Genomic DNA, 56,552 nt, shown 5'->3' with positions numbered 1-56,552 from the left:
TGGCGGAGCAGCTGGAACTGACGATGACGAAGGAACGGGAGATGGAACGGTCGAAAATGGAGCTTATTACAAATGTCTCCCACGACCTGCGGACTCCGCTGACCAGCCTGATTGGCTATCTCAACCTATTAAAGCAAGAGGATGGCGGATTGACAGGTGAGCAAAAGCGGTATGTAGACAGCGCTTATTATAAGTCCGAGCAATTGCGGACATTAATTGAAGAATTGTTCGAATATACGCGTCTTACTGGTGGGGGCGTTCGGCTCTCCTTGGAGACGATCGATTTGCATAAATTGATTGAGCAGGTCATTACGGAAATCGAGCCGCTTGCTGAGGAGCAAGAGCTGATCATTCGCAGGCTCCAGCCTTATCGTGCTTTGCCTGCCGACATAGATCCGGATCTATTCGTACGGGTCATCGATAATTTGCTGATGAATGCACTTAAATTCGCCTCTAAGCCTGGGGAGATAAAGATAGGGATCTGGAATCGCGATAGAGAGATTGAGATTAAAGTCATAAACGAAGGAAAGCCGCTTCCTCATGAGGATGGAGAGCAGTTGTTTGACCGTTTTTATAAAGGAGACTCCTCGCGGGGTGAAGGGGCAAACGGCAAATCTGGCGGCGCAGGCCTTGGGCTTTCAATCGCACGCAACATCGTAGAGCTGCATGGCGGGAAGCTGTTTCTTCAATATGAAGACGGTGTTTACAGCTTTACGATTCAAATTCCGCAGCGGAGTGCCGAAAGTCACAATTCCGCAAACGAATCGTCATAGATTCGTGACATCGAGCGGCGGAACCGAATTGTTTTGCCCCGCCAAATCAGATAAGGTAAGGGTATACATTGGTTACGAAGGAGAGTTCGATGAAGGAACGCAACTATACGCCGTTAATCGCCGTTTTGTCGGTGGTTCTTGTACTGGTCATTACTGTATTGTTTTTTCTGCCGGCTTATGACGGGGAGATTCACTTTGATGTGACGCTTCTGCCGCTGCTGAATGCGGTGTTCAACAGCTTCACTTTTATTACGCTGCTGGTCGCTTTGATCGCGATTCTGAAAAAGAACGTCAAAATGCATAAACTTTTCATTGCGGCAGCTTTTACGTCTACGACGCTGTTTCTTATTTCGTACGTGACCTATCACTATTTGACGGAATCGACGAAATATGGCGGCAGCGGCGTGCTGAAGGGAATATACTTCTTCGTTCTAATCACACATATTTTGCTGGCTATCGTCATTGTGCCGCTTGCCCTTCTGTCGGTCGCGCGTGGCCTGAACATGCAGATCGAGAAGCACCGCAAAATTGCGCGCTGGACGATGCCGATTTGGCTGTACGTCAGCTTTACAGGCGTTGTCGTTTACTTAATGATTTCCCCTTATTATTAAAAATCAGCGCGGTGAACGGAGCGGGATCGTTTCTCATATCGTTTCACCCCTGACCATCGTCAAAAAGAGGCTGTCCTAAAAGTCACCAGTCGTGACTACAGGACAGCCTCTTTATTTGACTTCTGTGCGCGTAAAGCACGGTCGGGTTTACGGGTTTAAGCCTCGCCGCCGCCCAGCTTGCGGCCGATCCATTGCTCATAAGCTTTGGCCACAACGCTCATATCATATTCCCCAAGACCCATCGCTTCGCCGATTTGGAGCTGGCTTTTCGCCGCTTCCAGTATCGGAGTTGGCACTTTCAAGCCATCCGACAGCACGGACGACAAGCGCAAATCCTTCAGCATAAGCGCGAGCGAGAACTGAACGTCGTAATTGCCGGTGAGCAGCTTCTCGCCTTTCAGCTCAGCCGTTCTGCTGGCCGCGCCGCCCGATTGAACGAGCTCGAGGAAAGCTTTGCCGTCGATGCCGCCGCTTGCTGCAATTGCCATGCCTTCAACGAGACCAAGCATGTTGATGCCAACGATCGTGTTATGAGCAAGCTTAGCTGTGGAGCCGCTGCTGTTTCCGCCCATATGTATAATTTTACGCCCCATAGCCAGCAGAGCGTCTTCCACCAAGGCCAGTACCTCCGCATCGCCGCCGACCATGAACGTCAGTGTGCCGCCATCTGCAGCCGGCTTGCTGCCCGTAACAGGAGCATCAAGAAACTTCGCTTGCCGCTCTTCAGCGGAAGCCGTCAGCTCAAGCGCCAGCGCAGGGGAGATCGTGCTGCTGTCAATAAGCGTCGTGCCCGGCTGCAAAGCGGAGAAAATACCATTTTCACCAAAATAAACTTCACGAATGGCATCGTCGTTGCTGATCATCGTAATGACCGTATCGTTTCCAGTTACCGCTTCTGCAGGAGTAGCGGCTTCTTTCGCGCCAAGCGCAAGCAGCTCACCGGCTTTGCCCGGCGTCCGGTTGTATACCGTGACCTCGAATCCTTTGCGAAGCAAGTTTGCAGCCATTCCATAGCCCATGACGCCCAGGCCGATAAATCCGATTTTTTTGCTCATCTCTGCCATCCTCCAAATGTGTAATGTGCTTTCCGCACCGCGCGCGCTAGGAGCTGTGCGCGGTGCGGAATTAGCCATTCAAATCTTCTATATCCATTATAATATTTCTTCATGCATATTTCATGGTCATTAAACTTGTTTTTGACGGGTAAATCCGATATTCTAAATGCTAAGCCAAGATGCTTGTGAAAAACATTATCAGGGAGGCCTCCTTACTTATGAGTAAAACAGTTAAATTCGATTATAGCAAGGCGCTCACGTTCCTTGGGCAAAACGAAATCGACAACCTGACGGAACAAGTACGCCTCGCTCACGATCAATTACATAATGGAACGGGCACCGGCTCCGACTACCTCGGTTGGATCGACCTGCCGAGCAACTACGATAAAGAAGAATTCGCCCGCATTCAGCAAGCTGCGGCAAAAATCCAATCGGACTCCGAAGTGCTGATCGTAATCGGCATCGGCGGTTCGTACCTCGGCGCACGCGCCGCGATCGAAATGCTGTCCAATTCGTTCTACAATCTGCAGACGAAGGAACAGCGCAAGACGCCTCAAGTGCTTTTTGCCGGCAACAACATCAGCTCCACTTATGTGACGCATTTGCTGCAGCTGATCGAAGGCCGCGAATGGTCGATCAACGTGATTTCCAAATCCGGCACAACGACGGAGCCTGCGATCGCTTTCCGCATTTTCCGCGAAGCGCTGGAACGCCAATACGGCAAAGAAGAAGCACGCAAACGGATCTATGCAACGACCGATCAATCCAAAGGCGCGCTCAAAAAGCTCGCTACAGAAGAAGGCTACGAGTCCTTCATCATTCCGGATGACGTTGGCGGCCGCTACTCCGTACTGACGCCTGTAGGCTTGCTTCCGATTGCTGTAGCCGGCATCGACATCACTGCGATGATGCAAGGCGCTGCAGAAGCGGCTAAAGAATACAGCAATCCGAACCTCGCAGAAAACGAGGCTTACCAATACGCGGCTGCCCGCAACGCGCTGTACCGCAAAGGCAAAACGACGGAGATTCTCGTGAACTACGAGCCAAACCTTCATTTCGTATCCGAGTGGTGGAAGCAGCTGTTCGGCGAAAGCGAAGGCAAAGACTACAAAGGCATTTACCCGGCATCCGTCGATTTCTCGACTGATCTGCACTCCATGGGTCAATTTATTCAAGAGGGCAACCGGAACATTTTCGAGACGGTTATCCAAGTGAATGAAGTGGCGGAGCATATTTCGATCGGCCACGATCCTGCGGATCTGGACGGATTGAACTTCCTGACTGGCAAAACGATGGACTTTGTTAACAAAAAAGCATTCGAAGGTACGCTGCTTGCGCATACAGACGGTCAAGTGCCAAACTTCATCGTCAACATTGCCGACTTCTCGCCGTACACTTTCGGCTATCTCGTTTACTTCTTCGAAAAAGCCTGCGGCATCAGCGGCTACCTGCTTGGCGTTAACCCATTCGACCAGCCGGGCGTAGAAGCTTACAAACGCAACATGTTTGCGCTGCTGGGCAAACCAGGCTACGAGAAAGAGAAAGCGGAGCTTGAAGCGCGCCTGTAGGCGCCGTTTCAAGCGGGACTGCTGAATATGCTGGAGCGTTATTCGACGATTCGGGGAGATGGAACTGCCGAGGTCGTCATTAAAAAATCCAGATTTATCGGCCACGCCAAGCCTGTCGAGACGGAAGAGGAAGCGGTCGCCTTCATTGAGGAGATCAAGCGTCTTCACCGGCAGGCGACGCATAACTGCTCGGCTTATCTCGTTGGCGAGCGCGATCAGTACCAGAAGGCATCTGACGACGGAGAGCCAAGCGGCACGGCCGGCAAGCCCATTCTTGAGGTTATTAAGAATAAGGGGTTGAAAAATGTCGCCGTCGTCGTCACCCGCTATTTCGGCGGTATCATGCTTGGAGCCGGAGGCCTTGTCCGTGCTTATACGGACGGGGCGGTCGCCGGAATTGAAGCAGCCGGCGAAATCGTCAGAGTGCTGCACCGCGAAGTGTTCGTCGACGTTGATTATACGTGGTATGGCAAGCTTGAGAATGAGCTGCACGGACGCGGAACGCGCGTTGGCGGAACGGAGTTTACCGATCGGGTCATCGTCAAATGCCTGCCCGAGGAGCCGGAAGCGGAGGCGTTTATAGCGTGGATGACGGATCTGACGCAAGGTCAGGCGGAAATTACGCTAGGCGAGAGCGTCTATTATATTGAAGGCGAATAAGGAATGAAGGAAGCCCCGCAGGAGGTTCGAGCAATCGAACCCTCTGCGGGGTTTTTTTGCAATGCTAGCAGTTGAGCCTATTTCCAGCAATCGACAGCCTCCAGGCAGAAAAAATGTTAATTTAGGATTGACTAGACCAGTTATTGTCTGCTAAATTTAGAATACCAAGTTTATTAATAGGAATTATAATGAATGGTTTTAGGCATCATCCTACGGCACGAGCCGATGGTCTGGAGGTTAAGGCATAGTGAATGTCATGTTTCGCGGCAAGCTGTGGAGCTTCGGGTTTCGCAGCACGGTCATGCTCTATTTTGTCATCCTTATCGTTCTGCCTATTCTAGGAATCTACTCGCAATCATTATCGCTCGGATGGCACCCGCTTTGGGAAAGTATATCCGACCCCCTCGCTTGGAAAGCAGTGCTTCTGACCGTTAAGCTGGCGGTTATTGCAACCGTCATCAATGTGGTCATTGGTACGCTGATCAGCTGGGTCCTCATTCGCTATCGTTTTCCCGGCAAGCATTTGTTGAACAGTCTGGTAGACTTGCCCTTCGCGCTTCCGACCGCTGTAACAGGATTAATGATCCTGCTGCTGCTTGGTCCAGGCAGCCTTGTAGGGGGCTTTGCCGCAAAGCTGGGCTTCGAAATTGTATTCCATGAGCCGGCGATCGTCATTGCCATGGTATTCGTCACCTTTCCCTTCGTTATCCGGGCGGTACAGCCGCTGCTGGAGGAGCTTGACAAGTCGGAGGAGGAAGCGGCCTATACGATGGGGGCGACTCGCACCCGCACTTTTTTCAGCATTATATTCCCTTCGATGCTCCCTGGCATATTGAGCGGGGGAATGCTGGCGTTCTCGCGCGGATTGGCGGAATTCGGGGCAGTTGTTCTCGTTGCCGGCAATATTCCGGGCAAGACGCTCATCGCATCGGTTTATATTTTTGGAGAGATTGAAAGCAATAATCCGCAAGGAGCGGCCGCAGTATCCGTGCTGCTGCTGACGCTGTCGTTTCTCATTTTGTGGACGGTCAACTTGATTCAATCAAGGAGGCCGGGACAATGACGATACGCAGATTGTGGATTGCCGCCGTTTATTTAATTTTTACCGTACTCTTAATTATTCCGTTGATTGAGATCGTTAGAGGGTCTTGGGCAGACGGCTGGGGCGGCTTTACCGAAGCGCTGATGCGCCCCCAATCGCTTCATGCTCTTGGAATGACAGGTATGATCGTCATTGTGGTCACGCTGATCAATACGATGTTCGGCGTTATGCTGGCGTTGTATCTCGTCAGGGCACAGTGGATTGGTCCAAGGATCAAGCGGCTGCTGAACAGTCTCGTTGATCTCCCGTTTGCCGTATCTCCTGTAATCGGCGGCTTGATGATCGTGCTGCTGCTCGGTCCAAGCACCGTTATCGGCGCCTTTTTCGAGGATGCGGGCTTCAAGGTCGTATACGCCTTGCCCGGCATGATTCTCGCAACCCTGTTCGTTACTTTCCCGATCATGGTACGCGAGGTGCTGCCGGTGCTGCAGGAAATCGGCGCTCAGCAGGAAGAAGCGGCGTCGACACTTGGCGCTTATTCCTGGTACACGTTCTGGAAAGTGACATGGCCGTCTATCCGCTGGGGCGTCATCTATGGCGTCGTGCTGACGGTTGCCCGTTCGCTAGGCGAGTTCGGCGCTGTACTGGTCGTTTCCGGCAACATTATGAATAAAACGCAAACCGCCACGACGCTTGTCTATCAAGATGTGGAAAATTTCAATGTGGTTGCCGCCAATGGCGTAGCGCTTGTTCTGGCCGTATTCTCGGTAGGCTTGCTGCTGCTCATGGAGTGGGCCAAAAAACGAAAGGAAGTGCATTAGCCATGCATATCGAAGTCCGCAACCTCAACAAAAGCTTCGGTGATTTCAACGCGGTGCAAAATGTCAGCTTTGAAATCGAGAAGGGCCATCTGATCGGCTTGCTCGGCCCAAGCGGCGGCGGCAAAACGTCGATTCTGCGAATGCTGGCGGGCCTGGAAACGCCGACCTCCGGCGATATCCTGTTCCATGGAAAGCGCGTCAACGACTTGCCGCCGCAAGAGCGGGGCATCGGGTTTGTATTTCAGAACTATGCGCTGTTCAAGCATATGACCGTGTTCGACAATATTGCCTTTGGCTTGAAGGTTAAGAAGCAGTCCAAGGAACAAATCCGTCAGCGGGTTAGTGAACTGGTCGAGCTAACAGGCTTGAAGGGCTTCGAGCATCGCTATGTGCATCAGCTGTCCGGCGGACAGCGTCAGCGTGTCGCCTTCGCAAGGGCGCTCGCTCCAGAGCCGCAGCTGCTGCTGCTCGACGAGCCGTTTGCCGCGATTGATGCGAAAATCCGCACCGAGCTGCGCACCTGGCTCAAAGAGATGATTGAGCGCGTCGGCATTACATCGATCTTCGTCACGCATGACCAGGATGAGGCAATCGAAGTAGCGGATGAGATTATGATCATCGGCAAAGGCAAGCTGGAGCAAAAAGGGACGCCGTGGGAAATTTACAAAAACCCGGAGACACCATTCGTCGCCAGCTTCATCGGCGAGTCGACCGTTGTGGAAGACTTGTCTGTGCTTAAAGGCTTTGAATCGGCAGCTGCGGATCATCCGGGCACGAAGGCGCTTATTCGTCCGGAATATATTGAAATCGGCAGACCGGGCGAGATCAAGCTCGCTTCGGCTACGCTGGATGCGAACGTGAAGGATGTTCATTTCCGCGGCAGCGAATGGCTAGTGGAGCTGCTGGTCGGCAATGTGAAGCTGATTACGTATCGCTCGCTGGAGAAGGAAGTGCTTCGTCCTGGCGATTTCGTCAACGTACTCGTTCACCGCGCTTATTTATTCAATGATAATGAAAGCTGGATTGCAGAAAACAGCCTGAAGACCGATCCGATGCCAGTTCACATTTAATCGAAAACTAAAGAGGTACTCCAATGATAAATAATCGAGCAACAAGCAGGCGTATTCTCACTCTGCTGCTTGCCGGAGCGCTGCTGCTGACATTAGCGGCTGGCTGCGGTAGCAGCAAAGGGCAGAATGACGCCGCATCTTCCGCTCCAGACGGTGATTTGACGCTTGTAATCGGTGCCTATTCAGTCGTGAAGGATGCTTTCGAAGAGCTTCTGCCGCAATTCCAGGCGCAATGGCTGCAGCAGACGGGACAGAAAATCGTGTTCCAGCAATCGTATGAAGCATCCGGCACACAAGCCCGGGCAATAGCCGGCGGCTTTGAGGCTGACGTCGCTGTGCTTGCGATGGAAGGCGATATCGACAAGGTGGCAGACGCCGGATTTATAACGCATGACTGGAAGGCTCAGCCTCATGCCGGAATGATTACGAAATCGATTGTCGTGCTGGGCACGCGCGCCGGCAATCCGCTTGGCATTACCGGATGGGATGATCTGATGAAGGATGGCGTGAAGGTGCTGTATCCGAATCCGAAAACCTCGGGCGGGGCGCAATGGGACATTAATGCGATGTACGGCGCTGGTCTCAAAAAGTCGGAGGAAGAGACAGGGAAGCCAGATCCTGCGTATGCGAAAAACTATCTGAAATCGATTCATGCGAACGTGGAGTCGCTCGATAAGAGCGGCCGTGCTTCTATGGCGGCGTTTGAATACGGCGTCGGCGACGTTATTGTGACTTATGAGAACGAGCTGCTGTCCCGTATCAAGCAAGGCGTGAAATACAATATCGTCATTCCGCGGGATACGATATTAATTGAGAATCCTGCTGCAGTCGTGGACAAAAACGTCGACAAGCATGGTACCCGCAAAGCGGCTGAGGCGTTCGTCGCGTTCCTGCAAAGCGAGCAGGCGCAGCGTGTGCTGGCCGATTACGGCTTCCGTGCCGTGGACGAGAAGGTTGCAGCAGATACGAAAGGGCGTTATGTCGAGCCTGAAGGGTTGTTCGATATTACGTATCTTGGCGGATGGAAGGAAGTCCGCAAGACGCTGTATTCCAAACGCGGCGTATGGTATCAGGTGCTGGCAGGGATATAAGCAGTATTTTAAAAAGCTAACAAAGCCATTGAAGCGGCTTTGTTAGCTTTTTTATTTTCAGAAGGATGGAACTTTCAGGTGTGTCAGTTGTCTGTTTAATAGGAGGTGAGGGAATGAAAGAAGCAGGGGCAGCCAAGGCCGCTCAGGAAGATTATCTTGCGACGCTAACAAGTGCCGGGCCGATGGAGATCGAGGCAATTGTTGCAAAATATTGGAGCGATATTTGGAATTATGCTTTCGTGCTAACGAAAAAGCATGATTTGGCAGATGATGTGACACAGGATACTTTCGTTCAAGCCTTTCTTGGGCTGGACAAGTTTCGGGGGCAAGCTTCCGTAAAAACATGGCTGTTAAAAATATGCCATAACGTGGCGATGAACCAGTTGAAATCTGCGTTTTTTCGAAAAATACTTCCTGTTGCCGTTGTTAGGCATTCCAGACAATCGGTATCTGCTGAAAGTGTGTTTTTCGCAAAAACAAAGCTGGATGCAGTCTGGGAGAGTATGCTTGACCTACCGTTAAAGCATCGGGAGGTTCTTATGCTAGAGATCAAGTACGAGTTGTCGATTGCAGACATTGCTGATTTCCTCGGCATTGCAGAAGGCACTGTAAAATCACGGCTGCACCGGGCCAAAGCTCAAATGAGGAAGAAGTGGAAGGAGGAAGAATGATGCCGGGCACCAACTTTGAAGATTCGTTGCGGAGGGAGCCTTATACTGAACCTCGGAGGGTTACGGCCCAACAAATTGAGCAGATAAAAGAAAGAGTCGCTCAAGGTGACCTAAAAAAGAATCATTTCAAATGGCTGATTCCTGTTTTGCTTAGTTTAGTTGTTTTAATCGGGGTATCCTGGTTCAAGTTGTCGTTTCAATCACCGAAGGCGGCAGAGAGTATTTCGATTACAATGCCATCAGAAGAGCGAACTTTAAGAATCATTAATAAATTTGATCCCGATAAAACTCGCTCCATTATTCATCAAGAGTTGTTGGATGAACGGCAGATATTAGTGCTCACTAAGATTATCAAGTCAGATGAAAAAACGACGGTATGGGAAGCCGGGGTTCTACATGAGGAGGAGGGCAGTCTGAAATGGTTGAAGAAGGGGGAGGTCACGACACCTTTCATTTCTAGAGAACAATATGACAAGCTCGCAGAGAAAGGAATAACGGATACGTTAACCCATGCTTTTGTTCCGTTAACGAATGCTAACGGCCGAACTCTTGTCATAGGCACGTCCATCGATCCTCATACAAATTCGATTGACATTACCGATTCTAATAACAATGTATACAAAGCTAGAAAAATACAAGCCAGCTTCTTGTGGTATACGTTCCTTTCAGAAAAACAACAATCTGAATACCGATTTGAACCGTCAGAAGAAGTTGTCACTGGAAAATAAAAAGGCAGTCAGGGTATCTCAATTCGAGATATTCTGACTGCCTTTTGGTATATAGCAATCTATTCGGCTTGCAGCACGAACTTGTCGATCACATGCTTCACGCCGTCTTCATTGTTGCTGAGCGTCACGTAATTGGCGAGTTCTTTAAGCGCAGGAACGGCGTTGCCCATTGCTACGCCAAGACCTGCCGCTTCGATCATCTCGCGGTCGTTCCACGCATCGCCGATGGCGATCGTCTGCTCGATGGAGCAGCCTAAATGCTCAGCCATGAAGCGGAGGGCATGTCCCTTCGTTCCTTCTTTATGCGTAAACTCCAGGTAATGCGCCTTCGATTTGGTCATATGCACTTTATCAGTGATCTGAGGCTTTAGTTCCTCCGCAATTTGATCCAAATAAGCGGGCTCGTCGATCATAAGCAGCTTCGTATTCGGCTTGTCCAGCAGCGCTTCCACGTCGTCGGCAACGACATAAGGAATTTTGGACAAGGCCGAGTAACCGCGGGCGCGGTCGTTGTCTTCAGCAACATAGAGCACATCATCAACATAAAACTGCAGATGCAATCCTTTTTCCTTGGCAAAAGCATAAAGCAGCTTCGTAATTTCCGTCGGAACGCTCCGTTCGTACAGCACCTGCCCGTCCAGCAGCGTCTTAACGAGCGATCCCTGATACGTGATAATCGGGACGTTCAGCTGAATTTGGTCGGCGATTTTGCGGGCGGAAGCGTACATCCGGCCTGTAGCTAGCGTAACGGTTACGCCTTGGGCAATGGCTTGCTCCAGTGCGACTCTAGTGCCGTCCGTCACGATTAGGTCGTCATTCAACAGGGTGTCATCCACATCAATAGCAATTAATTTATACATAAGCGCAGTCTAGCTCCTCTCTCTATAACTAGCCTGATTGTAGCGAAAAATAGGACGGTCTACAAGCCGCTGGCTATTATAGGGTATAATGATAGCAGTGGAATGCAAAGCGCACGGATAAGACGATGGCTGCGGCTGTTTGCTCCGTCGCCCTCAGATGAGCTACATTTAGAAGGACATACAGGAACCGGGAGTGACGGAAGTGAAATATTTTACGAATGAAGTGATGAAACAAAGAGCGCTTGCAATTGCAGCGCTGGGCGCGGTCGTGTTTGCGGCGGTCGGATTCGGTATCGGGTGGCTGTGGATGGGCTATAAGTATCCGATGCTGCGCGAGCCCTCATTCCGCAATTTTGCCGTTTCCTACGAGACGATCATGGACGATTATTTGAACGGTGCCAAGCCGGAGGATCTGATTAACGGAGCTTCCCAAGGTATGGTCGCCTCGCTGGAGGACCCTTACTCCAGATATTTGATTAAAGAGCAAGGCAATGCCTATACGCAGGGTTATGAGGGTGAATTTTCCGGTGTGGGCATTACAGTCCGGGAAGAGGACGGCTTGTTCGTTGTTGCTGCACTGACGAAGGGTGCTCCGGCAGAGCGGGGCGGTATTAAGCTGCAGGACGCGATCATTGCAGTAAATGACGAGAAGACGGCTGGCAAAAAATATGAACAGCTGATCGGGCTGATGAGAGGCGAGGAGGGCACGGAGGTGAAGCTTACCCTTCAGCGCGGCAACCAGATGCAGCCGATTGAAGTGAAGCTGATTCGCGAAGCGATTCCGGTGCATACGGTCACTTCGGAAATGCTGGAGGACGGAATCGGCCATATTACGATCAGCCGGTTCGCTCAGAAGACGGGCGATGAGTTCGAGACTGAGGTTGCCAAGCTGCAAAAGCAGGGCATGAACAAGCTGCTGCTTGATATGCGCTCCAACCCAGGCGGCTTGCTGCAGTCGACTCTGCAAATCGCCGATATTCTTGTGCCAAAAGGAAAAACGGTGCTGCAGGTCGTCTACAAAAACGACAAGCGGGTTATTACGTACAAATCCAAGCAGGAGAAGCCTTGGAACATTCCGATTGCCGTTCTCGTCAACGGCCAATCCGCAAGCGCCAGCGAGGTACTGACGGCCGCTCTGAAGGAGTCTGCCGGTGCTACGGTAATTGGGGAGAAGACGTACGGCAAAGGCGTCGTGCAGGCATTCCAGCAGTTTAAAGACGGCTCAGTGCTCAGTTTGACGGAAGCGCAGTGGAAAACGCCTGGCGGTACATGGATTCATAAGGCCGGAGTAACGCCGGATATCACCGTAGAACTTCCTGCTTACGCTTCACTTCGTCCGCTTCCGGTTGGCAGCGAGCTGAAGACAGGAAGCTATGGCGAGGACGTGAAGACGCTTCAGACGATGCTGAATGTGCTGGGTTATGCGGATACCGGCCAGCCGGGTCTGTTCGATGCGGAGACAGAGCAGGCGCTGCGCCGCTTCCAGCAAGACGAGAAGCTGCCAGCTAGCGGTTTATTCAATGACAAAACGGCTTACCGTATTCTGGATCGTCTGAACAAAAAACTGGAGCAGGAAGACACGCAGTTGAAAAAAGGACTAGATGTGTTGAAAAAATAAAGCTGTCACATTTGTCCCCCGCTATTGACAACGGGAATGATAATTAATATCATTTGAGTAATACACCGGTGCGTTTGCATGGCGGTTGCGGGGTGACTGGAATGAAGAAGATCAAATATTGCTCGCGCAATATGAAGAATAACGGGACAAAGCCTGTCTACAAGGCGATGAAGTCGAAGTATCCCGAGATCAAGATGAAGAAAAAGGATTGCCTTGGCAACTGCAGGACATGCAAGCACGAGTGTTTCGTGATGATTAAATCGGATACGGTAAAAGCCGATTCCGCCGATAAGCTGTATAAACAACTGAAAAGACTGATCGGATAAATTTACAGGAGGGATGGCATTTGCCGTCCCTTTTATTTGTGGTAGAATATAGATAATTCTTGAGAAGATGAGGTGCATAAGCGATGAATGACAAATTAGCGGAAGCTCTAAACGATCAAATGAATTTCGAATTCTATTCGGCGCATGTGTATCTTGCAATGGCAGCCTACTGTTCGGCTGAAAGCCTTGAGGGCTTCGCCAACTTCTTTATTATTCAGGCTGAAGAAGAACGTTTTCACGCGATGAAAATATATAAGTTCCTGAATGACCGGAATCGTCGTGCTACGCTGACGGGTCTGGGCGATCCGAAAAACGAGTACGCTTCGATGCTTGACGCATTCGAGCACGGTTACGCGCATGAACAGCAGAACACGAAACGGTTCTATGATCTTGCCGATCTGGCACTGAATGATCGTGAGCATGCGACGATGTACTTCCTGAAATGGTTCATCGACGAGCAGGTAGAGGAAGAGTCCCTGTTCGACAGCATCATTCAGAAGCTGAAGCGGATTGATAAGGACAGCAACGCATTCTATATGCTTGATGCAGAGTTCGCACAGCGTACGTTCGTAGCACCGGCAGAATAATTCGACAACAAAGAAAAGGGACAGGCTGCAGAGGGCCGGTCCCTTTTTTTTATGGGGAAAAGGGGTGTCTGATTTTGTTTTATAGCATTCAAAAGCTGGTCGGGTTTGCTTTCCTGGCCGTCGGTGTCATCTGTTTGTTTACAGCCAGTCCATGGATAGGAGGAATTGTTCTATTTGGCGGTTTTGTTCTAGTGTCATTAGGTGAACTGATTTTATTGTTGAAAGCGATGCATGACCGGCAGCTGGGCTTGCCTCCCAGCAAGGAGCAGCTTCAGCGGATTATTCAAGCTACTCCTGTACTGGCGTTTACATCTGAATCGCTGACGATTTCTCCGGTCGATGGCTCCGAATATCCCGTAATCGAGCTTGATGGGGAGAAATATGCGCGAGGAAGAGCCTTTGTGCGGTATATGTCGCAGTTTGGGAACCGATATTCATTTGAATTTCCTAATACCGATAAGCTGGAGCTGCGCTGCTCAGTGAATTATAGCAAGGGCGTTCCGTTATTCGGTTATGAGGAGCAGGTGTTTGTTAAGCTGTCGGTTCTTCCGATTGCGTATCGTTTTGAAGCAGAGAAGCTGATTGTGGAAGCTTTGGAACCCGCTCCGCAGCAGTAGCCGTAGAAGCGATCGGCAATATTGGCCGGTTCATCCGAACGGAGTTCCAGAGAACCGGCCAAGTTTAGTCATTGTGGAGCAGTAGTCTTGGTATGAGCTGTGTGCTAATCATAAGCAGACAATAAGAACGGTGAGACGGCGGCAGGCTTGCCGCGATAATAGGCGGGGGAGCTGATATACAGCTCTTCCTGCGCCCGTGTAACGGCAACGTAAGCAAGACGCCTTTCTTCCTCCAGCGCTGCCTCCGCCTTGTTGTCGCCTGCCTGCAGAACGCTGCGGTCGCTGTTCTTATCGGCAGACATTGCCGAGCTGTGGGGCAAAATGCCCTCCGAGACGCCGCATACGAAGACAACCGGAAACTCAAGTCCCTTCGACTTATGGATCGTCATAAAGTTGACGGCGTCGGCGTTGCGCGGATCGAGCTTCAGCAGCTTCATTTCCTCATGCTTGGCTGCAATCTCGTCGATAAAAGCGAGAAAAGGCTCAATGCGCTGGAATCGTTTGGCTGCGGCTTCCAACTCGTCGAGCATTTCCTTTAGCGACTCCTTGTGCTCCGTTAGCGCGGCTTGGCCTTTATTCGCTTCCAGATACTGATCATAGAAGTTTGTCCGCAACAGCTTAATAGCGGCTTCAGGACGCATCGTTGCAAGCGAACGGATCAGCTTAATCCGTTCTTTGATTTTCTCTTTATGAAATTCCTTAATCATCGGAAAACGGGTCAAATGAATGAGCGGCCATTTTTTCGCCTGCTTTTTCTCCTCGTTCCAGATAAAGGCCATCGCCTGATCGGGCTTCACATACATCGTCGCCAGCATCGCTTCCATCGCATCGAAATTGCGCCGTTCGATAGACAAGCGCAGATGGGCGATGACGGGACGAATGATGCCCTGCTCGTAAAAGGAATCTCCGCCGCCATAGTCGATAAACGGCACCTGACGGATGACAAGCTGATCGAATACAGCGCGGCTGCTGCTCGCTGTCCGGAACAGAACCGCTATATCGCCATAGCTGCAATTGCCTTTGGCTTGCTTGGCGATAATGGTGTTCACAATCAGCTCCGCTTCATCGTCGGAGTTGCCCGGCCGGGCAAAGACCGGCGGCGCGCCATGCGGCTTGGCGGTCTGCAGCGTCTTGCTTCGCCGCTGCTTGTTGTGGCGGATAATCGCATTGCCAAGGCCAACGATACCGGAGCCGGAGCGGTAGTTGACGTCGAGAACGACGCTGCGGGCTCCGGGAAACTGCTGCTCGAAGTTCAATATATAATCGTTGCGAGCCCCGTTGAATGAATAGATCGTCTGATCATCATCTCCGACAACCATTAAGTTGCGGCTGGGCTCGACGAGCAGTTTAATGAGTGCGTACTGCACTTTATTCGTATCTTGGAATTCGTCGATCATAATGTAGCGGAAGCGGTTTTGGAAGGATTGAAGCAGCCGTTCCTCACGCACCAGCAGCTTGTACGCTTCCAGAAGCATATCGTCGTAATCGATGAGATGAGCTTCGCTTTTCCAAGCCTCGTAGCTGAGAAACAGCTGCTTGAGCTGCCGCTCTTCCTCATCGCCTTCAGGGAGATCTTGAGCTTCAATCATTTCAAGCTTGTACGCAGATAGCATAGCAATCAATGTTTCGGCTTGGTACGTCTCATGCAGATTGCGCTCGCGCAGCAGCTTTTTGAAAAACAGCTGTTTGCGGCCGGTTTCTCCGAGAATCGCCTGTTTATAACCGCTGCGCCGCAGCAGCAGCAGGCAAAAAGCATGGAAGGTCCGTGCTTCAATAGCTGATGCTGCGTGATCGCCGATATTTGGCAGCTTGGCAATGCGCTCACGCATTTCTTCCGCGGCTTTCTTAGAGAAGGTCATCATTAGCAGCCGATGAGGCTGAACGCCCCGTACAGAAAGCAAGTAGCCAGCGCGGCAGACAAGCACCGAGGTTTTGCCCGATCCGGCTCCGGCGATCGTCAGAAGCGGCCCGTCATGATGACGGACGGCGGCAATTTGCCGCGCATTAAGCTGAATGCCATGCGCCTCCAGCGAACGGAAATAGGAGGCATCGCTTTCGGTTGCGGCGACCAGCTCTGTGCTGGTGTCTGCCGAAGCCCGTTCGGCGGCGGGGAAGTTTTTATTTACAATGCCTATTGGACGTTTGAAATAAGTATAATTGTTTGTCCCTTTTTGATTCGTTGTCATAATGTTAATCACCTGTGCTTGATTATAGCATGATAGACAAGTGTGTATCGCGGTAAAATAGAACAAACATCATTGGTCTTTAGCAGAAGAAGGAGGCAGTGCGCAAATGATACAAGCAGCAAGGAAGGAAGACGGCCCGGAGGTTATGCCGTTAATGCACTCGGCGATTGGTTCAATTGCCTGCTCGCTTGCGGGTGTTGACGGGGAAGAGGAAGCGATGGGCATATTGGCCTCCTTTTACGAGGAGGAAGGCAACCGGATCAGCTATCGCAATGTTATTGTCGATAAGCGCGAAGGCAAAGTAGCGGGTATTCTTATCAGCTACGGCGGTGATGATGCAGAAGCGCTCGATCGCCCGTTCATAGAAAGAATTGAGCGGGAAAGCGGGCGGACAGGCTATGCAATTACGCAAGAAACCCGGCCGGGGGAGTATTATCTGGACTCGGTTGCCGTGCATGAGGATTTTCAAGGGCAAGGGATTGCCAAAGCGCTGATGGCTGCTTTCGAGGTGAAAGCGGCAGAGGAGGGCTACGACCGCGTTACGCTGATCGTCGAGGAATATAATGACCGGGCCTATGCATTGTATGTAAAGATGGGCTACCTAGAGGACGGTGTGCTGGAAGTGAGCGGACACCTCTATAAGCGTATGGTTAAGCAAATTTCACTATAGAACAGGGAAGAGAGTGAAGCCGATGGCAGAGATTGGGTTAGGCCGAAAAATCGCGTATAGCTCGGGTAATTTATCCGTCAATTTAATTGCACAAGCTTTTGCGACATACATCGTTTTCTACTACGTAGACGTATTAGGCGTTAGACCTTATCTGATTACTTCGGCTATGGTCATTCACGGTATTGTGAATGCGCTGCTTAATCCGCTGTTTGGCTATTTGTCCGACCGGACGCAATCACGCTGGGGAAGAAGAGTGCCGTACATGCTGTTCGGGATGGTCCCGCTGGCGGCGCTTTTTACCGCAATGTGGTTTCCGGTTGGAACGGGGGCAGCTCTTTTCTGGTATTTTCTTATCGTCATATTGGCTTATGATGTTTTGTTTGTCATGGTCGTGCTCAATTATTCAGCTTTGTTTCCGGAGCTGTTCGTTACGATTAAGGAGCGGGCGGCCGTATCCTCGTGGCGTCAAATGCTGGGCATTATCGGCATGATTGTTGGCGTCGCGCTGCCTCCGCTCATTTACGGCAAGCTGGGATGGGGTGTGATGGGCGCCATTTTCGGCGCGATCGCATTGCTGTTCTTCATCGTGATGCTGGCAGGCAGCAAAGAGCGAGGGACTGCGCCGGAGGCGACGATCGGTTTCTGGAGCGCGCTTCGTTATACCTTTTCTAATAAAGCATTTGTCTATTATGTAACCGGAAGCTTGCTTGTGCAATTTACATTTGCTTTGCTGCCGGCAACGATACCGTTTTTCGCGAAATACGTCCTTGGAACAGAGGATAACGGCAGCACGATATTGCTCGGCTCTATTTTTCTAGTCGCGATTCCTTGCGTGTATGTTTGGGGGCGGCTTGTGCAGCGGTGGGGGCCTCGCCAGACCATTATTATCGCTGTCATTTGTTATATGGTTGCCCTTATTCCTTTTCTCTTCGTCACCACGCTTGCTGCTGCGGCGGTAACGGCGGGTCTGGTCGGCATCGGGCTTGCAGGACTGATGGTCTTGCTGGAGATTATGCTATCTGAAGTAATCGACGAGGATGAGAAGCGGACCCGTGAACGGCGGGAAGGGATGTATTTCGGGATGAATGGATTCATCGTCCGCTGGGGCGTTTCTCTGCAAGCGCTTACGACTGGTGTTGTACTCGAAGCTTCGCATTACGTGAAGGATGCGGCCCATCAGTCTGACGCTGCGATTATAGGTTTCCGCTCTATGCTAAGCCTGATCCCGATCGCAGCACTGCTGCTGGCCGTCTTGTTCTTCACCCTGTATCCGATTCGGAAAAAATAGCTACTCCATATACCAGAGAATCTCTTTCGCCATAGGCCGTCCGGCTTTTCGTTCTGCTGAGCCGCATAGCCAGCCTTTTATCCGGTCCTTTCTCAGCCTGATTGCAATGTTGGTGCCATCCGTTTGTTTAAGCAACAAATAGCCGAGACGTTTCGTTTCATTAAGCAGTGTAATGGGAGACAACGTGTTCTTATAACCGGAATTATATTCAGGCAGGTACTGGCTCGCGGCAAGCTCATTACAGGCAAGCAGAGGGCGAAGCTGCTGGTTGGTTTCCGCCGCGTATTGAAGCTCTTGCAATTTATAAGGCTGTGAGGAACTGTCATCGTTATTTAGATTGAAGGCAGTGAGAAGCTCATTCGTTAACATGACACGAAATTGCTCAAGCTTGTGCTCCCACTCATCTCCTTTGTGCAAGTAACGGATTAGCTCTGGGGCTGCGCGTCTAGGTGCGGGTTCGATTTTAAAAGTAATAAGGTCATGGCCTAAAGGCGGCATTTGCTTATGCTGGAACGTCGAAAGCTCGACGGCAATGATTGCAGGGCTGGGGCGGTTCACTCCAATAACGCTGTAGCCCTTCTGCTGTCCATAATAGGCTGAGACAGCTTGCCGGATGGAAGGCCCCAGCAACTGCTGCACTGCGTGATGATCATCAGGCGGGAGCTGCGAATGGGCAGGAGCGGCGGTTTGCTGCGTAAGCAGCCAGACAAACAAGAGGAAGACAACTGTCATATAGAGCTTCATCGCATAAAACTCCTTGTTCGCATAACCTTTATGTCCGTAGCGTACCCGCGGCAGCAGTGGTCCATGCTTTTTCCTTCAAAAAAAGCTGCATATTGCCGATGTATTTACTATTCGCACAACAAGGAGAAGTGGAAGATGAATCTGATTCCTTCTGTATGGAGAACATTTGCCTATAAAATGGCGGACCTGGAGCGGCAAGAAATTGATGCTGTGCAGCAAATTTACAATTCATGCACCGCGATAAGCGAATGGGACGGGAGAACCTATAATCCCCGCTATGCTGAGGAGTCGTTTGAGGTTGGCGTTCTGCCGGAGGGCGGCGTCAAAGAGCAGTTCAGAATCCAGACGATCCGCAATGAATCGATGGACGAAATAATCGGCTTTATATGCTTGTACCACGGGTATCCGCGGGAGAGCTCGATTTATCTTGCATTTATGGGTATCGCTTCTGATCATCAGAAGCAAGGCTACGGCAAGCAGGTCGTTAAGCAGTTGCTTATCGAGGCTAGAAGATTGGGGTATACCGAGATTCGAGTCAACGTCTCGTTGAAAAACTGGCCGGCGCTCCGCTTCTGGACACATTCCGGCTTCAATCATATTAGCGGCATTTTTGGCGATAAAAAAATATCGGACGAGCATTTTGCAGATGTTGAACTGGTCAACGAGCTGGCTTAATTGCAGTGACGAGCAGGTGGAGGAAGTATGGCGACGACTGTAACGACAAGAATTGAGATTGAAGCGCCGATTGCTTTATGTTTTGCAATGGCAAGCGATATTGGGGTTCATACGAGGACGGTGTGGAGACATACGAGGGAAAAGGCTGTAGCGGGCGTTACCGACGGGCCGATTAAGGGAGGAGAGACCGTGACCTTTGAAGCTACGCATTTCGGCGTCAGGCAGCGGCTTACTTCCCTTATTTCTGAATTTGAACCGCCCCATATGTTTGTCGACGAGACGTTGAAGGGCGCTTTTAAGAGCCTTAGACATATCCATGAGTTTAAACAGATCGGTAACATCACGGTGATGAGCGACACGCTTCATTTCGAAGCGCCTTTTGGTTTGCTCGGGCGGATCGTGGAGGCGCTTGTATTGAAGCGCTACATGAGACGTTTTCTCGAGCACCGTAACGAGCAGCTCAAGAAACTTATATTAGAGAAATTGTGAGAGCGGGAGGTTAATGGCTTGCTCCCGATTTCTTCTTGAATTCATCTAAGCAGCTTTTGCAAATACAGGCCGCATTTTTAAATTCATCCGGCACGGCATCTAGCAGCGCTTTCGGGAACGTTTCGCGAGCGCACCAACAGCTTCCGATTCCGGTTTCTGCAGATGAAGCAGTGGCTTCCATCCCGCAGCTATGATTTTTTTCGCATAGAGGGCATTTCATCGTTGGGTCTCCTTTTGTTAAATAAAATTGAAAACAAACGTTTACCTGATATCTTTTTTGGTCTATAATGATAACTAGATTATAATTATTATAATCAAGAAGGAAGCAGGTGATTGCCATGAATGTAAACTCAAAAATTAATATAAGCATAGAGCAAAAGCCCGAGCTTGAACAGATCAACCGGCAATTGAAGACGAAGGGCTTTAAGCTTACTGCGCAGCGTGAGGCGACGGTTAACATACTTCTGGAGTATGAGAAGGATCATTTGAGCGCGGAAGAGGTTTATTTGCTGGTGAAGCAAAACTATCCGGACATCGGACTGGCGACGGTATACCGTACGCTGGAGCTGCTCTGCGAGCTTCATATTGTGGAGAAGGTCAACTTTGGCGACGGCGTAGCCCGTTATGATCTGAGAGGCGAGGACCAGCCGCATCTTCATCACCATCTGATTTGTACAAAATGCGGCACTGTAGAGGAAATCAAAGAGGATTGGCTGCTGCCGCTCGAAAATCGGGTGCTTGCGGAATTCGGCTTTACCGTTAGCGATCACCGACTGGACTTTCAAGGCATATGCCGGGACTGCAACGCGAAGGCGCAAATGCCAGCCGTCTAAAAATAATATAAAAGCCCGGCTAGATGATGGGAAATCCTCCGTCCAGCCGGGCTTTTTTTGTCAGCTGCAGGGTACGCCGTTTATGTAATAGCTGTCCTCCCGGTATACCCGAAAGGCAATTTCGGAATCGGCAATACCGATTTCCTGCAGCTTGGCCGTAACGGCTGCTGCTACCTGGTCTCTGACAGTTTGTCCCCGTTCAAACCAGCCAATTTCTACAAACGGATAGCTGGTATCGCCGCTGCTTCCGCCATAGACGGATGTAGTCTGCAGCACATCCATCGTAAAATTATCGGTTCCACAGTCGCAAATAGCAGCGAGATCAACAGCGAGTGCCTCGCTCATGGTCAGCAGCTTGTCGGCTGGAACCCCTCTGAAAGTCAATTGCGGCATGCTGAATGCCCTCCTTATCCAATCCTGTGTGTATAATCAACCTTAACTCCCCTAGAATACTGTATTTGCTCCGCCTGCGAAAGAGCAGGAGGCAAGTTTGCAGGACAAAAAGCAACTTGAATCCGGATATGTGAAACCCTCCTAACATGCACGTATTGCCGTCCGAACAGTGAAATCCTCTCAAATGTACCCTCCATCCGTCCCACAAGATAATCAAAATGTAAAAGTGCATGTAGATTGGTCTCAAAATGCCCAAAATAGCGTTCAAAATGCAAAAGTACATTTGAAACCTCTCCATTTCGCCATATCGGCTCTTTTTCAGCCAATCAAACTGCACTTTTACATTTTGATGCAATAAATCGCCGAAATAGCGCCGTACAACCTGTATTTTTACATTTTGATTTGAAGGAGGAGTGAAGCGATCCTCTTTTAGGAAGCAGTTTGCACACATAGGGCGAGCGTAGCGATTTGAGTTCGTGCTGACTTTTCGCAGGTTCTCTCCATCAATCTATAGCGAATGCGAATAGACAGATGGAACCAAGAACGGCAGCACGAACCAAAGCGCGAAGCGATCCCGTTTTTTATGCGAAGAAGCAGCTTGCACGCATAGGGTGAGCGGAGCGTTTTGAGTTCAGGATGACTTTTCGCAGATTCTATCCATTTAATCATCGTTATAACGATGAGGATAATGGAATCAAGAACGGCAGCATGAACCAAAACGCGCAGCGATCCCAGCATCCAACGCCTCAGCTTTTTGTAAAAAACAGCTTGTCCGATGAGAGTTTTTATGACAACATAATCATGCCATTATTCTGACTTATCAGAAAACGTCGAGAGGAGCTCCCTAACCATGACAACGATCAGAGGCGGAGACATTCCAAGAGAAAAAGTAAGATTGGCAAAGCATTACCCCTTGTTTATTGGGGATACGATTGGCGTCGAAAGCTACTATCAGAAACTTCATTGGCATGATGTGCTCGAAATTAACCTGATCAAAACTGGCACGGGCTACTACATCATTAACGGCCGGCAATTTGAATTTCAGCAAGGCGATATTTTGCTCATCAACTCCAATGATTTGCACTGCGCCTATGAAACGAAGGACCTCGTCATGCTGGTTATTTCCTTCGATCCCTCCTGGCTGATCAGCAGCTTGCGGCTTGATCCCGAAATTTTAAGTCCGTTCCGGGAAATGGGCGTCAACTTTACGAATCTGCTGGACCGCCGCCATCCCCGTATTCATAAGCTTCGCTCTCTATTATTAGAGCTGCAGGAGGAGCATACAAGCGGACTGCGATCGCATACGACGATCGTTTATTCGCTGCTGCTCCGGTTTCTTGCGACCATTAACCGCGATTTCCGCATCGAGGCTGCCGCGGGTGCAGCTAGCCAAATCAGCGAGCGCCAGCTGGATAAAATGCGCTATGTCATCATCGAAATGGAACGCAATTTCGCCCACAACTGGACGCTTGCGGAGCTTGCTGCGCTCGTCTACCTCAGCCCTTCCCGGTTCAGCGATATTTTCAAACGCGCTGTCGGGATGCCCCCGCTTTTATACCTCATCCATATCCGTCTGGAGCGTGCGATTGATCTGCTCGAAAACAATCAAATGAAGATTACCGACGTTGCACTTGAATGCGGTTTCAGAACGTTGTCTAATTTCAATCGTCTGTTCAAAAAGCATATCGGCGCTTCTCCGAAGGAGTCACGGCGTCTGCAAGGCTAATACCAGTAAGATTGTGTCAGTTTCTAACGGTTTAGGCGAAGAATGTCCCGAATCGGGGAGCTACAATAAGGGAGTAAGAAGTTGCGCAGGACGTAACTTCAATATGTGACAAAAGATAACGTAAAGATGACTTTTCGCAAAAGAGGGGGATGCGATGCCGCAAATTCGATTGCACGCAGAAAAACAGACGTATAGAAGGCAAAGTCTTCTGATCCGAATTGTCAAGCAATGGGATATTCAGCTTATGGTCGTACCGGGATTGCTGCTTGTCTTGCTGTTCAGCTACGTTCCGATGTACGGCGTGCTGATGTCCTTCCAGGATTACAGCTTGTTCAAAGGGTTTATGAACAGTCCTTGGGTTGGGTTCAAGCATTTCGAAATGTTCTTCAATGCACCGGAGTTTTGGAATGTCATGCGCAATACGCTCGTCATCAGCCTGCTGAAGCTGGGGGTCGGTTTTCCGGCACCTATTCTGCTGGCGCTTATGCTTAACGAGGTGGGCAGCAGGTATTTCAAACGGCTTGTGCAAACGATCAGCTACTTGCCGCATTTTCTGTCTTGGGTCATTGTATCGGGCTTTGTGATCTCCATGCTGTCTACGGACAACGGCAGCGTGAACATGCTGCTGCAAAGTCTGCATCTGATCAAGGAGCCGATCAACTTTCTCGTCGAGCCCCGATATTTCTGGTCGATTCTCGTTACGACGGGAGTATGGAAGGAAATCGGCTTTGCATCGATTGTTTATCTGGCAGCTATCGCGGGCATCAACCCGCATTTGTACGAGGCAGCTTCTATCGACGGGGCGAGCAGAATCCGGCAAATCTTTTCCATAACGGTGCCTTCGATTATGCCCGTTATCGTCGTCTTCTCGATACTCGCTATCGGCAATCTGCTGAACGCCGGCTTCGACGATATTTTGCTGCTTGCGGGCAATCCCGGCCTGCGGGAAGTAAGCGAGGTGCTAGATACTTACGTGTACCGGGTAGGGGTACAAAATTCCAGGTACTCGTATGCGACAGCCGCCGGACTATTCAAAGCGTTGATCAGCGTTGCATTGCTGGCCGGCGCAAACTATGCGGCCCGCAAATCGGGCAACAGCTTATGGTAGCGGGAAGGAGCGTGCAAGGCGATGAGATTGTCGACCGGAGACCGGTTATTCATCGGGATTAACTACACGCTGCTGTTCGTATTGGGCTTTGCGGCTCTGTACCCGTTTTGGAACGCAGCGGTCATTTCATTCAACAACGGCAGCGACACGATGCTTGGCGGCATTACGTTCTGGCCTAGGGCATTCACGCTGGAGAACTACGAGGTCGTCTTCAAGGACAAGCGGCTGGTGGACGGCTTCATCATATCAGTGCTGCGTACAGTCTCAGGTACAGTTCTCTCTATTGCGGGAACGGCGCTTTTGGCTTACGGCATGACAAAAAGAAAGCTGATTGGCAGAAAAGTTTATATGGTGCTCTGCATCATTACGATGTATTTTAGCGGCGGCTTAATTCCCAGCTATTTGCTCATTCAGCAGCTTGGGCTGATGAATTCCTTTTGGGTGATGATCGTTCCCGGCATTATCAGCGTGTGGAATATGATTATTTTCCGGACCTTCTTTATCGGTATTCCGCAAGGGCTGGAAGAGTCGGCACAGATCGACGGGTCCTCCAATTGGGGCATCTTTTTCCGGATCATCCTGCCGCTGTCCGGTCCGGTTATCGCGACGCTGTCGCTATTCACCGCGGTTTATCATTGGAATGACTGGTTTGCACCAAGCATTTATATTTCGAATGTCGATTTGCTGCCCATTCAGACGAAGCTTCAGCAGATACTGAACTCCAACATTATGCTGGAGCAAATGCAGAATATGGACTCGGCTGCTCAAGGCAGGTTGAATCAAATGAAAGCGGTTACAACAAAATCTTTGTCGATGGCTACGATGATGGTGGCGACTGTGCCAATCTTGCTTGTGTATCCGTTTGTTCAGAAATATTTCGTCAAGGGCGTATTGATCGGATCGCTTAAAGAATAGCCGCAGGTTCAAGGCCATTGCCTTTAACCATAAAAAAGCACGGGGGGATAATGCATGAAAAGGATGAGGAAAGCATTTCTTTCAGCACTGTCAGTCACACTGGTCATCGGAGCCGTTCTAGCAGGATGTTCGAATGCGGACAACAACGGTAAGCCAGAAACAAATAAGGGAAGCAACGGGGGCAATACCGGCACGGAGCAAGCAGGCGGAGCTTATGAGCTGGGCAAGGAGCCGCTTGAGTTCTCGTTCTATGGCCATTATGACTGGTACACCATGCCGGCTTGGGGCGAGGATCTGGCTACCAAATGGATTCAAGACAATAAGAAGGTCAACGTCATGCCGATCAGCTCGGGCGGTGCAGCCAAAAACAAGCTGAGCACGATGATCGTGTCCAAGCAGCTGCCGGACGTCATCTGGATGGAGCGCGGACCGGACGTCGAGAAGCTTCGTTCCGAAGGGATGCTCGTTGCCTTTGACGATTATTTAGATAAATATCCGAATTTGAAAAAATGGGCGGGCGATTCGACGATCGATATGCTGAGGTCGCCGGACGGCAAGCTGTATCAGTTCCCGAATTGGTATACAACGCAGCCTAACGGCAACGCAGGTTATCTGGTGAATAAAAAGATTTATGAGGAGCTGGGATCGCCGAGCCTCGAGACGACCGATGATCTGTACGCTTATTTGAATCAAGTGAAAGCGAAATATCCGGATGTCGTTCCGCTTGAACTGGGCCAGCTGGCTGCCGGCATGGACGTTATGGTATCCGCATTCGCCGAGAATCGTCCTTACACCTTCAATCAGATGATTGCGGTGCCAAATGGCGACAAGCTAACCTCACTGTTTGCGGATCCGGTGTACCGCGAGCTGCTGCAATTTACGAATAAGCTGTACCGGGAGAAGCTCATCTCGCAGGATACGTTTACTCAAAAGCTGGAGCAGGTAGAGCAAAAGGTCGTTACTGGAAAGATCGCGGTCTATGCCGCTTCCAGTCCGACGGAATTTGGCTCGAAAGGCAATTCGCAGCTCAAATCACAAGATCCGAACGCTGGCTACATTATGGTATGGCCTGTGCATAAAGCAGGCTTGGACAAAAACAAAATTTTCCCTGGCGACTATAAGCAGCTGGGCTGGAACGTCAACGTCATTACGAAGTCGGCTAAAAATCCGGAAGCAATCTTTGCTTTCCTGGACTGGTTCACAGGACCGGAAGGGCAGCGCACGATTATGTGGGGGCCGGAGGGCTTGTACTGGGATGGTGTAGATGCAGAGGATGCTCCGCTCTTCACGGATAAATTCGTCAATGACCCGAAAGGCCGCGATGAGCTGATGAATTCCACCGTTAACTTCCAATGGAACGGCAACACGGTGTATGTTGACAACTCGAAGACAAAATTCGAAATGACGCTGCCGGAGGACAAGCGGAATTGGGAGACGTATTGGCAGTCTACGATTACTTGGAAAACCCAATTCAATACGACGGAATATGTCAATCTTGATCCGGCCGGCGATTCGGAGGAAGGCATTATCGCTCAAACTATTTTATCCATCTATGAGCAGGCGAGGGCGAAGGCAGTCATGAATGCAAGCTCGGAAGCGGAGGTTCTGTCCATCTTGGATAAAGCTGAGAATGATGCTCAGAAAGCGGGTTATGAAAAGCTTCTCGCATACAAAACGGAGAAGTGGCAAGAGAATAAAGCGAAGCTGAGCAAATAAAGTGCAGCATGAGGCAGACGGATAGATAGGTCTAACGGGACCGGTCAAATGTAAACCTGCAATAGCCGGAAGAGCGGCAGCCGGGTGCTGGCCGGTCCCTATGTCTAGTAATGATAGGGAGAGATCATAGTTGACTTACTACCTTGGTGTAGACGGCGGGGGAAGCAAGACGATTGCTGTCGTAACGGATGAAGCAGGATGTATTGTCGGTATGGGAAAAAGCGGGTGCGGCAATCACCAGCTGGGCGTGGAGCTTGCCGACCGAAGCATTCGGGAAGCGGTACAGGAGGCGCTAGAGCAGGCCAAGCTAAATGCCGAAGCTATCGAATATGCTCTGTTTGGATTAGCCGGTGCCGATCGGGAGGCGGACTATCTTATTTTGCGGCCGATGGTGGCAGCAATGGGTTTTGCCCGCCACGATGTCGTCTGCGATACCGTGATTGGCCTGCGTGCCGGAACGAGGCAGTCGAGCGGCGTTGTCGTCATTTGCGGAAGCGGTACGAATAGCTACGGTATCAACGCGCGGGGCGATGAATTGCAATGCGGCGGCTTTGGTTATCTGTTTGGCGATTTTGGCGGTGGCGGCGAATTGGCCGTAGAAGTGTTCCGTACGGTTATCCGGGCATGGGAAGGCAGAGAACAGCCGACAGCTTTGACGGCTTTGACGCTTGAAGCTTTGGGTTATGAGGAAGTCGAGGCGATGTTCTCCGCGTATTTGGACGGAGGAAAACGAAGCGTACCGAATACACTTGCGAAACTGCTCTTTGATGCGGCGGACCGCGATGAGGCAGCACGGCGAATTTTGCAGCGGCAGGGCGTTGAATTGGGCCTAACGGCAAGCACCGTTATTCGCCGGCTAGGCATGGAGCACGATGTCTTTGATCTAGTCATGGTCGGTAGCTTGCTTACGCGTGCCGACAGCCGCTATATCGTACCTTTTATCGAGCGGCTCGTGAAAGAGACGGCGCCGGGCTGCAGCTTGAAGGTACTGGAGATGGAGCCGGCCGCCGGAGCGATTCTGCTGGCGATGGAACGAAGCGGGCAGCAGGTTGAAGCTGTGGTCTATGACAATTTAAAAGCAGACTTGGCAATTGAGGGGAGACAGGCACAATGGGCGCAAAATTAAAGGTTGCTGTCATCGGAGGCGGCTCGTCGTATACACCGGAGTTAATAGAAGGCTTCATAGCGAATTATGAATCCTTTCCGGTAACGGAAATTGCTCTGGTCGATATAGAAGCAGGCAGCCATAAGCTATCTATTGTGGGGAGTCTGGCACAGCGGATGGTGGAGAGATCGGGACTGCCGATTCGGGTCACGCTGACGATGGACCGGCGGGCAGCGCTGAGTGGTGCTCACTTCGTATCGACCCAGATGCGGATCGGTCTGCTGGAAGCGCGCGGCTGGGATGAGACGATTCCGTTGAAGTACGGGATGATCGGACAGGAGACGACGGGTGCGGGCGGGATGATGAAGGCGCTGCGTACGATACCGGTACTGCTGGATATTTGCAAGGATATGGAGGAGCTTTGCCCTGACGCTTGGCTGCTTAACTTCACTAATCCGGCCGGCATGGTCACGGAGGCCATTCATAAGCATTCTTCAATTAAATCGATCGGCCTGTGCAATTCCCCGATTGCGGCGTACAAGTGGCTCTCCGGTTTATATGACGTGCCCGTTGAACGGATCTCCTGCGAATTTGCGGGACTTAATCATTTGCATTGGATTAGCAGTATTACGATCGACGGGCAATCGAAGCTGGAAGAGCTGCTCGGGAGCCGCAGCGGCTATACGGCCGCCAATGTGCCGCAGTCCGCGTGGAACGAGAGCTTAATCAAGTCGCTTGGCGCGATTCCCTCTTATTATTTGAAATACTTCTATTTGCACCGCGAAATGCTGGAGGAACAGCAAACGCTCGCAGCTAAAGGCGAATCACGGGCCGAGACGGTCAAGCGGCTGGAGGATGAGCTGTTCGAAATTTATAAAAATCCAGAGCTGGCTGAGAAGCCGAAGCAATTGGAGCAGCGCGGAGGGGCGTACTACTCCGAGGCGGCGGTTAAGCTGATGAATTCCCTTTATAATGATTCGGGTGATATTCAGACGCTAAATGTGAGCAACGGAGACATTCTCGACTTCCTGCCCGAGGATGCCGTTATCGAAGTGAATTGCATTGTAAGGAAGGATGGCCCCGTCCCGCAGCCGGTGGAGACGGTGCCGCTAGCGGTGAAGGGGCTCATTCATGCGGTGAAAACCTATGAGCAGCTTGCGATTGAAGCCGCCGTCACGGGCAGCCGGGATACGGCTCTGCTTGCGTTGACGAATCATCCCCTGATCGATTCGGTCAATGCGGCTGAGCGTATGCTGGATGAGATGCTGGAGCGGAATAAAGCTTATTTGCCGCAATTTTTCCGTTCATAGGACGAATTGAATTTTGGCTTGCCCGACAACAATTAAGCGACATATCAGCCTCCACTTACAGGAGAGCAGGTGTCGTTTGCCGATACGTAAGCTCAATAAATTTATTAAGGCTTTCTGTCAGGAACCTATAACGTTCCTCGGCGGAGAGCCTTTTTTCTTCTTATGCCACAGAAGGGACATCTGCTAGAAGCTGCATTGGTTACGAACCAAGCACGAATCAATATTATTTATTTTTCAATAGAAAAGCTCTATTAGCCGAATGGCTGTCTGCAATGATAAACTCGTTTCAATATTAAAGTCGACAAAACCAATAGGAATTATAAAAATTATATTGCGGGAGGAATTCATCATGGCTAAGCAACGTCAACTTAAGCTCGGCGCAGCACTTCACGGAGTAGGGGGCAATATTTCAGGCTGGAGGCATCCTGATGCGATAACGGACGCCAGCGTTAATTTCGGGCATTACACACGCCAGGCGCAAAAAGCGGAGGAGGGCAAATTCGATTTTGTATTCATCGCTGACGGTTTGCATATCAACGAGAACTCGATCCCTCATTTCCTGAATCGGTTTGAACCGCTTACCGTATTGTCCGCGCTTGCTGCCGTTACTTCAAAAATTGGCGTAGTCGGCACATTGTCCACTTCATACAGCGAGCCATTCACGGTATCCAGACAGTTCAGCTCGCTGGATCATATTAGCGGAGGAAGAGCAGGCTGGAATGTTGTGACTTCGCCTTTGGCCGCAACGGCCAACAACTTCAGTAAAAAAGAGCATCCCGATCATCCGAAGCGGTACCGGATCGCAACGGAGTATTTACAAGTGGCCCGAGGGCTGTGGGATTCATGGGAGGACGATGCGTTTACTCGCGATAAGGAATCCGGCGTGTTCTTTGATCCAGAGAAGCTGCACCGCTTAAATCATGAAGGCGAGTTTTTCTCGGTGCAAGGGCCTTTGAACATTGCTAGATCGAAGCAAGGACAGCCTGTCGTATTCCAGGCCGGTTCCTCGGAGGACGGCAAGACGCTGGCGGCCAAAGAAGCGGATGCTGTATTCACGCATCACGAGACGATTGAGCAGGGCAAGCAATTTTATGAGGATGTAAAAACGAGAGCGGCGTCATACGGGAAGTCCAGAGACGAAATTGTTATTTTGCCGGGGATTGGGCCGATTGTCGGTGCAACCGAAGAAGAAGCGGAGCGCAAATATATTCAACTGGCTGAGCTGGTGGATATTGAGCATGCGCTGGCTTATCTCGGCCGTTATTACGAGCATCATGACTTCTCGCAATATCCGCTTGACGAGCCGTTTCCGGATTTGGGGGAGCTTGGTCAAAACAGCTTCCGCAGCACGACGGAGCGGATTAAGCGCAACGCTGCCGAGAAGGGGCTTACGCTTCGCCAAGTGGCGCAGCAGGAAGCGACGCCTCGTCCGGCATTTATCGGGACTCCGGAGAAGGTCGCTGATCTCATCCAGCAATGGTTCGAGGAAGGTGCGGCAGACGGCTTCATTATCGGCGAAGCGATTCCAAACGGACAAAGCGAGTTTATCGAATCCGTAGTGCCGATCCTGCAGGAGCGCGGATTGTTCCGTACGGATTACGAGCATGACACGCTTCGCGGCCATCTGGGCGTTCCGGTGCCTGCTAACCGTTATACGAAACAAAGAGAGACGAAAGAAAAGATTGCAGACGAATCGCTTGCATAAGAGGGGGAAATGACAATGAAGACGGGAAGAAAAGCAAGCTGGTGGAAATACGGAGCCGTGACGCTCGCTGCGATTATTGCGCTGACGGGCTGCAGCTCCGCATCGAATAAAGAAGAAGGCAGCAGCCCTGCTCAAGCTGCGGAAACGAAAGCTCCTGTTCAAGGAGGCGAGTTGACCTATGCGCTGGCAACGTCGCCGGTATCGCTTGATCCGCATACGAACGGCCTGGCAGTTGGTGTCCGAATCATTAACAACTTGTACGACAATCTGGTTGTACAATTGCCAGACGGCACGGTGAAGCCTTGGCTGGCGAAGGAATGGACGATTTCGGAGGATGGCCTGACATATACATTCAAGCTGCGCGACGATGTTAAGTTCCACGACGGCACACCGTTAAATGCGGAGGCTGTCAAATTCAGCTTCGATCGTGTTATAGATCCGGCTACCAAAGTATCCAATGCGTTTGCCCTTATCCAGCCTTATCAATCATCCAAAGTGATAGACGAATACACGGTTGAAGTGAAGCTGGCTTCCCCGTCACAAGCGTTTCTGCGCAATATCGCGCAAGGCACGCTGGGCATCGTATCGCCAACGGCGGTCAAAAAGTACGGCGAGCAGTTCGCAACGCATCCGGTCGGCTCCGGCCCGTTCAAGTTTGTGAAATGGGATGAGAACTCGGAGATCGTGATTGAGCGGAATCCCGATTACAAATGGGCGAATGAAACGGCAGTGAACCAAGGCGCACCTTACTTGGATAAAATCACGTTCAAAATCGTACCGGAAGAAGCGACCCGCATCGGCAGTGTACAAAGCGGCCAGGTGCTGGCAGCGGAAACCGTTCCGCCGCAAAACATCGTCTCCATTAAAAATGATTCGAAATTCCAGCTTCTGTCGACAAACACAGGCGGCTTGCCGTATACGCTGTTCATCAACGAAAGAAAGCAGCCATGGAACGAGCTCAAAGCGAGACAAGCGCTGCAATCGGCAATTGACGTTACCTCCATTGTCAAATCGCTCTATCTAGGAACGTATGAGCAGGCATGGTCGCCGCTGGCGCCGGTCACACTTGGCTATGATTCCTCGCTGGAGAATGGAATTAAGAAAGATCTCGACAAAGCTAACAGCCTTCTTGATGAGCTTGGCTGGACGAAGGGCGCCGACGGCATCCGCGAGAAGGATGGCAAAAAGCTGACGCTGCATTATGTCGACGCCTCCCCGAACCGGGAGAAGCGCAATGACATTGCAGCCATTATCCAGCAGCAGCTGAAGGAAATTGGCGTCGACGTTAAGGTCGATATTACGAAAGATTACGTCAACCAAATTTTCGTCAATGATGATTACGATATTTATGGCAACAGCCAAGTCAATGCCGATCCGAACTCTCTCTATCCGTTCTACCATACGGCAGCTCCAACAGGCCGTCCCACACTGCACGGCTACTCCAATGCGGAGCTCGATAAGCTTCTTGAAGACGGGGCTGTAGAGAAGGACGAGGCGAAGCGGGTTGAAATTTACAAGCAAGTTCAGCATCACATTATCGATAATGCCCTCATTATCCCGATCTACGTATTTCCATATACAATAGCTGCTTCTAACCGCGTACAGGATATCAAGCTTGATGCGCTTGCATACCCGCGCTTCAACGACACCTATTTGACGAAATAAGGGGGCTGCTGCAGCATGGGCAAATCCGTTTTTGTACGGATCTATACTTCCCTTCTTGTACTGATTGGAGCGTTGATCGTCGTATTTATCATTATGAACGTGCTGCCCGGCGACCCAGCTCTCATGATGCTGGATCCCGCCGAGTCCACGCCCGAGATGATTGCCACTATGCGGCATCAGCTAGGCCTGGATCGTCCGTTCTACGTTCGTTTTGCTGAATATTTCATCAACCTGCTGCATGGTGATTTCGGCAATTCCATGGTCAATTCGGACCCGGTGCTGCCGAAAATTATCAAACACTTTCCTGCGACGCTGGCTCTTACGGCTATGAGCTCGGCGATCGCAGTCGTTATTGGAATTGTGCTTGGCGTGCTGTCGGCTATTCACCGCAATAAGCCTATCGATTTGCTGGCCAGATTAATCGGATTGTTCGGCATTTCCATGCCGACCTTCTGGTCGGGCATATTGCTCATTCTAATCTTTTCGGTCCAGCTGGGATGGCTGCCGGCGATGGGTTCAACCGGCTTCAAATCGCTCATTATGCCGTCCCTTACGCTTGGGCTTGTCGGCGCGGGCTTTATCGTCCGAATGGTACGAACGAGCATGCTGGATGTCATTAACGAGTCCTTTATCGTCACGCTTCGCTCGAAAGGCTTATCTGAGCGGGCGATTATGTATCAGCATGCGCTTCGTAACGCCTTAATACCGGCGATTACGATGATTGGCATGATCGTCGGCGAGATGCTGGCCGGAACCGTCGTAATCGAGACGGTATTCTCGCGGCAGGGAATCGGCCGCATCATTGCGGATGCCATTATGGCGAAGGATTTGCCCGTTGTACAGGGCGTTGTCTTTTTCTCAGCAGTTGTATATATCATCGTCAATCTGCTAGTCGATCTGTCCTATTCATTCATCGATCCTCGCGTAAGGCGGGCGAGTTAGAAAGGGGCGTTTCATTTCATGAAAGAAGCAGCGGTATCAAGCGGCGGCCTCTCGCTTGCAAGAAGAAGGCTGCTCCGTCTCCCGCGAATTAATAGAAGCAAGCTGTCCGCATCCGATTTATTCGTATACGGCGCAGCCGTTGCCGTTGCGCTGATCATTTTATGCGCACTTGTGCCGCAATGGCTTGCACCGTACTCCCCTACAGCTATGCAGGCAGACCAGGTGCTTCTGCATCCGAGCTGGTCGCATCCGCTCGGTACGGACTATTTTGGCCGGGATGTGCTTAGTGTCGTTGTATACGGCAGCCGTGATTCACTCATTATCGGTTTTGTCTCCGTATTGGTCGGCAGTATAACGGGCGGACTAATCGGAGCGCTGGCTGGCTACGCGGGCGGTATCATCGACACTATACTTATGCGCATCGTAGATGTGCTGATGACGATCCCCGGCGTATTGCTGGCGCTTGCCATTGCGGCGGCGCTGGGGCCAAGCCTGACGAATGTCGTGCTCGCAGTCGCTGCCGCTACGGTTCCGGGGTACGCCAGAGTCATGCGGGGACAGATTATGAGCATGAAGGCAAGACCTTTCATTACGGCTTCGCGTTCGATCGGCGCCACGGGACCGGTTATTTTCTGGCGTCACGTACTGCCGAATTCGTTATCGCCTATGTTCGTGATGGCGGCAATCGGAATCGGTTCATCGATTTTGACTGGAGCGGGGTTAAGCTTCCTTGGCCTTGGCACGATTAAGGAAATTCCGGACTGGGGCGCGCTTCTCTCTCAAGGCAGAGGGTATTTGACTGTTGCCTGGTGGATTTGCACGTTTCCAGGACTGGCGATCACGCTATTCGTCCTGTCGGTCAATATTTTGGGCGACCGGGTGAGAGACCGGCTTGATCCGAAGCGCAGCCGGGGCTAATTCGTGAACGGCATGTCGTACTCCGTATACGGCAAGGAGCATGCTGCATGCTTTCTGCATCTGCGGGAGCTGCATCAACCAATGAAAGGAGGAACGATATGAGCCAGCTTTTGGCTATTGACCGGTTATCGGTCGATTTCACAACTGCAAAAGGAAGACTGAGAGCGATATCGGATGTGTCGCTTCATTTAGAGGCTGGCGAGACGGTCTGTCTGGTCGGGGAATCGGGCAGCGGCAAAACGATTACGTCAAAGTCCATCATGCGGTTAATCGATTATGAGAACGGCGTTATCTCCGGCGGTTCAATCGTTCTGGACGGAGAAGAGCTGTCGACGATGCCCCAATCGGAGCTGCGTGCACTGCGCGGCAAAAAAATGGCCATGGTCTTTCAGGAGCCGATGGCGGCATTTGATCCTGTGTTTACGGTAGGCAGCCAAATTATAGAAGTCATCCTGCGCCATAAGCAGCGCAATAAGGCGGGGGCATGGGAGCATGCCGTTCATTTGCTCCGGAGGGTTGGCATTCCTGAGCCGGAGGTTCGGATGAAGCAGTATCCGAATGAGCTTTCCGGAGGCATGCTCCAACGGGCGATGATCGCGATGGCGCTTGCTTGCGGCCCGGAGCTGCTCATCGCAGATGAGCCGACAACCGCCCTTGACGTGACGATACAGGCGCAAATCTTGCATCTGCTGCAGGAGCTGAAGCAAGAATTCAACATGGCGATATTGCTTGTCACGCATGATATGGGCATAGCTGCCGAGATGGCGGACCGGGTTATCGTCATGTATGCGGGCCAGGTTGTTGAGCAGGCGACGGCGGTGCAGCTTTTTGAGCAGCCCCATCATCCCTACACGAGGGGACTGCTTCAATCCATTACGACAATGGACAGCGACCGGAATGCCAGATTGTATGCCATACAAGGGTCGATTCCAAATCTGTCTGAGCTGCCAGGCGGCTGCCGCTTTCATCCGCGTTGTCCATTTGCAACCGAGCAATGCTTGAATGAAACGCCTCCGCTCGCAGAGGTTAATGGCCGTCTTTCCGCATGCTGGCATGCCGAACGGCTCGTTCAATCCGAATCCTGGTATCCGGCGTTGACTGATGCGGGAGGGGGGATTGGGCCGGACAAGAAGCATCCGTTGAATGCGGAATCCGTTGCCTTTGCTGCGGATGGCCCTCAATTAGAGGCGGATTCGAATACTTCGGACAGCAGCGAGTCTTCAGCTTCTGAAATGCTGTTCAAGGTAGAAGGACTGTCCAAGCACTACCCGATCCGGGGAGGTCTTCTTAACCGTTCTCATTCCCGTATCCGGGCAGTTGATCAGGTATCGTTCGCTATTCGCCAAGGAGAGACATTTGGACTTGTCGGAGAATCCGGCAGCGGCAAATCTACGCTTGGCAGAGTAATGCTTCAGCTTGAAGGAGCTACGGAGGGCAGTGTCAGCTTTCGCGGCCAAAGCCTGACGGAGCTGTCTGGAGCTGATCTGCGGCGCGCGAGGCGCGATATGCAGATTGTATTCCAGGACCCGCAAGGCTCCGTCAATCCCAGATGGTCGGTAGGCGAAATTATCGGCGAGCCGCTGCGCGTTCATGAGAAGGCCTTGAGCGGCAAAGAACGCAGAGCACGAGTGGAGGAGCTGCTGGAGCTTGTTGGCCTGAATCCAGCCTGGTATGACCGCTATCCTCATGAGTTCTCAGGCGGTCAGCGCCAGCGCATAGGGATAGCAAGGGCAATTGCGCTTCAGCCCCGGTTTATTCTGGCGGACGAAGCAGTGTCGGCGCTTGATGTGTCGGTACAGGCGCAAATTGTCAATCTCATGAAGGATTTGCAGCAGCGGCTGAATCTGACCTACCTTTTTATCGCGCACGGCCTCAATATCGTTCGACATATCTCCGATCGGATCGGCGTCATGTATTTGGGCAAGCTGGTCGAAATTGCGCCCAGTGAAGAGCTGTTCCGGAATCCGGCCCATCATTATACGAAAGGGCTCATCTCTTCGATCCCCCAGCCGGATCCCGCGCGCAAACGGGAATTTATCGCTATTCAAGGCGAGATTCCATCGCCGGCTAATCCGCCTGGCGGCTGCCGTTTCCATACGCGGTGCCCGGCTGCTACAGCCCGGTGCCGGGAGGAGGAGCCTGCGATGCGTGAGGTGGGAGAAGATCATTTTGCAGCCTGCCATTACCCGATTGGATAAACAAGAAACCGGCATTCTCGTATGCCGGTTTTTTTGCTGTGCATTGCTCCGCGCAACGAGGTGTCGTAAACTAACGTAAAAAGGTGTAGTGGTTTCATTCGTTGCAGGATGTGGAGGAGGGTTCGCTTTTGAAAAGATTCATTTTGCTGCTGCCGCTAATTCTTATGCTGGCTGTGGCTTTGCCCGGGGCGTTGTTTGCTGCAGCTGTACCTGATAAGCCAGAAGGCCATATCAAGGACACCGCAGCGATGCTTGACGACAACCGGCTGGATGAGCTGGAGCAGGCTGCTCAATCGGGTTTATACCAGTTTTATGTACTGACTATTAATAGTTTGGATGGAGAGGATTCGGCTGCCTTTGCCACCAAGGCTTATAAAGCGTGGAAGCTGCAAACCGGAGATGTGCTGCTTGTCATTTCGAAGCAGGAAAGACGGATCGAGATGAACTTTAATAATCCCGGCCTTCAGGCTGCGATCGATCAATTGCCTGACGATTACGACGGCAATGGCGACGGCACGGAGTCGAAGCTGACCGAGCTCGTTAATTTGCACTTTATTCCTTCAGCGAAAAATGGAGATTTCGTTCAGGCCTCACTCTCACTGATGGAGGCCGTCAATTTGCTGGAGGCTCCGCCGATCGTGGAAACGCCTGATGAAAATGAGACAGGAGCTGTCGGATCAGGAGGCAGCGGAGCGTCTCAAGGCAATGGCGGCAGCGGAGGCCCGGATCGGCCGAGTGTAACGAACCCATCTGTGCATCAACAGCCAGTAGTGGAACATACGAGGCCGCAGACAGGATTGGATTTCGTTTGGGTGCTTGCAGCTTGCGTCTTAATTGGCGCGCTGTGGGCGGCCGCAGTTTCTTTCTTCAAGCTGCGCAAGCTTGCGCGCCAGAAGGAAAGAACCGGCCGGCTAATGGTCGAAGTAGAGCATGCGAATGCCGATCTGAAGCCATTTGTCGGGCTGACGCAGGGGAAAACCGAACAGCTTGTTGCGTCGATCGATCAGAGCTTGTCGGAATTGCTTGTTGGTCTGGATCAGCTGCGGACCAAAGCGGAGAGCGAGCGCATATTCCCGCTTCACTATCCGAAGCTGAATGCTGTGCACGACGCGCTCAAAGCAGCGCTAGACAGCTCGGAATCGAAGCTGTCAGAGCTGCGCGGCGAGATCAGCCGAATTGTGGAAGCCGATGCGAATGTACGCAAGACGACGGATGACCTGCATGAACGGCTGCCGGATCTGCGCAAGCAAACGGATGAATGGCGGAACCGGCTGTCGTACTCGCTCCAGCTCATTTATGCCGAGCTCGACCGGCTGGCCGTCAAGCTGGAGGAGGCGGACCGCCTCGAGGTATTTGATCCCATTGAAGCAGATCGGATTGCCACCGAGAGCTGGACGGACAGCGGGACGCTGCTTGGGCATATCGGCTCTATCGAGCGGTATATGAGCAAGCACCGTGATTTTGCTGCCGTAACGGCTGAGCGAAGAGCTGAAATGGAACGGATTACGGATGAGAACGGAATCCGTAAAGCGATTATGCGGCTCAATCCTTTTGCGCTGCTGGATCAAGCCCGCGTCGTGATGGAGAAGCTGCATGAAAGGCTTCATGAGGGCGCGATGGATGAAGTCATTCAGCTTGGCGACGAAGCGGACCGGCTCTTGGCCGAGGCTGTAGGCATCGCGAACCGGCAAGCGGAGCTGAAGAAGCTGAACCGCAAAGATATTGATTACCTGGTGGAGAAGCAGCAGCCCTTCCAGCAAGATATTGCCGAGCTGGAGCAGCAGTTTGGCTATATCCGCTCGACCTATTCCAAGCATCATTGGCTTAAGCTGTATGAACGGTTTGAGCAAATGAAGGCAGATGTTCAGGAAGCTGCCCGCCAGCTCCCCGAGTTAGATCGGTTAACTGGAGACAGTGAACAGCATTATGACCGTGCGCGCGAGCTGATTGACGGCTGGCTTGGCCGCTATCATGAATGCGATGATACGATTGCCGATTGCAGAGGCGGCTTCCGTGAGCTGGATGAACGGCAGCAGCGGGCGAAACGGTCGGTCGACAGCCTGTGGAGCCAGTTCGATGGCATTCAATCGCTGGTTAGGCGGGAAGCATTGCCAATGAATCAGGGCTGGCAGCAATCCTACACGGCGATTGAAGGGGCTTACCGCAAGCTGAGCAGCGTCTTGTCGCTGCCGCCGCTTCAGATGGATGAGATTGAGAGCGAGCTCCAGCAATTTGAAGACGATGTTCATGCGCTTCAGGGGCAAGTAAACCGGAAGCTGGAGGAGAAGCGGGAGGCGGAGCGCCGGATGCGCGAAGCCCAGGCGATGTACGATACCGTCTATCGCAGAGCTGGTTCGAAAATCAACCGCCATGTGTACAGCAGCAACTTTACTTCATTGAGCGAGCAGACGAAGCAAATGATCGCCGCAGGCATGTACGCGCAAGCGATTAGTGAAATGGCCGGATTAACCCGGATCGTGGATCAGATGCACCGCGATTATGAAGCGGTGGAAGCAGAGGAGCGCAGAGAAGAGATGATGAGGCAGCAGCAACAGCAGCATCATTCCTCATCCTCCTCAAACCACTCCTCAGGCGGAGGATCATGGGGTTCGGGCTCCAGCGGAGGCAGCTCTAATAATGGAGGCAATTCATCTGGAGGCTCTAACTGGTAGCTTTTTAGTATAAGGAGAGAAAGTATATGTTGGAATTGGCTATCGATTTATATCGGGATTGGAATGACACGGTAAAAGAAATATTTCGCGGCTCAGGCTATCCGCTTCCGGATGGATTGAGCGACAAGGAAATCGGCATCGCCTATTTCATGCAGACCGCGCAGACGGAAGAGGAAGCGGAGAAGCTGCACGAAGCTAATGAACAGCGAATCCGCGGCTTGCAGCAGACGATTCAGAACAATTTCGAACCGATTATTTTACCCGATATTCAGAGCCGCACGGGTTATACAGGTACGTCCTTCTCGTTCAAGTGGGTCTACAACAATGGGGAGCATATTATCGAAGAGCATTCTGCTTACCGCATCCCTTTATAGGATTTATAGGATTAGAAAAAACGCCTGCAGCCAGATCCCGTTAAGGGAGAGGCTGCAGGCGTTTTTGTTTGTTTTGGCGAGTTCAGCAGCGGTTTATTCCTCTGCTTCCCGGTAATGCTCGGCGCAAAAAGCGGCGAGTTCTTCCAGCTCATCGTCCTCAAGCTCAAAGTCGAGATGGCGCTCGGTTTCTTTTTCAATCAGATCATGCTTGACGATAGCGCCGTTGCCGTCTTCTACGCCGTAGACGACCCGCAAATAAATGCCTTTGGCGGAATAGAGCTCGTCCTCCTCGTCCAAGTCGAGATCGATCAGAAATTCATAGCGACGCCCGGCCAAAATGCCAAACGGATCTTTTACAAATTCAACGCTGTAGCTTGTAACTGTTAAGAGCTCCATTTTTTCGTTGTCCTCCATTATTGATGTAAGTTTATTTCTCGCCCTTAAAAGGGCTATAGAACAGCTTCGGAATGCCGGTGTCAAACCGCATCAGCTTGCCGGATGACGGATGCTCGAAAGCCAGTACGCGGGCATGCAGCCCGAGGCGCGGAATCGGCTTCGCTCTTGAGCCGTATTTCTTGTCGCCAACGACCGGATGGCCGATATCCTGCATATGCACCCGGATCTGATTTTTCCGTCCGGTCTCCAGATGAACTTCAAGCAGAGAAAACTGCCGGCCTGCCTGAAGCAGCTTGTAGTGGGTTACGGCAAGCTGACCGTCATTGGGACGGTCGCTGGAATACATGCGCAGCGTGCTCGTTTCCTTCAGCCAGGATTTAATCGTTCCCTCGTTTTTCTTGACGGTGCCTTCTACCAGAGCGACATAGGAGCGCTCCTTGACGATTTCCTGCCAATTGGTTTGAAGCTTCTGCTGCACGGCTTCGCTTTTGGCAAACATCATGACGCCTGATGTATCCCGGTCAAGCCGGTGCACGATAAAAATCCGGCTCTTAGGATCGGTGACCCGCACATGGGCGGTCAATTGACGATAGGCGGTCAAGTCGGCCTCTTTGTCCGAAGCAATCGACAGCAGACCGGAATCCTTGTTCACGACGATAAGATCATCATCCTCATGCAAAATAACAAGTCCGGCCAGCGGAACGGTCTCCGTAGTCCCTTCCTTGCGGATCGTGACGAGCTGTCCCGGCTTGAGCATGTAATTGTATTTCGTCTCAGCGCGTTCGCCGACATATACTTGTCCGCGTGCGAGCAGTGATTTGATCGAATTGCGGCCTTGATTGAGATGGGTGATGAGAAAAGAGAGCAGCTCCGCCTCCTCGTTGACCGGGTATTTCCGGTCTGGCGAGCTGGATTTCGGTTTGGCGGAGCTGAACGGTTTCTTGGGCATTGCTGACAACCTCCTGCATGTTCCTTGCTGCAATCACTATATCATGATTGGGTTATCAATACTATTGGGATGACCGAAGCGGCCTTTCGTTTCGGCCAATTTAGGGCACCAATCTATGAAAACCGTTTTCATAGACAAACAGCCAGCCGGAGTGTTACGATAATAAGACTTGTGAAGCCATTATGGCAATGTAGTAAAAAAATGGAGGATTACCGCTGTGAGAACACTACGATTCAAAATGCTGTTAAGCACTTGTATTACGGCGAGCCTGCTGCTCGCGCCTCTGTCCGGCGGAATTGCCAATGCTGCTGTCGCTCCTGTCTCAAGCGCAACCAAGCTTGCTGCTCCAGCAACGATAGCGAAGCAAATCTCCGTCTATGTCGATGATAAAAAGCTGGCGCTTTCGTCGGCTCCGTTTACGCAGGATGGCGTGACCCTCGTGCCTATGCGTCCGATCTTCGATGCGCTGGGTGCAAACGTATCCTGGGAAGCGACAACCGAGACGATTATCGGATCTAAATTCGGCGTAAGCATCTCGCTTAAAGTCGGCAAGAAAACGGCGATCGTCAACGGAAAGTCGGTTAAGCTTGATGCTGCACCGGTTGTACGGAATGGCGTTACATACGTGCCGGCCCGCTTTATCGCGGAGGCACTGGATGCGAATGTGAAATGGAACAGCAAGGAATCGTCCATCCGCATTACGACGAAGGAATATGAGAACTGGAAGCTGTACCAGCAAATCATGAAGGATGCCGAGGCAAGCCGCGTGAAGCTGACGACGGCACAATTGGTAGAAAAGTATGATGACAGCATTGTCACGATTACGACCAACCGCGCATTGGGCAGCGGCATCGTCGTTGGCAAGTATTGGATTCTAACCAATTATCATGTGATGGAGGATGCATCCTCTGCAACTGTTGTAACTGTAAATGGCGATGAACTGGAAGTGGCTGGCGTTGCCGCAGCGAACGAGAAAGCCGACTTGGCGATTATTCAGATGAAAGAGCCGCTGGATGCGACTCCAGTAAGCCTGGGCTACGACCTGTTCTCCCGCAAGGGCGATAAAGTCATTGCGATTGGCAGTCCGCTGGGCTTGCAAAATACAGTGTCCGACGGCTTGATCAGCAATTTCATATATGAGAACGGCGTCCGTTATATTCAGACGAGTGCGCCAATCGATCACGGCAGCTCCGGCGGTGCCCTGTTCAATGAATACGGGGAACTGATCGGCATTACTTCTGCTGGTATCGTGTCGAATGCAGATTTGAACTTTGCAGTGGCAGTAAGTCATGCGACGCTGATGCTTGGCAGTCTGGGCAATAAGCCTGCTGCCAATGTGAAGTTCCTCGACCCGACTCTTCCTGCAACGCTGGTTGGTGAATCAGAGGATACGATCCGGAAATTGATGGACAAGCATTTCTCCGCGGTTCAAATGCAAGACGGTACAGCAAAATTTACCGATTGGTCGGTAAAACGTGATTCCGAGGGCTGGCTTGTCATTTCGGCGAATATCGATCCTTCGTTCTACATGCAGTATGGAAGCTCGATTGCAGCCGAGCTGCGCTCCTGGTCCATTAATATTGGCGCTGAGCTGAACCGGATGCTTCCAGGCGAGAAGATTCAGTTCCTGGTCAAGTTTGACCGGACTTACGGCTTCAAGCCGCGCGGCTATGCGGCAGACGAAGTGACGGACTTGGGCAATGACAAATGGCGCTTGGCATTTACGGTAGTCGATCTGCAAGTGAAAAATGCGCTGATCATTAAAGTTAGAGATTAATGCTATCATTCATTTTATAGGATTAGAGAAGATTGAGTGGATGAGGTCCCCTTCAGCAGTGGCGCTGAGGAGGGCCTCTTCTTTTTTGCCCGGCTATTCGGTACAATAATAAAGATGATGGTTAGTTAGATTGAAATTAGAGAGGTCATGCTATGAAAGTTGTTCTGAGCACCCTAAATGCCAAATATATTCACACGTCGCTTGCGCTTCGTTGTCTGAAGGCGTACAGCGAGAAGGATTTTGATATTGATATTGCCGAGTATACGATTAAAGATCCGGCGATGAACATCGTCTCCGATCTCTATTCCCGTAATCCTGATGTCGTAGGCTTCTCCTGCTATATCTGGAATATTGAAGAGACCATTACCGTAATCGGCATGCTGCGTAAAATCAACCCGAAGCTGAAGATCGTGCTTGGCGGACCGGAGGTCAGCTATGATACGGAGTTCTGGATGGAACGAATTCCGGAGGTCGATTTCATTGTCGTCGGTGAAGGGGAGGAGACGTTCCACCATCTGCTTACCGAGCTGAGCGGCGCGTCCAAATTCCATATGGTATTCGGCTTGGCCTATCGGAAGCAGCGTGCAGACCGTGTCGAGATTCTCGTCAATCCGGGCCGTCCGAAGCTGGACCTTGCTACGCTGCCATCACCGTACCGGTTCAAGGAGGATGTTCCGACGCTGGCGAATCGCATCGTCTATTTCGAGACGAGCAGAGGTTGTCCGTTCAGCTGCCAGTTCTGTTTGTCGAGCATTGAGGTTGGCGTTCGTTATTTCGATATGGACCGGACGAAGGCGGATATTTTGTATCTGATTGATTCCGGCGCCAAGCTGATTAAATTCGTCGACCGTACGTTCAACATTAAACGGGATTATGCGCTCGAAATGTTCCAGTTTCTTATTGAGAACCATCGCGGCTGCGTGTTCCAGTTTGAGATTACAGCGGACATTATGCGTCCCGAGGTGCTGGATTATTTGTCCGAGCATGCGCCACCAGGCGTATTCCGGTTCGAGATCGGCGTGCAATCGACGAATGACCCGACCAATCTAGCTGTACAGCGGCGTCAAAACTGGTCGAAGCTCGTGCGTACCGTGACGAAGGTGAAGGAGTCGGGCAAGATCGACCAGCACTTGGACTTGATCGCCGGCTTGCCTTTGGAAAATTACGAGACGTTCAGCGGCACGTTCAACGATGTGTTTGCTCTGCGTCCGGAGGAGCTGCAGCTGGGCTTTCTGAAAATGCTCCGCGGTACAGGCCTTCGCCGCGATGCCGACAAATGGGGCTACATCTACATGGATCAGTCCCCTTACGAAATGCTGGGCAATGATCTGATGCCATTTGGCGACATCGTCCGCATTAAACGGGTGGAGGATGTGCTTGAGAAGTATTGGAATGCGCATCGGATGGACCGTACGCTCCTCTATTTGGTGGATAATGTATTCCCGTCGGCGTTTGCCTTTTTCCAGACGTTTGGCGACTACTGGGAGGCGCGCGGCTGGCAAAAGATCGGCCATCAGCTGGAGGACTTGTTCTCACGACTTTGGGCGTTTCTTAATGAGTACAAGGAGCATGACGCTGCTTCCGGCGGAGGCAAGCTGGATCTGGAAGTCGTGCTGGGCTTGATGAAATACGACTTCTTCCTGAACCATAACTATAAGCCGCGCAAAACGTGGTGGGAGTTCACGATGGACAAGTCAGTATGGGGAAGCTGGATGCGTCTTCTCGCGGAACGCCCGGAGGAGGTTTCGGCGGAATTTGCGCAGCATCGCCTATCCGAGCGGGAGCTGCAGAAGCATGCGGTCATTGAGACGCTGCCGTTCGATCTGGCTGCGTACCTGGAGTCTGGAGAGATCCGTAAGGACAGCGCAACGCTGCTTGCCGTGCTGTATGCGCTGGACGGCAGCGGCAGCAGCAAGCCGGTTCCGAAGCCTTATATGTTGAAAATAAGCGGCGCGGCGCAAATCGCCGGCGCATGATTAGGATGGTTTCACAGCTTCGCAGGGATTGCTCCTGCGAGGCTGTTTTTTATTAGCTGTGGCTAAGGCGGCAGGATTAGGAACGAGTAGCTTTGTTACTCGCTAAGTGCTGGGGTGCTGAGTGGGTCCGCTTGTCCGGGCGGGCTGTAGCGAACCAGATTCGCTATTTAAACAAGCTCGATTCGCTGCATAGAGGGTAACGTTGGCGTTGCTTGCAGATAGCGAATGTAATTTCGTTTTTCGCGAACTTGTGTTCACGAACAGAGAAATTTGCTTCGCTAATGGTTGGCTTGATGCTGATATGATCTGTAACAGCGAAAATCGGTTCGCAAAACAGCGAACCGGCTTCGCTCCCCTGGCCTCGCGCATATGCAGGGACATTGCTGATACTAGTGAGAACTAGTGAAAAGCAAATAACTAATTCTTTTATTGCTCAGAGCTACTCTGCTTAGTGGTCTAGCAGCTCTTACCCGTTTATAGCGAACCAGCTTCGCTATTTAAAGAAGTCTGGTTCGCTGCATAGAGGGTAACGTGGGCGTTGCTTGCAGATAGCGAATGTAATTTCGTTTTTCGCGAACCTATGTTCACGGACAGCGAAATTTGCTTCGCTAATGATTGGCTTGATGCTGGTATGACCTGCAACAGCGAAAATAGGTTCGCAAAACAGCGAACCGGCTTCGCTCTGGCGTTGTTATAGTACGCGGCAGCGAAAAATTGGTCGGCTAAACCTCGTCTGACTCTGTTGTTCCGCTACTATGTGCTGTTCTGCTGACTGCTGTTCTGTTCTACTTCGAACGCCCCCCACCTATTCCGATCACACTTAACCGCATATGCTAAATGGGCAACAAAATGCAAATATACATTTTGTTGGACCTCAAAACGCACAAAATCGTGATCAAAATGCAAAAGTACATTTGAAAACGGTCAAATCCACCCTTTATGCGCTTTTTGGGCCAATCAACCTGCACTTTTGCATTTTGAAGCGATAAATCGGCGAAAAAGCGGCAAACAAAATGTACTTTTGCATTTTGATTTGCGAAATAAAGTGTAGACAACCCGTGAAAACGTCTAGAGCAACAGAGTCAGAAGAGCAACAGAATCAGAAAAGCAACAGAGCAATAGAAAAACAGAACAGTGGAGCAGCAGAACAGCAGAACCTCATAGCAAAATAGCAGCATATCGGCCAGGCAGTCGAGCAACTGAGCATCGCTGCAAGCTGGCGAGCGGTAAATAACCGCTGTCTTTCTTGTACGACTGACCCAGTCAGCCGCTTCCGGCAAAAAAAGAGCCAGATGCTCTGCATCGGGCTCCATTCATTTAATCCATATTAAGCAGGAACGACGCTGCGAAGCACCGTCATCGATCCGTCCAGCTCATAGCCGCCGAGGTTCGCAGGCAGCAGGAAGCATTCGCCTGCTTTCACGTCCAGGCTGCCGTCTGCCCAGTTCAGCTTGCCGTTGCCTTCTGCAACGACAACGATAACGAAGCTTTCAGCTGTTGTCGAGTAAGCAGATTTGGAAGCGACGATACCTTTTTCAACGATGAAGTATGGGGAGGATGCGATCGTCAGCCATTCGCCATCGGCGATGCCTTCGGTCGTCATGCGGCTTGCGCCCGAACCTTCATAAGCGATAACGTTCAGCGAATCCTCGATATGGAGCTCGCGCAGCTCGCCGTCGAGGCCGAGACGATTGTAGTCATACAAACGGTAAGTCGTATCCGAGTTTTGCTGGATTTCTGCTACTACGACACCAGCGCAAAGCGCGTGAACAGTACCGGCTGGGATGTAGAACGCATCGCCCGCTTTAACGGAAACCTCTTGCAGAGTGTCCGTAATACGGCCTTCGGAGATAGCCGCTTCCATTGCTGCGCGGTCAACGCCGTCTTTCAAGCCGTAGATGATTTTCGCGCCTGGCTTCGCGTCGAGAATGTACCACATTTCGGTTTTGCCCAGCTCACCGGCAGGCAGGCCTGCATAGTCATCAGTAGGGTGAACTTGAACCGACAGGTCGTCGTTGCAGTCCAGCAGCTTGATCAAGAGCGGGAAGCGGCCGTTTTTCTCGGAAAAGCCTTTCGTTCCGAAAAACTCGCGACCGTAGGACTCGCGGATTTCATCCAATCCTTTGCCAGCCAGCTCGCCATTAACGACCTTTGTTGTTCCGTTCGGGTGATCGCCGATCATCCAGCCTTCGCCGATCGAGCCTTCAGGAAGCGTCAGGCCGAATTGCTCCAGCGCGCGTCCTCCCCAAATACGTTCTTTCATTTCCGGTTGAAATTGAAGCGGGTAAGGTTTTACGTTTGCAGTCATGAATTTCTCTCCCTGTTTGGTTAGTTTGTTTAATTTGCTTAGTACCGAGTAGCGGGTTAATTTGCGGCGGTTAATAAGCTGCCTAGCGTTGCCTCTTCTCGATGGCTACCAGATAAGGCGCCGTCGTACGCTGCGGCTGCCGGTAGACAACGGCAGCGGCAAGGGTACCTGGCAACTGCGAAGCCCAAGCTTCTACGGCTGCGGCCTCCAATTCTCCGCCGGGATGCCCCGGATAGAGGACGCAGGTAACGATGCCTCCGGGGCGGAGAAGCGACAATGCAGCATCCAGAGCCGCAATTGTCGTCTCCGGCTGCGTAATGACAGACTCGTCGCCGCCCGGCAAATAGCCGAGGTTGAACATGACGGCTGCCACTTTCCCGTGCGCGTCGTCATCTACAGCCGCGGCCATTTCGGCATGGCTTTGAAGCAGCAGCCTAAGCCGGGGCAGCCGGCCTTCCGCCGCAAGAGAGGCAAGCCGTTCCTGCGTCCGCTCTAAAGCCTCCTGCTGAATATCGAAAGCGTACACGGTGCCTCCCGAACCAACGAGCGAAGCCAGTGTCAGCGTATCGACACCGCCGCCTGCGGTAGCGTCAATAACGATATCGCCAGGGCTTGTCCGCTCGGCAATCCATTTATGGGCCATGCTGAGGACAGACAGAAAACCCATGCTAGCTGTTCCCCCAAAGCTTGCCCTGCCAAGTATTACGGCGTTTCAGCTCGTCATCAATCGCATTGAGCACTTCCCATTTCTTCAAGCTCCAAGTTGGACCGATGAGCAAGTCACGAGGGGCGTCGCCCGTCAGCCGATGAACGATCATCTCCGGCGGCAGAAACTCCAGCGAGTCGACAATGAGCTTCACATACTCGTCCTGCTCGAGAAAACGCAGCAAGCCGGCTTCGTACTGGCGAACCATCGGTGTTTTGCGCATGAGGTGTAGCAGGTGGATTTTGATCCCCTGTACGTCCATCTTCGCGACGGCACGGCCGGTATCCAGCATCATTTCATGCGTTTCCTGCGGCAGGCCGTAGATGATGTGGGCGCAGACGCGGATGCCGCGCTCACGCAGCCGGCGTACCGCATCCAGATAGCATTCGGTGTCATGCGCCCGGTTGATCAGCGTCGAGGTCGATTCGTGAATCGTCTGTAGACCCATTTCCACCCACAAGTAGGTTCGCTCATTCAGTTCAGCCAGGTAGTCGACGACATCGTCCGGCAGGCAGTCGGGGCGGGTAGCGATGGATAGCCCAACGACGCCCGGCTGCTGCAAAATCACTTCATAATACTCGCGCAGCTCTTCAACTGGCGCATACGTATTCGTATAAGCCTGAAAGTAGCCGATGTACTTGGCGTCCGGCCATTTCAAATGCTGGCGGTCGCGGATCGTATTGAACTGCGTGACCAGATCGTCACGGCGTCTTCCCGCAAAATCGCCTGATCCCCGCGCGCTGCAGAACGTGCAGCCGCCTTTGGCGATCGTGCCGTCGCGGTTCGGGCAAGTAAAGCCGGCGTCGAGCATCACTTTAAATATTTTGCCGCCGAACTGTTCGCGCATTTCGTAATTCCATGTATGAAATCGTTTATCGCCCCACAGCTGCGGCTGCTGAGGCGTCATTTGCAATGCGTTCATTCATTCTCCTTCTTCCTTCAAAGGCTGCCCCTCTATTTTATCGGATATCGCGTTGAAATGCCATGCCGGATTGCGGCTGATGCTGGTTAAAATTAGCTGGAAATATAAAACGTTTTCAAGAAAATTAGGCTTGATAAACCTTACATCATCTGTTATATTAAAAGTGTGAAAAGACAATAAAAAAACCTTACATGCCTTAATCGTAGCGATTGTCATAGAACGTCGATTAACTGGAAATGCTGTATAAAAAATCGATGAGGTGATATGAAATGAGTCAAACAACTAAAATTCCGCATGGCGATGAGAAAGTTACGGTTGAGTTAACGGTGAAAGAGCTGATGGTGCTTAGCGGCGTCCGCTTCCCTAATAATCATCATCTAGAAGTATCGGCACGCAAAAAACTGAACGAGGTGCTTGAAGAGACGTTCGAAATCGAGCCGAGCGGCAGCCCGATCAATTACCAGATGCTTACCTAATTCCATATCCGCAAATCAGCCGCAGGCACTCCTGCGGCTTTTCTATTTGCCGTGAACCCTTTACATGGGAGGCGGTCTTGGGGCAAAATAAGAATCAGTTTAATGGAGTCTAGGAGGACAAGATCAGTATGCGTCTAAGAGGAAGAAAAGGAATACGTGAAAGCATAGAAGCGCAGCCGGAGTTGGTCGTACTCGACGCCGCTCCTCATAAAGGCAAGTGGCACGAGTTTTTCGGCAATGACAATCCGATCTATATCGAGCTGGGCATGGGCAAAGGCAGATTCATCAGCCACATGAGCGCCCGCAACCCGGAAATTAATTTTATCGGCGTCGATATGTATGACGAGTTGATCCGTCGTGCCAGCGAGAAGGCTCGTGCGGTATGGGAGGAGAAAGGGGAGCAAAGCCCGCCCAATCTGGCGCTGCTTCGCGCCAATATCGAGCATATCGAGAATATGTTTGATCCGGGTGAGCTGGAGCGGATTCATCTGAACTTCAGCGATCCGTGGCCGAAAAGCAAACACGCCCGCCGCAGGCTGACACATCCGCGTTTTCTCGCGAAATATGCGCAGCTGCTGAACGAGCGCGGTGAGATTCATTTTAAGACGGATTCGCAGTCTCTGTTCGAGTTTTCACTAAACAGCTTCGCCGAAGTGGAGATGCAGCTCCGCAACATTTCGCTTCACCTTCATAAGGAGGGACCGCGAGAGGATCTCGTGTTCACCGAATATGAAATGAAGTTCATGGGCAAAGGCCAGCCGATCTACCGGCTAGAGGCCGTGATCGGGGAAACTGCGCTGGAGCAGTACCGCACCAGCAAGCGTGAGGCAGCGAGCCGTGAAGCGGCGGCTGCGGAAGCCGCTGAAGCTGCCGAAGCTGCAGGACAAGCCGATCAGGAAGACGCCGAGTAATACTAAGCGACATTGCATGAAGCCGGGAACTCCAGCATGAAGCTAGACCGGAGTCACCCAGTTATATTCGACCGCGATGGCTGTTAGCGTGCCGATAAGCGCGCCGACGGCCACGTCGGAAGGATAATGCAGGCCCAGATACATCCTCGACCAGCCCACCGATACCCCGATAATGACCGCAACTGGAAGCGCAATGACGAACCAGGGGCCGCTCGCCGCAACCAGCGGAATGAGCCAAGCAAAAATTGCGGTCGTATGACCGGAAGGGAAAGAGGAGTCCACCAGCGGCTTCCTTCCTGTATTCATTCCCTCAAGCGCCTGATACGGGCGCAGCCTCTTGAATTTTCTTTTTACAATAAACACAGGAAAATGACTGATAACGACTGCGGTAAAACAATGCCAGCCCGTAATGTTCCAAGGAGCCGGAGCGAGGAGCGCGAAGAGCAGCGAGCTCAAAACGGTGAATGTAGCACCGCCCATATGGGTTACCGTAGACAGCCATTTGCCCAGCCATCGATGCAACCTTCTGTGTCCCCGCCGTTGATTCGCCCAGACGATGAACTCCTGTTCGCGGGTTCTCAGCCATTCTATCATTCGTCTCATCCGTATCCTCCTAATAAATCATCGAGGGCAAAGCTCGATTCGCACACATTATACCCGATATTACGACGAAAATGTTCAAAAAATAATAAGTTGTTGATTTGAAATTTATATGAAGGCTTTACGTATTACAAAACGGCCCGATTGGTAAAGCTTATATGGAAGACTAGGCCTTCAGATTCATCCGGTTCACCGTTTCGACACAATGCGCCGTCCGCAGGGTTAGAAACTTTTTCGCAACTTTTTTCGTATGTAAGGTCGGAAGTGCTAAAAAATCAGCAAATGGATGAAAATAAGGGCGACGCGCCGCAAAAGGAGGTAATTGTGATATTGATGCGCCATGGAAGCGTTTTTCCGGTTGGAAAATGCATATTGGCGGCAAATTAAGGTTTTGACAAAGATGGTCATTGTGTGGAAAATCAGATAGGTCGCAGAACGCTTCCAAATAGATAAAGCGCTGGACACAGACAAGAGAGAGAGTAATAAAGAGTCTGTCGGGGCCGCCGGCATTGCTTTCGGGCATGTGCGACGGTGATCAGAACAGGCAATTAAAAAGGGGTCTCAAGGGGGCAGTACCGAATGTTCAATACGATAATGTTTGTGTTTCAAATCGGATTTGCATTGTTAGGCCTGTATCAGCTGTTTCTGACGTTTTTCGGCTGGACCAGGAAGAAAGAGGATTTATCCCATGCGCCGCAAAAGAAATTCGCACTGCTTATCGCGGCCCATAATGAAGAGCAGGTCGTTGGCGCATTAATCGAGAATTTGCTGAAAATGAAATACCCTCGCGAGCTGTACGATATTTTCGTCATTTGCGACAACTGCACGGACGGAACGGTCAAAGTCGTCAACAGCTACGACGGCGTCTACGCATGCGAGCGAGTGAACACGAATCAGCGCGGCAAAGGCTATGCTGTGGAGTGGATGCTCAAAGAGCTGTGGAAAATGCCAAAGAACTACGATGGCGTATGTATTTTTGACGCTGACAATCTGGTGGCAACAGACTTCCTGCAGTACATGAACAATGATCTTTGCAACGGAAACCGCGTCATCCAAGGTTACCTGGATACGAAGAACCCGAACGACTCGTGGGTTAGCTCCGCGAATGCGATCAACTACTGGTTCTGCAACCGGTTGTGGCAGCTGCCGCGTACGAACTTGAAGCTCGCTAACTTCTTGGGCGGCACAGGCATGTGCTTTGAAGCAAAGCTGCTGAAGGAAATGGGCTGGGGCGCTACGAGCCTTGTAGAGGATCTGGAGTTCACAGTTCGCTGTATTAAAAAAGGCATCTACCCGAAATTCAATTTCGAAGCGAAAGTGTTTGACGAAAAGCCGATTACGTTCCAAGCCTCCGCACGTCAGCGGCTGCGCTGGATGCAAGGCCATTTCGACGTCACCCGCAAATATATGCTGCCGCTGTTGTGGCAGGGCATTAAAGAGGGCAGCTGGACGAAGATCGATGCCGCGCTGTACGTATTCAATGCTTATAACTACCTGGCAGGCTTTTTCATCACAACGATCGTCTGGGGCGATATCTTCTTGTCCGGCGGCGACAATGTGACTTCGGTGTACAACATGCTGCCGATATGGCTGAGCATTCCGTACATGCTCTACATCTTCACTCAAATCCCGCTTTCGATGTACATGGCGAAAGTTGACTGGAAGCTGTATCTGCGGATTCCGACGTTCCTGTTGTTCACGCTGTCGTGGTGGCCGATTACGGTTCACGCCTTTTTCACGCAAAACAACAAGAAGTGGAGCCACACGCAGCATACGCGCGTTATCCGGCTGGAAGAAGTGCAAAGCAAGCAGCTGTAAAAGGGTTGACACCCATATGACGGCTATGATATATTAACTCGGTAGCAGTTTTGAAAAGATGAATAGTACGCACAAGAAGAAGCGCCCGCTTCTCACCTTTTGGCAACGGCTGACTGGTTTGCGATAATCGATTGTTATCGAACATTTCGTTATGAAATGCTGAGAACGGTTATGGAATGCGGGTTCGCGCGAACCCGCATTTTTTTATTTTTTGTAACTATCCACGATTATTCCACTTTGGAGGTGGCACGTTATTAGCAGAGAACATCAAATCAACGATGAGATCCGGGCTAGAGAAGTACGCCTTGTCGGCGCAGAAGGTGAGCAAATCGGTATTAAATCAATTCGTGATGCTATGCAGATGGCAATTGATTTAAACCTGGATCTGGTAAACGTCGCTCCTACGGCTAAACCGCCGGTATGTCGCATTATGGACTATGGCAAATTCCGTTATGAGCAGCAGAAGAAAGAGAAAGAAGCCCGCAAAAATCAAAAAATCGTCGACTTGAAGGAAGTTTGGTTCCGTGCAAACATTGATGAGCATGACTATCAGACGAAATACCGCAATGTCGTGAAATTTTTGAATGAGGGTGACAAAGTTAAAGCTTCCGTCCGTTTCCGCGGACGTGAAATCGCCCATGCGTCGATCGGCCAGAAGATTCTGGACCGCCTGTCGCAAGAGGTTGCCGAAATATGCAGCGTTGAGCGTGCACCGAAGCTGGAAGGCCGGAGCATGATTATGATTTTGGCACCAAAAAGCAACACTTAATTTAAGGGAGGATAAACGACATGCCTAAGATGAAAACACACAGCAGTCTGAAAGACCGCTTCAAAATTACCGGTACTGGTAAAGTAAAACGCTATAAAGCGTACCGCAACCACTTGCTGTCCCACAAATCGGGACGTCAAAAACGTGTGCTTGCTGGCCAACCGCTTATGGCTGCTGGCGACGTTCGCCGCATTCAGCAAGGTCTCGCTAACCTGAAATAGTATTGTTCGGCCCATATAAAAAGCAAATTCAACTTACAGGAGGTTTCCACTCATGGCAAGAGTTAAAGGCGGTTTTGTCCGCACTCGTCGTCGGAAAAGAATTCTAAAGCTAGCTAAAGGTTATTTCGGTTCGAAACATCGTCTGTTTAAAACAGCGAAGGAGCAAGTAGGCAAGTCCCTGCTGTATGCTTACCGTGACCGTCGTGCGAAAAAACGCGACTTCCGCAGACTGTGGATCGTTCGTATCAACGCGGCTGCTCGCCAAAACGGCCTGTCGTACAACAAATTCATGTACGGCTTGAAACTGGCTGGCGTAGAAGTAAACCGCAAAATGCTTGCTGACCTGGCTGTTAACGACATCAACTCGTTCAACTCCCTTGCAGGCGTTGCAAAAGCGAAAATCAACGCTTAGTATCTGCTAAGCGATATCGAAGAGGTTGTCCCGCAATGGGACAACCTCTTCTTTTGTTGTGTGCTGTGCTTGCTGCAGTATAGGCATTGCTACGTACGCTAGACGCTGGCATCTTGCAGATGCCAGTTTGGGAGAGCAGAACAGTGAAGAACGTGAAAGTTTTGCATGGGGGTATTTGCTGAACTGATTGCTGAATGCAATTGTTTGTATCGTCGCTGGAACTCGCCTCTGCCAACGTAGGCTTATTGCCTTTTAAAAGTAACCTATTTTTGCCTTCTGCCCTCCCTTGCTGGCAGATCCGCATGCTAAACTCGACTAGCGCAAAAAGTTACTTTATTATGTCGTTGTTTTCTCTAATTTGATCCCGTTTACGGTGAAATGAAGCATTAAGGTATAAAAGTAAACAGTAGCGGAAATTGATTTCCCAATAGAGAAAAAACTTCACTTATATCCCGGAAAGTAAGCGAAAAGAGCCAATCCCCTTATAAATTAAAGAAAAAACATCATTATACAGCGAAGCAAATTTCTTTAAGCAGCTTGAACTGCAGCCCCCGCGATGCCCTCATCATACAAGTCAAAATATATTAGATTACTTAGTACCCTACTCCACAATAAGATTCCATCCATTAAAGATCATGCTGCGCGCCAGCTCTTACTCAACAAAGTTGTTCAGCTGATAGCAGGTAATCCGTTTCGCATCGGGGGAGGCGCAGGTTAGCAATCCCTCGTCCAGTAGCTTGCGCAGCCAGTTGCCAGCCGTCCGATTTGAGATTTGAAAAAGCTTGGCGACATCGTCTGGCCGGATTTTACCCTCTCTGCGAATAGCAAACTGGGTAATTAACTGCTTTTTGATGTCCCACAGCTGAAGATGATCACCGCTTTGGGGGCCGTACGTCCGCGACCACCAGTAGCCGATCGCTTGCATAAGCGTCTGGCGGCAGCGTTCCGGCTGATGCTCCACTTGCCAAGCGGAAAAGCGAAGCAGCAGCCATCCGGATAGAATCAGGTCGTTCTGGCGCGACAGATGATCGTTAAACTCGCCATGGTTAATGTCTCTCGCATGAGTGGTAAAGCCGTCCACCTCAACTAGTAAGCGAGTGCCGTTACGGGTATACACAAAATCAGCAAAACGCTGGCCTCCCTTATAATCGCGAAAAGGGAATTCTGCCGTTAATCCTTCATAACGGTAATTAAAGGCTGGGCCCCACACCTGCTCCAAAAACAGCAGTTCCATTCGGCCCAGCTTGCTGCGAAGCTTGCCGTTCTGAACAGCCTCGCGTTCAAACGCTTCAACAAATCGGGATAGTACGTAATGCATATCATCGCCTCCTCAATGTTAGTCAAGGGAATAAAAAAACACCCCGGGCCTAAGACGTTAAATACGCCTAGGCCGGGGTGTGCTTCACTCCCTGCAATATGAAATAATTGTATGTGATTTCCATTAGGAAGACAATATGTTCTCACTATATATTATGCGAGAAAGAGGATTTCCGAGAAAGGTCATTCCAACGGCTACTCACACAATCAAGCATACTCTGCATTTGTAAGACTCTACAACAAATTAATCACTTAATCCCCCCCCCCGCCTGCTCCAACATCTACCCATATCCATTTCCATCCCTATCGGACAAACAAACAAGCAAGTAGATTTGAAATGAATAAACTATAGAACAACGGGGAAAGGAGGGATTTGGCATGGGTAATGTCACTAAGGAACGGGCAAAGCAGTTGATCGGCAAAACGATTTACGCGATACGCAAAGACGGTTCTGTCGTCAAAGGCAAACTCGTTCGGGTGCATAACAACAAGCTCGTCATTGCTCCGCTGAGGAAGAAGACCAAAGGCAAAACCGTTCATACAAAGGGGTTTTTGCTCCCGCTTGTATTGTTTGATCTGCTGGCAATCGGTACGCTTTCATTCTTCGGCGGCGGCGGCTGTGGCTGCGGCGGAGCAGGCTGTGGTAAATGCGGTGGCGGCTACGGCGGTGGTTACGGCGGAGGCTACGGAGGCGGTTACGGTGGCGGGTATGGCATAAAAGGTTACAACAACGGAGGCTACGGCGGCGGTTATGGTCAAGGCTACGGTCAGGGCTATGGCGGCGGCTACGGCGGTAATTATGGCCAAGGTTATGGCCCCCAAGGCTATAACGGCTACTAATTTAATGAGCTAGATTCCAGGCTGAGGCTGGGGCGGAGCAAGCGGTTTAACCATTTCGAAGCAGCGCAATTCAGGATCATATCGAACAGCTTGATAACCAAGCCGGGTGTAAAAGCGCTGTGCTTTTGCATTGATATCATCTACAAAAAGCTTTGCATGCGTGCACTGATGGGTTGAGCCGTATGCTTCGCAGCTGGCCATCAGTTTTTTGCCCCACTCCCGGTTTCGGTGATGGGGATGGGTAACGAGCATATCGATGTAGAGGAGCGGCCCATACTTTTCAAAATGAATGAAGCCATAAGGCTTTGCGGTTTTTCCCGCGGCTGCGACATAAGTTATGCCGGTCCGGAAACGGACAGGCAGCTCGCGAATGGCATGCGCATCTAGCGGGTGAACGGAATGGGCAAGCGGCATTAATTCCGTA

Annotated in this window: 57 protein-coding genes and 1 other annotated feature (2 of these 58 only partly in view); of the genes, 41 read left to right on the top strand and 16 right to left on the bottom strand. The window is 51.2% G+C overall.

Annotated features, from left to right (window positions below):
* On the top strand, window positions 1–773 hold the 3' portion of the coding sequence (locus tag ACFVVF_RS11610; protein WP_387808656.1) for a HAMP domain-containing sensor histidine kinase. Its footprint begins 337 nt before the window's first position; only the last 773 of its 1,110 coding nucleotides appear in the window; its start codon lies beyond the left edge, outside the window; it ends in the stop codon at window positions 771–773.
* An 89-nt stretch (window positions 774–862) separates the two neighbouring features.
* On the top strand, window positions 863–1,384 hold the full coding sequence (locus tag ACFVVF_RS11605) for a DUF420 domain-containing protein (protein ID WP_387808653.1): 522 nt from the start codon (window positions 863–865) through the stop codon (window positions 1,382–1,384).
* 155 nt (window positions 1,385–1,539) lie between these two features.
* Here ACFVVF_RS11605 and ACFVVF_RS11600 read toward each other — a convergent pair whose 3' ends face one another.
* Window positions 1,540–2,439 carry an NAD(P)-dependent oxidoreductase gene (locus tag ACFVVF_RS11600; protein ID WP_387808650.1) on the bottom strand — a complete coding sequence of 300 codons (900 nt, stop codon included), beginning with the start codon at window positions 2,437–2,439 and terminating at the stop codon, window positions 1,540–1,542.
* 218 nt (window positions 2,440–2,657) lie between these two features.
* On the opposite strand from ACFVVF_RS11600, the gene ACFVVF_RS11595 reads away from it, so the two are divergent.
* From ACFVVF_RS11595 to ACFVVF_RS11560, 8 genes are all read left to right on the top strand, one after another.
* Window positions 2,658–4,007 (top strand): glucose-6-phosphate isomerase, encoded by a 1,350-nt coding sequence (locus ACFVVF_RS11595; protein WP_387808647.1) that lies wholly within the window; start codon window positions 2,658–2,660, stop codon window positions 4,005–4,007.
* A 27-nt stretch (window positions 4,008–4,034) separates the two neighbouring features.
* The gene (locus tag ACFVVF_RS11590; protein ID WP_387808644.1) at window positions 4,035–4,667 is read left to right on the top strand and encodes a YigZ family protein; all 633 of its coding nucleotides are present in this window, start codon (window positions 4,035–4,037) and stop codon (window positions 4,665–4,667) included.
* Between the two features lie 256 nt (window positions 4,668–4,923).
* Window positions 4,924–5,730: a sulfate ABC transporter permease subunit CysT gene (gene cysT / locus ACFVVF_RS11585; protein ID WP_387809048.1), complete on the top strand. Its 807-nt coding sequence runs from the start codon at window positions 4,924–4,926 to the stop codon at window positions 5,728–5,730.
* Between the two features lie 2 nt (window positions 5,731–5,732).
* On the top strand, window positions 5,733–6,530 hold the full coding sequence (locus ACFVVF_RS11580; RefSeq protein WP_387809045.1) for a sulfate ABC transporter permease subunit: 798 nt from the start codon (window positions 5,733–5,735) through the stop codon (window positions 6,528–6,530).
* A 2-nt stretch (window positions 6,531–6,532) separates the two neighbouring features.
* A complete protein-coding gene (locus ACFVVF_RS11575) occupies window positions 6,533–7,600 on the top strand; it encodes a sulfate/molybdate ABC transporter ATP-binding protein (protein ID WP_387808641.1) in 1,068 nt (355 codons plus the stop codon).
* 23 nt (window positions 7,601–7,623) lie between these two features.
* Window positions 7,624–8,691, top strand: coding sequence for a sulfate ABC transporter substrate-binding protein (locus ACFVVF_RS11570; RefSeq protein WP_387808638.1), 1,068 nt, complete (start codon window positions 7,624–7,626; stop codon window positions 8,689–8,691).
* Between the two features lie 113 nt (window positions 8,692–8,804).
* Window positions 8,805–9,362, top strand: coding sequence for an RNA polymerase sigma factor (locus ACFVVF_RS11565; RefSeq protein WP_387808635.1), 558 nt, complete (start codon window positions 8,805–8,807; stop codon window positions 9,360–9,362).
* Window positions 9,359–10,090, top strand: coding sequence for a hypothetical protein (locus tag ACFVVF_RS11560; RefSeq protein WP_387808633.1), 732 nt, complete (start codon window positions 9,359–9,361; stop codon window positions 10,088–10,090). Before ACFVVF_RS11565 ends, ACFVVF_RS11560 begins: the two co-directional genes overlap by 4 nt.
* 59 nt (window positions 10,091–10,149) lie before the next feature.
* On the opposite strand, the gene ACFVVF_RS11555 is transcribed toward ACFVVF_RS11560, so the two are convergent.
* A complete protein-coding gene (locus ACFVVF_RS11555; RefSeq protein WP_387808630.1) occupies window positions 10,150–10,950 on the bottom strand; it encodes a Cof-type HAD-IIB family hydrolase in 801 nt (266 codons plus the stop codon).
* Between the two features lie 202 nt (window positions 10,951–11,152).
* On the opposite strand from ACFVVF_RS11555, the gene ACFVVF_RS11550 reads away from it, so the two are divergent.
* The 4 genes from ACFVVF_RS11550 (at window position 11,153) to ACFVVF_RS11535 (ending at window position 14,098) form a co-directional block, all read left to right on the top strand.
* The gene (locus ACFVVF_RS11550; protein ID WP_387808628.1) at window positions 11,153–12,568 is read left to right on the top strand and encodes a S41 family peptidase; all 1,416 of its coding nucleotides are present in this window, start codon (window positions 11,153–11,155) and stop codon (window positions 12,566–12,568) included.
* Window positions 12,569–12,669: 101 nt separating this feature from the next.
* A complete protein-coding gene (locus tag ACFVVF_RS11545) occupies window positions 12,670–12,894 on the top strand; it encodes a DUF1450 domain-containing protein (RefSeq protein ID WP_387808625.1) in 225 nt (74 codons plus the stop codon).
* 83 nt (window positions 12,895–12,977) lie between these two features.
* Window positions 12,978–13,481, top strand: a complete 504-nt coding sequence (locus tag ACFVVF_RS11540) for a ferritin (protein WP_188890643.1) — start codon at window positions 12,978–12,980, stop codon at window positions 13,479–13,481.
* 74 nt (window positions 13,482–13,555) lie between these two features.
* Window positions 13,556–14,098 carry a hypothetical protein gene (locus ACFVVF_RS11535; protein WP_387808622.1) on the top strand — a complete coding sequence of 181 codons (543 nt, stop codon included), beginning with the start codon at window positions 13,556–13,558 and terminating at the stop codon, window positions 14,096–14,098.
* Window positions 14,099–14,202: 104 nt separating this feature from the next.
* Here the strand turns inward: ACFVVF_RS11535 and ACFVVF_RS11530 are convergent, their stop codons facing one another.
* Window positions 14,203–16,284 carry an ATP-dependent helicase gene (locus ACFVVF_RS11530; RefSeq protein ID WP_387808619.1) on the bottom strand — a complete coding sequence of 694 codons (2,082 nt, stop codon included), beginning with the start codon at window positions 16,282–16,284 and terminating at the stop codon, window positions 14,203–14,205.
* Between the two features lie 106 nt (window positions 16,285–16,390).
* Here ACFVVF_RS11530 and ACFVVF_RS11525 point away from each other — a divergent pair, with 106 nt between their 5' ends.
* The gene (locus tag ACFVVF_RS11525; RefSeq protein ID WP_387808616.1) at window positions 16,391–16,954 is read left to right on the top strand and encodes a GNAT family N-acetyltransferase; all 564 of its coding nucleotides are present in this window, start codon (window positions 16,391–16,393) and stop codon (window positions 16,952–16,954) included.
* Window positions 16,955–16,976: 22 nt separating this feature from the next.
* The gene (locus ACFVVF_RS11520; RefSeq protein ID WP_387808614.1) at window positions 16,977–18,242 is read left to right on the top strand and encodes an MFS transporter; all 1,266 of its coding nucleotides are present in this window, start codon (window positions 16,977–16,979) and stop codon (window positions 18,240–18,242) included.
* Here the strand turns inward: ACFVVF_RS11520 and ACFVVF_RS11515 are convergent, their stop codons facing one another.
* The gene (locus ACFVVF_RS11515) at window positions 18,243–18,986 is read right to left on the bottom strand and encodes a DUF3888 domain-containing protein (protein WP_387808611.1); all 744 of its coding nucleotides are present in this window, start codon (window positions 18,984–18,986) and stop codon (window positions 18,243–18,245) included. It abuts the gene before it with no gap.
* A 135-nt stretch (window positions 18,987–19,121) separates the two neighbouring features.
* On the opposite strand from ACFVVF_RS11515, the gene ACFVVF_RS11510 reads away from it, so the two are divergent.
* The gene (locus ACFVVF_RS11510; RefSeq protein WP_387808608.1) at window positions 19,122–19,661 is read left to right on the top strand and encodes a GNAT family N-acetyltransferase; all 540 of its coding nucleotides are present in this window, start codon (window positions 19,122–19,124) and stop codon (window positions 19,659–19,661) included.
* Window positions 19,662–19,688: 27 nt separating this feature from the next.
* Window positions 19,689–20,150: an SRPBCC family protein gene (locus ACFVVF_RS11505; RefSeq protein WP_387808605.1), complete on the top strand. Its 462-nt coding sequence runs from the start codon at window positions 19,689–19,691 to the stop codon at window positions 20,148–20,150.
* A gap of 10 nt (window positions 20,151–20,160) precedes the next feature.
* On the opposite strand, the gene ACFVVF_RS11500 is transcribed toward ACFVVF_RS11505, so the two are convergent.
* Window positions 20,161–20,370 carry a cysteine-rich CWC family protein gene (locus ACFVVF_RS11500; RefSeq protein ID WP_387809042.1) on the bottom strand — a complete coding sequence of 70 codons (210 nt, stop codon included), beginning with the start codon at window positions 20,368–20,370 and terminating at the stop codon, window positions 20,161–20,163.
* Between the two features lie 118 nt (window positions 20,371–20,488).
* Here ACFVVF_RS11500 and fur point away from each other — a divergent pair, with 118 nt between their 5' ends.
* Complete coding sequence (gene fur / locus ACFVVF_RS11495; RefSeq protein ID WP_387808602.1) at window positions 20,489–20,983, top strand: ferric iron uptake transcriptional regulator; 495 nt, start codon at window positions 20,489–20,491, stop codon at window positions 20,981–20,983.
* 60 nt (window positions 20,984–21,043) lie between these two features.
* Here the strand turns inward: fur and ACFVVF_RS11490 are convergent, their stop codons facing one another.
* A complete protein-coding gene (locus tag ACFVVF_RS11490; protein WP_387808599.1) occupies window positions 21,044–21,376 on the bottom strand; it encodes a DUF1904 family protein in 333 nt (110 codons plus the stop codon).
* Between the two features lie 850 nt (window positions 21,377–22,226).
* On the opposite strand from ACFVVF_RS11490, the gene ACFVVF_RS11485 reads away from it, so the two are divergent.
* The 13 genes from ACFVVF_RS11485 to ACFVVF_RS11425 all read left to right on the top strand — a co-directional run bounded on the left by ACFVVF_RS11485 (window position 22,227) and on the right by ACFVVF_RS11425 (window position 39,730).
* Entirely contained in the window at window positions 22,227–23,102 is an 876-nt protein-coding gene (locus tag ACFVVF_RS11485) for a helix-turn-helix domain-containing protein (RefSeq protein WP_387808596.1), read from the top strand.
* Between the two features lie 154 nt (window positions 23,103–23,256).
* Window positions 23,257–24,210 carry an ABC transporter permease gene (locus ACFVVF_RS11480; RefSeq protein WP_387808593.1) on the top strand — a complete coding sequence of 318 codons (954 nt, stop codon included), beginning with the start codon at window positions 23,257–23,259 and terminating at the stop codon, window positions 24,208–24,210.
* Window positions 24,211–24,231: 21 nt separating this feature from the next.
* Window positions 24,232–25,125, top strand: a complete 894-nt coding sequence (locus tag ACFVVF_RS11475) for a carbohydrate ABC transporter permease (protein ID WP_387808589.1) — start codon at window positions 24,232–24,234, stop codon at window positions 25,123–25,125.
* A 54-nt stretch (window positions 25,126–25,179) separates the two neighbouring features.
* On the top strand, window positions 25,180–26,841 hold the full coding sequence (locus ACFVVF_RS11470; protein ID WP_387808587.1) for an extracellular solute-binding protein: 1,662 nt from the start codon (window positions 25,180–25,182) through the stop codon (window positions 26,839–26,841).
* Between the two features lie 130 nt (window positions 26,842–26,971).
* Window positions 26,972–27,967: an N-acetylglucosamine kinase gene (locus tag ACFVVF_RS11465; RefSeq protein WP_387808584.1), complete on the top strand. Its 996-nt coding sequence runs from the start codon at window positions 26,972–26,974 to the stop codon at window positions 27,965–27,967.
* On the top strand, window positions 27,952–29,256 hold the full coding sequence (locus ACFVVF_RS11460; RefSeq protein WP_387808581.1) for a 6-phospho-beta-glucosidase: 1,305 nt from the start codon (window positions 27,952–27,954) through the stop codon (window positions 29,254–29,256). Before ACFVVF_RS11465 ends, ACFVVF_RS11460 begins: the two co-directional genes overlap by 16 nt.
* Before the next feature lie 349 nt (window positions 29,257–29,605).
* Window positions 29,606–30,961, top strand: a complete 1,356-nt coding sequence (locus tag ACFVVF_RS11455; RefSeq protein WP_387808578.1) for an LLM class flavin-dependent oxidoreductase — start codon at window positions 29,606–29,608, stop codon at window positions 30,959–30,961.
* Between the two features lie 15 nt (window positions 30,962–30,976).
* On the top strand, window positions 30,977–32,626 hold the full coding sequence (locus ACFVVF_RS11450) for an ABC transporter substrate-binding protein (RefSeq protein WP_387808576.1): 1,650 nt from the start codon (window positions 30,977–30,979) through the stop codon (window positions 32,624–32,626).
* A 15-nt stretch (window positions 32,627–32,641) separates the two neighbouring features.
* The gene (locus tag ACFVVF_RS11445; RefSeq protein WP_387808573.1) at window positions 32,642–33,568 is read left to right on the top strand and encodes an ABC transporter permease; all 927 of its coding nucleotides are present in this window, start codon (window positions 32,642–32,644) and stop codon (window positions 33,566–33,568) included.
* Between the two features lie 18 nt (window positions 33,569–33,586).
* Entirely contained in the window at window positions 33,587–34,486 is a 900-nt protein-coding gene (locus ACFVVF_RS11440) for an ABC transporter permease (protein ID WP_387808570.1), read from the top strand.
* A 98-nt stretch (window positions 34,487–34,584) separates the two neighbouring features.
* Window positions 34,585–36,684, top strand: a complete 2,100-nt coding sequence (locus tag ACFVVF_RS11435) for an ABC transporter ATP-binding protein (protein WP_387808567.1) — start codon at window positions 34,585–34,587, stop codon at window positions 36,682–36,684.
* Between the two features lie 128 nt (window positions 36,685–36,812).
* A complete protein-coding gene (locus ACFVVF_RS11430) occupies window positions 36,813–39,356 on the top strand; it encodes a septation ring formation regulator EzrA (RefSeq protein ID WP_387808564.1) in 2,544 nt (847 codons plus the stop codon).
* A gap of 26 nt (window positions 39,357–39,382) precedes the next feature.
* Window positions 39,383–39,730 (top strand): hypothetical protein, encoded by a 348-nt coding sequence (locus ACFVVF_RS11425; RefSeq protein WP_387808561.1) that lies wholly within the window; start codon window positions 39,383–39,385, stop codon window positions 39,728–39,730.
* 93 nt (window positions 39,731–39,823) lie between these two features.
* On the opposite strand, the gene ACFVVF_RS11420 is transcribed toward ACFVVF_RS11425, so the two are convergent.
* Window positions 39,824–40,126, bottom strand: coding sequence for a DUF6509 family protein (locus ACFVVF_RS11420; protein ID WP_387808559.1), 303 nt, complete (start codon window positions 40,124–40,126; stop codon window positions 39,824–39,826).
* 31 nt (window positions 40,127–40,157) lie between these two features.
* Window positions 40,158–41,075 (bottom strand): RluA family pseudouridine synthase, encoded by a 918-nt coding sequence (locus tag ACFVVF_RS11415; protein WP_387808556.1) that lies wholly within the window; start codon window positions 41,073–41,075, stop codon window positions 40,158–40,160.
* Window positions 41,076–41,292: 217 nt separating this feature from the next.
* On the opposite strand from ACFVVF_RS11415, the gene ACFVVF_RS11410 reads away from it, so the two are divergent.
* Window positions 41,293–42,852, top strand: a complete 1,560-nt coding sequence (locus ACFVVF_RS11410; RefSeq protein WP_387808553.1) for a stalk domain-containing protein — start codon at window positions 41,293–41,295, stop codon at window positions 42,850–42,852.
* A gap of 152 nt (window positions 42,853–43,004) precedes the next feature.
* Window positions 43,005–44,828: a B12-binding domain-containing radical SAM protein gene (locus tag ACFVVF_RS11405; RefSeq protein ID WP_387808550.1), complete on the top strand. Its 1,824-nt coding sequence runs from the start codon at window positions 43,005–43,007 to the stop codon at window positions 44,826–44,828.
* Between the two features lie 1,082 nt (window positions 44,829–45,910).
* Here ACFVVF_RS11405 and ACFVVF_RS11400 read toward each other — a convergent pair.
* The 4 genes from ACFVVF_RS11400 to mnmL all read right to left on the bottom strand — a co-directional run bounded on the left by ACFVVF_RS11400 (window position 45,911) and on the right by mnmL (window position 48,764).
* The gene (locus ACFVVF_RS11400; RefSeq protein WP_387808547.1) at window positions 45,911–46,141 is read right to left on the bottom strand and encodes a hypothetical protein; all 231 of its coding nucleotides are present in this window, start codon (window positions 46,139–46,141) and stop codon (window positions 45,911–45,913) included.
* 14 nt (window positions 46,142–46,155) lie between these two features.
* The gene (locus tag ACFVVF_RS11395) at window positions 46,156–47,136 is read right to left on the bottom strand and encodes a type I phosphomannose isomerase catalytic subunit (RefSeq protein WP_387808544.1); all 981 of its coding nucleotides are present in this window, start codon (window positions 47,134–47,136) and stop codon (window positions 46,156–46,158) included.
* A gap of 82 nt (window positions 47,137–47,218) precedes the next feature.
* A complete protein-coding gene (gene mnmM, locus ACFVVF_RS11390) occupies window positions 47,219–47,803 on the bottom strand; it encodes a tRNA 5-(aminomethyl)-2-thiouridylate-methyltransferase MnmM (RefSeq protein WP_387808541.1) in 585 nt (194 codons plus the stop codon).
* A gap of 1 nt (window position 47,804) precedes the next feature.
* Window positions 47,805–48,764 (bottom strand): tRNA modification radical SAM protein MnmL/YtqA, encoded by a 960-nt coding sequence (gene mnmL / locus ACFVVF_RS11385; RefSeq protein ID WP_387808538.1) that lies wholly within the window; start codon window positions 48,762–48,764, stop codon window positions 47,805–47,807.
* A 269-nt stretch (window positions 48,765–49,033) separates the two neighbouring features.
* On the opposite strand from mnmL, the gene ACFVVF_RS11380 reads away from it, so the two are divergent.
* Together ACFVVF_RS11380 and trmB are read left to right on the top strand one after the other, a co-directional pair.
* Window positions 49,034–49,240 carry a hypothetical protein gene (locus ACFVVF_RS11380; protein WP_042164194.1) on the top strand — a complete coding sequence of 69 codons (207 nt, stop codon included), beginning with the start codon at window positions 49,034–49,036 and terminating at the stop codon, window positions 49,238–49,240.
* Between the two features lie 128 nt (window positions 49,241–49,368).
* Entirely contained in the window at window positions 49,369–50,151 is a 783-nt protein-coding gene (gene trmB, locus ACFVVF_RS11375; RefSeq protein WP_387808535.1) for a tRNA (guanosine(46)-N7)-methyltransferase TrmB, read from the top strand.
* A 42-nt stretch (window positions 50,152–50,193) separates the two neighbouring features.
* Here the strand turns inward: trmB and ACFVVF_RS11370 are convergent, their stop codons facing one another.
* Window positions 50,194–50,754, bottom strand: coding sequence for a phosphatase PAP2 family protein (locus ACFVVF_RS11370; RefSeq protein WP_387808532.1), 561 nt, complete (start codon window positions 50,752–50,754; stop codon window positions 50,194–50,196).
* A 163-nt stretch (window positions 50,755–50,917) separates the two neighbouring features.
* Window positions 50,918–51,274: a hypothetical protein gene (locus tag ACFVVF_RS11365; RefSeq protein ID WP_387808529.1), complete on the bottom strand. Its 357-nt coding sequence runs from the start codon at window positions 51,272–51,274 to the stop codon at window positions 50,918–50,920.
* Window positions 51,275–51,330: 56 nt separating this feature from the next.
* Between ACFVVF_RS11365 and ACFVVF_RS11360 the strand changes: the two genes are divergently transcribed.
* The 4 genes from ACFVVF_RS11360 to rplT all read left to right on the top strand — a co-directional run bounded on the left by ACFVVF_RS11360 (window position 51,331) and on the right by rplT (window position 53,971).
* The gene (locus ACFVVF_RS11360) at window positions 51,331–52,569 is read left to right on the top strand and encodes a glycosyltransferase family 2 protein (protein ID WP_387808526.1); all 1,239 of its coding nucleotides are present in this window, start codon (window positions 51,331–51,333) and stop codon (window positions 52,567–52,569) included.
* A 67-nt stretch (window positions 52,570–52,636) separates the two neighbouring features.
* Window positions 52,637–52,781, top strand: a sequence feature (ribosomal protein L20 leader region).
* A 59-nt stretch (window positions 52,782–52,840) separates the two neighbouring features.
* Window positions 52,841–53,338 (top strand): translation initiation factor IF-3, encoded by a 498-nt coding sequence (gene infC / locus ACFVVF_RS11355; RefSeq protein ID WP_387809039.1) that lies wholly within the window; start codon window positions 52,841–52,843, stop codon window positions 53,336–53,338.
* A 20-nt stretch (window positions 53,339–53,358) separates the two neighbouring features.
* On the top strand, window positions 53,359–53,559 hold the full coding sequence (rpmI, locus tag ACFVVF_RS11350; RefSeq protein WP_015842912.1) for a 50S ribosomal protein L35: 201 nt from the start codon (window positions 53,359–53,361) through the stop codon (window positions 53,557–53,559).
* 52 nt (window positions 53,560–53,611) lie between these two features.
* Window positions 53,612–53,971, top strand: a complete 360-nt coding sequence (rplT, locus tag ACFVVF_RS11345) for a 50S ribosomal protein L20 (RefSeq protein WP_387808523.1) — start codon at window positions 53,612–53,614, stop codon at window positions 53,969–53,971.
* Between the two features lie 652 nt (window positions 53,972–54,623).
* Here rplT and ACFVVF_RS11340 read toward each other — a convergent pair.
* Window positions 54,624–55,289, bottom strand: coding sequence for a hypothetical protein (locus ACFVVF_RS11340; RefSeq protein WP_387808520.1), 666 nt, complete (start codon window positions 55,287–55,289; stop codon window positions 54,624–54,626).
* 377 nt (window positions 55,290–55,666) lie between these two features.
* Here ACFVVF_RS11340 and ACFVVF_RS11335 point away from each other — a divergent pair, with 377 nt between their 5' ends.
* The gene (locus ACFVVF_RS11335; protein ID WP_387808517.1) at window positions 55,667–56,128 is read left to right on the top strand and encodes a hypothetical protein; all 462 of its coding nucleotides are present in this window, start codon (window positions 55,667–55,669) and stop codon (window positions 56,126–56,128) included.
* A 9-nt stretch (window positions 56,129–56,137) separates the two neighbouring features.
* On the opposite strand, the gene ACFVVF_RS11330 is transcribed toward ACFVVF_RS11335, so the two are convergent.
* A protein-coding gene (locus tag ACFVVF_RS11330) for a GNAT family N-acetyltransferase (protein ID WP_387808514.1) crosses the window boundary here: on the bottom strand, window positions 56,138–56,552 show its 3' portion. The gene runs 47 nt beyond the window's last position; only the last 415 of its 462 coding nucleotides appear in the window; its start codon lies off the right edge, out of view; its stop codon occupies window positions 56,138–56,140.

Source organism: Paenibacillus sp. NPDC058174 (genome assembly GCF_042883865.1).
In the GTDB taxonomy this organism is placed as follows: domain Bacteria; phylum Bacillota; class Bacilli; order Paenibacillales; family Paenibacillaceae; genus Pristimantibacillus.
Note: the sequence above shows the minus strand (reverse complement) of the source record. Positions and strands in the feature narration are given on the sequence as shown.

Bases quoted from the DNA above. Each gene is read 5' to 3' on its own strand.
- ACFVVF_RS11425 (WP_387808561.1), top strand. From the start codon at position 39,383: ATGTTGGAATTGGCTATCGATTTATATCGGGATTGGAATGACACGGTA.
- rpmI (WP_015842912.1), top strand. From the start codon at position 53,359: ATGCCTAAGATGAAAACACACAGCAGTCTGAAAGACCGCTTCAAAATT.
- ACFVVF_RS11530 (WP_387808619.1), bottom strand. From the start codon at position 16,284: ATGACAACGAATCAAAAAGGGACAAACAATTATACTTATTTCAAACGT.
- ACFVVF_RS11575 (WP_387808641.1), top strand. From the start codon at position 6,533: ATGCATATCGAAGTCCGCAACCTCAACAAAAGCTTCGGTGATTTCAAC.
- ACFVVF_RS11500 (WP_387809042.1), bottom strand. From the start codon at position 20,370: ATGAAATGCCCTCTATGCGAAAAAAATCATAGCTGCGGGATGGAAGCC.
- ACFVVF_RS11520 (WP_387808614.1), top strand. From the start codon at position 16,977: ATGGCAGAGATTGGGTTAGGCCGAAAAATCGCGTATAGCTCGGGTAAT.
- ACFVVF_RS11510 (WP_387808608.1), top strand. From the start codon at position 19,122: ATGAATCTGATTCCTTCTGTATGGAGAACATTTGCCTATAAAATGGCG.
- ACFVVF_RS11515 (WP_387808611.1), bottom strand. From the start codon at position 18,986: ATGAAGCTCTATATGACAGTTGTCTTCCTCTTGTTTGTCTGGCTGCTT.
- ACFVVF_RS11420 (WP_387808559.1), bottom strand. From the start codon at position 40,126: ATGGAGCTCTTAACAGTTACAAGCTACAGCGTTGAATTTGTAAAAGAT.
- ACFVVF_RS11545 (WP_387808625.1), top strand. From the start codon at position 12,670: ATGAAGAAGATCAAATATTGCTCGCGCAATATGAAGAATAACGGGACA.
- ACFVVF_RS11485 (WP_387808596.1), top strand. From the start codon at position 22,227: ATGACAACGATCAGAGGCGGAGACATTCCAAGAGAAAAAGTAAGATTG.
- ACFVVF_RS11405 (WP_387808550.1), top strand. From the start codon at position 43,005: ATGAAAGTTGTTCTGAGCACCCTAAATGCCAAATATATTCACACGTCG.
- ACFVVF_RS11440 (WP_387808570.1), top strand. From the start codon at position 33,587: ATGAAAGAAGCAGCGGTATCAAGCGGCGGCCTCTCGCTTGCAAGAAGA.
- ACFVVF_RS11400 (WP_387808547.1), bottom strand. From the start codon at position 46,141: ATGGAGCCCGATGCAGAGCATCTGGCTCTTTTTTTGCCGGAAGCGGCT.
- ACFVVF_RS11565 (WP_387808635.1), top strand. From the start codon at position 8,805: ATGAAAGAAGCAGGGGCAGCCAAGGCCGCTCAGGAAGATTATCTTGCG.
- ACFVVF_RS11455 (WP_387808578.1), top strand. From the start codon at position 29,606: ATGGCTAAGCAACGTCAACTTAAGCTCGGCGCAGCACTTCACGGAGTA.
- ACFVVF_RS11540 (WP_188890643.1), top strand. From the start codon at position 12,978: ATGAATGACAAATTAGCGGAAGCTCTAAACGATCAAATGAATTTCGAA.
- ACFVVF_RS11380 (WP_042164194.1), top strand. From the start codon at position 49,034: ATGAGTCAAACAACTAAAATTCCGCATGGCGATGAGAAAGTTACGGTT.
- ACFVVF_RS11605 (WP_387808653.1), top strand. From the start codon at position 863: ATGAAGGAACGCAACTATACGCCGTTAATCGCCGTTTTGTCGGTGGTT.
- ACFVVF_RS11505 (WP_387808605.1), top strand. From the start codon at position 19,689: ATGGCGACGACTGTAACGACAAGAATTGAGATTGAAGCGCCGATTGCT.
- mnmM (WP_387808541.1), bottom strand. From the start codon at position 47,803: ATGGGTTTTCTGTCTGTCCTCAGCATGGCCCATAAATGGATTGCCGAG.
- ACFVVF_RS11395 (WP_387808544.1), bottom strand. From the start codon at position 47,136: ATGACTGCAAACGTAAAACCTTACCCGCTTCAATTTCAACCGGAAATG.
- ACFVVF_RS11340 (WP_387808520.1), bottom strand. From the start codon at position 55,289: ATGCATTACGTACTATCCCGATTTGTTGAAGCGTTTGAACGCGAGGCT.
- ACFVVF_RS11590 (WP_387808644.1), top strand. From the start codon at position 4,035: ATGCTGGAGCGTTATTCGACGATTCGGGGAGATGGAACTGCCGAGGTC.
- trmB (WP_387808535.1), top strand. From the start codon at position 49,369: ATGCGTCTAAGAGGAAGAAAAGGAATACGTGAAAGCATAGAAGCGCAG.
- ACFVVF_RS11600 (WP_387808650.1), bottom strand. From the start codon at position 2,439: ATGAGCAAAAAAATCGGATTTATCGGCCTGGGCGTCATGGGCTATGGA.
- ACFVVF_RS11435 (WP_387808567.1), top strand. From the start codon at position 34,585: ATGAGCCAGCTTTTGGCTATTGACCGGTTATCGGTCGATTTCACAACT.
- fur (WP_387808602.1), top strand. From the start codon at position 20,489: ATGAATGTAAACTCAAAAATTAATATAAGCATAGAGCAAAAGCCCGAG.
- ACFVVF_RS11415 (WP_387808556.1), bottom strand. From the start codon at position 41,075: ATGCCCAAGAAACCGTTCAGCTCCGCCAAACCGAAATCCAGCTCGCCA.
- ACFVVF_RS11450 (WP_387808576.1), top strand. From the start codon at position 30,977: ATGAAGACGGGAAGAAAAGCAAGCTGGTGGAAATACGGAGCCGTGACG.
- ACFVVF_RS11525 (WP_387808616.1), top strand. From the start codon at position 16,391: ATGATACAAGCAGCAAGGAAGGAAGACGGCCCGGAGGTTATGCCGTTA.
- ACFVVF_RS11470 (WP_387808587.1), top strand. From the start codon at position 25,180: ATGAAAAGGATGAGGAAAGCATTTCTTTCAGCACTGTCAGTCACACTG.
- ACFVVF_RS11570 (WP_387808638.1), top strand. From the start codon at position 7,624: ATGATAAATAATCGAGCAACAAGCAGGCGTATTCTCACTCTGCTGCTT.
- ACFVVF_RS11560 (WP_387808633.1), top strand. From the start codon at position 9,359: ATGATGCCGGGCACCAACTTTGAAGATTCGTTGCGGAGGGAGCCTTAT.
- ACFVVF_RS11475 (WP_387808589.1), top strand. From the start codon at position 24,232: ATGAGATTGTCGACCGGAGACCGGTTATTCATCGGGATTAACTACACG.
- ACFVVF_RS11360 (WP_387808526.1), top strand. From the start codon at position 51,331: ATGTTCAATACGATAATGTTTGTGTTTCAAATCGGATTTGCATTGTTA.
- ACFVVF_RS11445 (WP_387808573.1), top strand. From the start codon at position 32,642: ATGGGCAAATCCGTTTTTGTACGGATCTATACTTCCCTTCTTGTACTG.
- ACFVVF_RS11370 (WP_387808532.1), bottom strand. From the start codon at position 50,754: ATGAGACGAATGATAGAATGGCTGAGAACCCGCGAACAGGAGTTCATC.
- mnmL (WP_387808538.1), bottom strand. From the start codon at position 48,764: ATGAACGCATTGCAAATGACGCCTCAGCAGCCGCAGCTGTGGGGCGAT.
- ACFVVF_RS11555 (WP_387808630.1), bottom strand. From the start codon at position 10,950: ATGTATAAATTAATTGCTATTGATGTGGATGACACCCTGTTGAATGAC.
- ACFVVF_RS11460 (WP_387808581.1), top strand. From the start codon at position 27,952: ATGGGCGCAAAATTAAAGGTTGCTGTCATCGGAGGCGGCTCGTCGTAT.
- ACFVVF_RS11480 (WP_387808593.1), top strand. From the start codon at position 23,257: ATGCCGCAAATTCGATTGCACGCAGAAAAACAGACGTATAGAAGGCAA.
- cysT (WP_387809048.1), top strand. From the start codon at position 4,924: ATGTTTCGCGGCAAGCTGTGGAGCTTCGGGTTTCGCAGCACGGTCATG.
- ACFVVF_RS11365 (WP_387808529.1), bottom strand. From the start codon at position 51,274: ATGCCCGAAAGCAATGCCGGCGGCCCCGACAGACTCTTTATTACTCTC.
- rplT (WP_387808523.1), top strand. From the start codon at position 53,612: ATGGCAAGAGTTAAAGGCGGTTTTGTCCGCACTCGTCGTCGGAAAAGA.
- ACFVVF_RS11490 (WP_387808599.1), bottom strand. From the start codon at position 21,376: ATGCCGCAATTGACTTTCAGAGGGGTTCCAGCCGACAAGCTGCTGACC.
- ACFVVF_RS11595 (WP_387808647.1), top strand. From the start codon at position 2,658: ATGAGTAAAACAGTTAAATTCGATTATAGCAAGGCGCTCACGTTCCTT.
- ACFVVF_RS11335 (WP_387808517.1), top strand. From the start codon at position 55,667: ATGGGTAATGTCACTAAGGAACGGGCAAAGCAGTTGATCGGCAAAACG.